Source organism: Synechococcus sp. CBW1004 (assembly GCF_015840715.1).
Classification (GTDB): Bacteria; Cyanobacteriota; Cyanobacteriia; order PCC-6307; family Cyanobiaceae; genus Cyanobium.
The window spans coordinates 2,645,804-2,703,474 of record NZ_CP060397.1; the positions used below are offsets into that span (position 1 = coordinate 2,645,804).

Sequence of the window (57,671 nt, forward strand, 5' to 3'; positions counted from 1 at the left end):
AGCCTGCCGACAGCATCGGCCCGAACCGGCCACCCCATCAGGAACTCCTTGCGAAAGGGCGATACCTGCTTCCGTCGCCTGAGCGCTCAGGCCCTCTGATCAGGTTAGTCCACTTCTGGACCAGCTGGCCGCCCTGCGCCATCGTGTCGGGGAACCGGCGCGGCGGATGGAGCGAGAACGGATGCAGGACCACCCGATCTTCACGGAGAGCATCCGCCGCATCAGGGAGCTGCTCGCCGCTCAGGCAGAGGCTGATCCGGCTCTGGCCGCCTGGCTGGCCGGGCTGAGTGCGCTGGAGCGCGACGTGCTGGAGCGCTGCATCCACAGCAGCGGCGACGTCTCGATCGCGGCCGATCTGCGCTTCAGCCCTGTGGATCGTCGGCTGATTGCGCCGGCTGCGGCAGCCGGGGCGAGAAGCATCGGTGGCAGCGAGGCCGGGCTTCTGTCGGCTGCGGACTCCGATGCCGCTGCCTTCAGATCCAGCTCCGGAGCTCCCCAGGGCGCCTGCGGCCGCGGCCTGGCGGCCCTGCGCGCCGGGGCGCCGATCCTCACCGACACGGCGATGGCGGCCGCGGCGGTGGCGCCGATGGCGCGTCGCACGTCCGGCAACCGGGTCGCCTGCCTGCTCGACTGGGCGCCCGACCTGGCGCCGGCCGGATCCACCCGTGCTGCCGTTGGGATGGAGCGGGCCTGGGCGGAACTGGCTGCCGGTGGCTCAGGGCCGCCGCCGCACGGGGCCGATTCGCCGCCGGCGCCGGTGGTGCTGATCGGCAGCGCCCCCACGGCCCTGGAGCGGCTGCTGGATCTGGTGGCCGCTGGGGCCCTGGCCCCCTCGCTGCTGATCGGCATGCCGGTGGGCTTCGTGGGGGTGGCCGAGAGCAAGCGGCACCTGGCTGAGGCCGGCCTCGATCACATCCGGCTCGAGGGCTCCCGGGGTGGGGCCGGACTGGTGGCCGCCGCCTGCAATGCCCTGCTGCGGGCGGGTGGGCCTGTGGCGGAGAACCCCCCGTCCCTGTCCTGATCGGCCGCTCCCAGCCAACCCGGCGCGCCTCTGTCACGTCGTAGCGGCCGCCCTCGCCCTCGCCCTGGGCCGGGGGCCTGCTGGCCTTGGTTTGAGGGACGCATCGGCGGTCAGGAATGGGCAGCATGCCCTGTGCCGTCAGCCCCGAGTCCGGCGATGAACCGGGACGCCCTGGGCCTCCACTGGGACCTGGAGCCCGGCCTCACCTTCCTCAACCACGGCAGCTTCGGGCTGGCGCCACGGGAGCTGCTGCAGTGGCGCTTCCGGCTGCTGAAGGAGATGGAACGGGATCCGGTGGCCTTCCTCAGCGCTGAGCTGCAGCCCCGCCTGGATCGGGCCCGTCAGGTGCTGGCCCGGCTGGTCGGGGCCTCCACCGACCAGCTGGCCTTCGTGCCCTCCACCACCTACGGGCTCAACGAGCTGCTGCAGCGGCTGGAGCTGCCGGAGGGCAGCGAGGTGCTCCTGCCCGATCACGGCTACAACGCCACCACCAACCTGGTGCGCTTCGCCTGCGCGCAGCGTGGCTGGCAGCCGCGGCTGGTGCCGCTTCCGGTGCCCCTGGACGCCCCCGAGCAGGTGGCGGAGGCCTTCGCGGCGGCCTGGAGTCCGAACACACGGCTGTTGGTGGTGGACCACATCACCAGTCCCACCGCCCTGGTGCTGCCGCTCGAGCCGCTGATCACCCTGGCCCGTCAGCGGGGAGCCCGGATCCTGGTGGATGGTGCCCACGGCCCCGGCTCGCTGCCGCTGCGGCTGCAGGACTGGCAACCGGATGCCTACGTGGGCAATCTGCACAAGTGGCTCTGCTGTCCGCGCGGTTCGGCCTTCCTGTGGGTGCGCGATCCGTGGCAGGAGACGCTGCGGCCGCTGGTGGTCGGCCATGGGGCCAACGCGCCCCTGCCGCCCGGGGCATCCCGCTTCCACCTGGAGCACGACTGGCTCGGCACCGCCGATCCCACGCCCTGGCTGGCGTTGCCGGAGGCCCTGCGGCTGCTGACGGGAAAGATGGGGGACCTTGAGCCGGCTCCGCCTGAGGCGCCCCCCTGGCAGGTGCGGTTCGAGGCGCTGATGGAGGCCCACCGGCAGCTGGCGCGGCAGGGGCAGTCGCTGCTGCTGCAGGCCCTCGCACTGGATCGGCCGCTAGCCCCCACCGCCATGCAGGTGGCCATGGCCGCGGTTCCCCTCGCGCCGGTGGGGACCTTGGAGGGGCCGGCGCTGCAGGCGCAGCTGAAGCGCATGGGCTTCCAGGTGCCGGTGATCCCGCTGCGGCCGCACACCGCTGGCATACCCCAGTTCCTGCGGATCTCCTGCTTTGCGTACAACACGGTCGATGACCTGGAGCGGCTGGCGTGCGGGCTGCCGGAGGCGCTGGCGGCTATCGCCTGAGGGCGGCGCTGACAGGACCCGAGCCGCCCCGGGCTGATCCCTGCTCAGGCCGCCGCGCCCGCCCGCGCCGTGCGGCGGCGCCCGGAGTGCATGGCGGGAGCCGCGCTCTCGCAGGGTCCGTCCGGGTCCGGTGCCGCTGGTGCCGGCTCGCTGGCGGCCACCGGCTGTGCTGGTGGCGTCTCCGTTCCGGCCGGCACCGCGCTGATCCCCACGGCCACATGGCTGTTGGCCTCGATGCGGCTGAGCACCTGGCGGGCCCGCAGCACCACCGGCGCCGGCACACCGGCCAGGCGGGCCGCCTCGATGCCGTAGCTGCGGCTGGCGCCGCCGCGGCTCACCCGGTGAAGGAACACCAGGTCCTCGCCGGTCTCCTCCACCAGCACCTGGGCGTTGCCCACCGAGGGCAGCAAGGAGGCCAGCTCGTTGAGCTCGTGGTAGTGGGTGGCGAAGATCGTGCGGGCGCCGATGCCGCCTTGCTCCGCGGGGATGGCCAGGTGCTCGGCCACAGCCCAGGCGATCGAGAGGCCGTCGAAGGTGGCGGTGCCGCGGCCGATCTCATCGAGCAGCACCAGCGAGCGCGGCGTGGCGTGGTGAAGGATGTTGGCCGTTTCCGCCATCTCCACCAGGAAGGTGGACTGGCCGGAGGCCAGGTCGTCACCGGCACCGACGCGGGTGAAGATCCGGTCCGCGATGCCGAGGCGGGCCGTGCTGGCCGGGATCCAGCTGCCGATCTGGGCCATCAGCTGCAGCAGGCCGGTCTGGCGCAGATAGCAGCTCTTGCCGCTGGCGTTGGGGCCGGTGAGCACCAGCAGGTCGGGTGACTCCTCGCTGCCCTCGCCCAGCCGCAGGTCGTTGGCGGTGAAGGGCTGCTCCACCAGCAGTTGCTCCACCACCGGGTGGCGGCCCGCTTCGATCACCAGTTCACGGTCTTCCACCAGCTCGGGCCGGCAATAGCCGCCGGTGGCCGCCACCTCGGCCAGGGAGGCCAGGGCATCGAGATCCGCCACCAGGCGCGCCGCCTCCCGGATCGGCCCGGCCGCCACGCCCACGCGACGGCGCAGCTCCGTGAACAGGTCCAGCTCCCGCTGCACGGCGCGGGCACGCAGCTGCAGGATCCGCCCCTCCCGCTCCTTGAGGGCTGGTGTCACGAAGCGCTCTTCGTTGGCCAGGGTCTGGCGGCGGATCCAGTGGTCCGGCACGGCGCTGGCCCGGGCCCGGCTCACCGCCAGGAAATAGCCGAAGGTGCGGTGGTACTGCAGGCGCACATTCGGGTTGCCGCTGGCCTGCCTCTCCAGGCTCTCCTGGCGCGCCAGCCACGCTTCCTGATCGTCGAGCAGGTTGCGCAGGCCGTCGAGCTGGGGATCGACGCCGTCGTGGATCAGCCCCCCCTCCCCCAGGGCGAGGGGCGGGGCCTCCACGAGGTGATGGCGGATGTCGCGGGCGATCTCCAGCAGCTCCGGCCAGGGGCGGCTGAGAGCCGTCAGCGGGCCGCTCTCAGCCTCGGCCAGCAGGGCCGCCAGCCGCGGCAGCCGCTCGAGGCCATCGGCCAGGGCCACCAGATCGCGCGCCGAGGCGGTGCCGGCGCCGGCCCGGCCTGCCAGACGCTCCAGATCGCCCATCGGCCGCAGCAGGCGGCGCAGGGCCTGGCGCAGGGGGCGGTGCTCCACCAGCTCCGTCACGGCGTCCTGGCGGTGCAGGATCGCGGCGCGCTCCACCAGCGGCGCCTCGATCCAGCGGCGCAGGCAGCGGCCGCCCATGGCGGTGGCGGTGCGGTCCAGGGCCCATAGCAGCGAGCCGTGCAGCGAGCCGTTCAGCTGGGTGCGGCAGAGCTCGAGGTTGCGGCGGGTCTGGGCGTCGAGCACCAGCTGGTCGCCGGCGTACCAGACCGTGGGTGGCTCCAGCGGTGCCGGCTGGGTGCTCTCCAGGTAGGCCAGCAGGCCGCCGGCGGCGCGCAGGGCGAGCGGCACCTCCCCCAGGCCGAGGCCGTCGAGGCTGGCGAGCCGGAAGTGCGACAGCAGGCGGGCACGGGCCTCGGGCGTCTCGAAGGGCGTGCGGGGCAGGCTGGTGAGGCGGCGGCCATCGGGGCACCAGGCGGGGGTGGGCGGCGGCGTGGCGCTGTCGCTCATGGCCTCCGGAACGGCCTGCGTCGGCGCGGTGCCGGAGCGGTTGTGATTGGCCTGGCCGTCGCCTGGCCAGGCAGGGCCGTGGCGATCGCCAGCGGAGTCCGCGGCGGCGTGGTCGTTGCCAGGCGGTTCGGGCCAGATCACCTCGGCCGCCTCCAGCCGCAGCAGCTCCTGATGCAGGGCCTGCTCGCCCTCCCGCTCACTCACCCGGAACTCACCGGTGCTGATGTCGGCGACGGCCAGGCCCCAGCGGCGCGGCCCGGATCCCTCCGGCCCGTCGAACACCACGGCACAGAGCCAGTTGTTGCGACGGGCCGCCAGCATCCCTTCCTCGAGCACGGTGCCGGGGGTGAGCACGCGGGTGATGTCCCGCTTCAGCAGCGCTCCCTTGGCGGGGGTGGTCTCCAGCTGGTCGCAGAGGGCGACGCTGAGGCCCTGCCGCACCAGCTCGGCGCAGTAGCGCTCGGCGGCGTGAAACGGGATGCCCGCCATCGGCACCCGGCCGATCGCCTTGCCGGCCTCCTTGCCGGTGAGGGTCAGCTCCAGCAGGCGCGACAGCAGGATCGCGTCCTCGAAGAAGAACTCGAAGAAATCGCCCAGCCTGTAGAGCAGCACCCGCTCCGGGTGGGCCGCCTTGAGCTCCACGTAATGGCGGAGCACCGGCGTCAGCGCCGCCGGATCCACCAGGCTGTGGTGGTGCCAGCGGGGCAGGTCTTCAGCCGCGCTGGCGGTCGGATCGGTGCTGGACCCCGTGGGCTCAACGCCTGTCGAGGGGCCTGCCGCTTCCACGCTTTCCTCGGAGGCAGCGGCCGTCGACACAGCAGGAAGACCCTTTCCGGCTTCGGACCCGGCGGGCAGGGGGTCCTTCATGACGCTGTTGCCGTCTCCCGGCAGGGGTGAGCTCCGCCGCCGCGGCCGGGCCCGGGCGGCCCGCTCCAGGTTGTCCGGGTCGAGGCGGTCCTCGCCCGCGGCAGGCTCGTCGGGCGGGTCCGCCGAGGCCGGTCCAGTGGGACCGTCCGTGTCGCCGAACAGGCTGGCCTGACGAACGTCGGCGGGGTCGAGGCAGGCCGCCAGCGACAGCTGCTCGCCCGGCAGGGAGGCGCCGGCGGAGCGGGAGCGGGCGCTGCTGCGGCTCATGGCGCTGCCGGTGGGGTGTGCCATGTTAAGACCCACCACCGGTGGGGCTCCAGGGGGAGACCGGGGTCCCGCCTCCTGTTGCTGGAGGTGCGCTCCCAGGGCCGGTCGCCTCTGGATGTCCCCCCGGAGCACCCGCCCCAGGCCCGGAACCGTCCTCACTCCCAGGGGGTGCACAGGGACAGGGGCCGGCCGGGTGCCCTCGCACGGGTTCAGGACCGCTGCGCCGGCCAGGACCAACCGCTGCTGTCTTCCCGACCCCCCCCCCTCTCTGCCGACAACTTGTGAAGGATGCCGGGAGCGAGTCCGGAGGGCCCCGGGGGGGCGTGGGAGAATCCCGCCACGGCCCGATCCCGCCTGGGTCCTTCCCGGCACGGGGATCCTGCTTCTCCCGGGCACCCGCCGAGGCCTGCCCGCGTTGCCGCTTTCCGAGCCCTCCCCTTTCCACCATGCAGATTCTCAACACCCTCACCGTTCTGGCTCTGGTGGTGCTCTCCTTCGCCCTGATCGTGGCGGTGCCGGTCCTTTACGCCAGCAATGACACCAGCGGCAACTCCAACCGCCTGATCCTGCTGGGTGGCCTGGCGTGGGTGGCTCTGGTGCTGGTGAACTGGGGCATGAGCTTCTTCGTGGTCTGAATTCCGGCAGCTGCCGCCCCATTGCTCAGGGGCGGCGCCGAGCCCCTGGACCCGACAGGTCTCATGGCGTGCCTGCCACCTCCTTCGTTCGTTTCCCGCGAACGCGTCTCCACAGCTCCCGCTCGGCAGTCAGGCCTCCGTTCGGGTGCATTCGTCAATCTGTGCCTTGAGCACCCATCTGGAGCGGTGGAGTCCCGCGAGGCCGCTCCCTAGGCTCAGGGCAGTCTCGGACCTGATGCGTTGACGGTTTTCGAAGGGCAGTTCTCCGGTGCGGCCGGACTGCGGGTGGCGGTCGTGGTGGCCCGCTTCAACGATCTGGTCACCGGCAGGCTGCTGAGCGGCTGCCTCGACTGCCTCAGCCGCCATGGCATCGACGTGACCCCTGCCAGCAGTCAGCTGGATGTGGCCTGGGTGCCCGGCAGTTTCGAGATCCCGCTGGTGGCCCAGCGACTGGCCTCTTCGGGCCGCTACCAGGTGGTGATCACCCTGGGCGCCGTGATCCGTGGTGACACGCCGCATTTCGACGTGGTGGTGTCCGAGGTGAGCAAGGGCGTGGCGGCCGTGGCCCGTGACACCGGCGTGCCGGTGATCTTCGGGGTGCTCACCACCGACACCATGCAGCAGGCCCTGGAGCGGGCCGGCATCAAGAGCAACCTGGGCTGGAGCTACGGCCTGCAGGCGATCGAGATGGGCAGCCTGATGGCGGCGTTGCCGGCCTGATGGGGGGAGCGGTCAAACTCCCAGTCGGCCCAGGCCCGGGCCGGCGGCATGGCCTGCAGGCCGCTGGCAAGGGATGACGGTCGTTGGCATCGCCAGCGAGGTCAGTGGCCGCGGTGGGTATCCGTCAGAACGCACGGAGTCCGCCATCCGTGCGATCACCACCGGCGAACGGTGTGCCGTGAGCCATCGGATACCCGATCGTTGCTTAGCGTGACTTTCACTCCGGGGTTGTACTTTCGTTGTCCTGGCGTAGACCTCGCCGCCTGCTGTTTCTTTGCGCTCTGCTGGATCTGGCGAGCATCTGGCCTGCGGCGGCTCTGGCGGACAGACGGCTGGGCTCATCGCTGCTGAACCATCCGATCTGGCTTCTGTGCTTCGGAGCGGCCTATCTGTTTCTGGGCTGGCTGCTGGGCAGCTACACCGTGCTGCGCTGGCCCGATCTGCGGTTGCCCAGTGTGCTGCGGAGGTTGCTCACCACCTCGGCTGTCACGCTCATGGCGGTGATCCTGGTGCGTTGGGCCTTCAACCTGCCGGTCAGTTTCAGCCTGGGTCATCGCAGCACCCTGATACTGCTGCTCCTGCCGATGACGCTCTGGTCGCTGGTGTTGCGCCTGCTGTTCCGGCGCCTCAGTGAGGGCTCCCACTGGCAGCTGGTGGTGCCGGAGGCCTCCTGTGAGCATGTGGCGATGGAATGGCGGCGCCAGGATCTGGCGGCTCAGCCCCGTGTGGTCAGCCCGGATCGATGGCCTTCTCGCCTGTGGCCACGCCGGAGCCATCTCGAGGGAGTCGCGCTGGCGAACGATCTGGAGCTGGGGGAGGAGCAGCGGCAGCATCTGGGCAGCCTGAAGGCCAGCGGCTTGCCTGTGACCAACCTTGAGGCCCTCGCCGCACACCAGCTGGAGCGCCTGCCCCCGGCCCTGCTGCCCGAAGACTGGCTGAGCTATGCAGCGATCCCCTGGAGCGATGAGTTCGGCATGCAGCGCAAGCTCAAGCGGGTCGCCGATGTCGGCATGGCCCTGGCGCTGCTCCTGCTCTCCGCCCCGCTGCTCCTGCTTCTGGCCATGCTGATCTGGCTGGAGGACAGAGGTCCCGTGCTCTACCGGCAGGAGCGCTCCGGCTGGATGGGCGGGACCTTCCTCTTGCTGAAGCTGCGCACGATGGTCGTGGCTCCTCCGGATGCCCCCGCCACCTGGACGATCCCCGGCGACAGGCGCATCACCCGCATCGGCTCGCTGCTGCGACCGTCCAGGCTGGATGAGCTGCCGCAGCTGATCAATGTCCTGCGTGGCGAGATGAGCCTGATCGGTCCCCGCCCGGAGCGACCGGAGCTGGAGCAGGAGCTGGAGGCGGCCATTCCCCACTACCGCAAGCGCCACTGGATGCCCCCGGGTCTGAGCGGCTGGGCCCAGGTGTGCGCCCCCTATGCCGCCAGCCTGGAGGAAGCGGAGCTGAAACTCAGCTATGACCTCTACTACGTGCGCAACTGGAGCACGGTTCTGGATCTGCTGATCCTGTTCAAGACGATCAAGACCGTGCTGAAGGTGGCAGGGCGGTGAGCGCGCCGTGTCTTGCGACCAGGCCGGTCGGGGCGTCACGCACCGCGCCCGGGTCGACTGACCGTCAGCGCTGGCTTCGCCTTCAGGGCCGGGGACAAGGCTGTGGCCACAGGTTGTGACCATCGGCCGTCGCGGCCAGCAGCGGCACCGGCGGGCTTCGGTGTTCGCGTGGAAGGGGGGCGCAGCAGCCTCGTCGGTACGAATTGACGGGGGGGCTCTCGGTGGTGCATGATCAACAGGCGCCGGCGAGGCGCACCGAAAAGCCAGCCTGATGCCTAGCTTTGGGATGGCAGCCTTCGGACCGCGGATGTAGCTCAGTGGTAGAGCATCTCCTTGCCAAGGAGAGGGTCGAGAGTTCGAATCTCTTCATCCGCTTACAGTGATTCGTTCTCTCCTTTCCAAGCAGAGAACCTGCTCGATCGATCTTCATTGCATTCAGGCGTCCTCAGGCCTTGATCTGCTATTGGGATTGTGCCTCAGCAGCCTGAGTCTTCCAACTCATCGATCCTGACCACCGCGCTGAGCGTGCCGATCAGCGGGGTGGTCAGGATGCGGCTCAATCAGGTCGATGCAGGACCAGCAGATGCTGTCGATGCGTACTGTCGAAACCTAGACGTCGATAGAAGCCGGCGCTGTTGGTGGTCATCAGATAGACCTTTTCGGCGTCACGCACTTCAGGGCAGTGCAGCAGCTCGGTCACGATCCGATGACCCAGGCCTTGCCCCTGATGCGGCGCGGCCACGACCACATCCCACAGCACGGCCCGGAAGGTGCCATCACTGCTGGCTCGACCGAAGCCGATCAGTTGCTGCCTGCTCCAGGCCGTGACGGCAACATCACTGCGGCGCAACATGCGGCGTAGGGAGCGAAGACTGCGCCCCCGTGCCCAGAAACTGTGCTGATCAAACAGGCGCTGCAGTTGATGGAGTGCTCTGACAGGACGCCAGCAAGGACCGAGCCCGAGTCGCAGGCGTCGTGCACCCCGCTGGTGACGCATCAGACGAATCGGATCGGTAGAGGTGGAGATGTTGGCAATCAAGACAGGTGGTCAGATTTGCTGCAGGGACTTGGCCTTGTCTTGCAGTTGATTGAGCAATAGTTGCAAATAGGTGACTTTGCGCAGTTTGATGTTTGCCGTCAGGGACATGCCCACCTGCAGGGGCAGGATGGTGCCATCCTTGAGCTTCAGCTGTTGGCTGTTGAGTCGGATGTCAGCTGGATAGCGGGGATACTGGGTGACTTGATCAGGGGGAAGTGCATCGGAGCCGATGCTACGTACCGTGCCTTGCAACACACCGAAATCGGTCGCTGGGAATGAGTCAATACTGATGTCCACGGGGCGACCGACTGAAACGAAGCCGATATTTTTGCTGGGGATCTCAACCCGCGCCTCAAGCTTGTCAAAGGGGACCACTTTCATCAAGGGTTCGCTGGTCTGAGCTACAAATCCTTGCGCTTTGGGCTTCAGCTCAAAGATCAATCCGGAATCAGGAGACGTAATCTTCTGATAGCGGATGTTGACATTCAGCTCTGTCAGGCTGTTCCTGAGATCGGAGAGCTCGGCCTGAAGCTGCTTGATCTCCTGGTTGAGAATCGCTTCCTGGCGGAGACGGTCGGCTTTGGTCTGTTCGATGCGGCCATTGACATCCTGAACCCGGTTTTTCTGCTGCAGATACTGAAGTTCGCCGGCGGCGCCTTCCTTCGAAAGGAACTCAAGTCGCTGCAGGATGTCATTTTCAAGGGCCAGGTTTTTGGCAAGCACCTCCTGTTGTGTGGTGTTGCCATCCAGGAAGCGATCGAGCTCGACTCGCTTGAGGGCCAGTTGCTGCTGCTTCAGGGAGATGCTCTTGATGATTCCGGCTCTCCGATCCCGCGTCGCTTCGGTATCGAGAAGGAGAAGGGCCTGGCCCTTCTCAACGCGGTCGCCTTCCTTGACCAGAATGCGATCGACGACGCCACCCACCGGGACTTGTACATCCTTGACCACACCAAGCGGTTCGAGCTTGCCCTGTACGGTGACAATCTCCTCCGTCTGGGCGATGGCGAGCCAGGCGATGCCGAAGCCAGCCACGCCAATCAGGGTCCAGGTGATGGCTCGAGCCCAGAAAACCGGCTGTTGGAGGACACCCTGGTTCTCATCATTCCTGATGAGCTCTTCGATCGAGTCCTGAGTGCGGCTGACCAATTTCGAAGGGGTGAGAGACGGGGGTTTGGTGGACATCAGCTGGCCTCCTGCTGGCGATAGAGGGCGTAATAGCGACCCTTGAGCTCCATTAACTCGTCGTGAGTTCCAGTTTCGACCACGGCTCCTTGGTGCATCATCACGATCATGTCAGCTCGGCGGATGGTGCTGAGGCGGTGTGTGATGAAGAACACGGTGCAGTCCTGCAGGGAGTCGACGAGGTTGTCGCAGACACGGCGTTCGGTGTCGTAGTCGAGGGCGCTGGTGGCTTCATCCATCACCAGCAATTTGGGGTTGCTCAGCAGGGTACGGGCGATGGCGATGCGTTGCCGTTGGCCTCCCGACAGAGACGATCCGCGCTCGCCCACAGCGGAGCTGTAACCGAGCGGCAGGCCCATGATGAAATCATGGGCATCGGCGATTTTGGCTGCTCTGACGATTTCATCGCTGCTGGCGTCTGGATTGGTGAGAGCGATGTTGTCACTGATGGTTCCGCTGAACAGCAGTGGTTCCTGCGGCACGATGCCGACCTGACGGCGCAGTGAATAGAGCTCAACCTTGCCGATGTCATAGCGGTCGATCAGGATGCGACCCTGCGTCGGTGCGTACAGGCGTGGCAGCAGCTTCATCAGGGTGCTCTTGCCGCTGCCGCTCTGGCCGACAATGCCGACGAAGGTACCCTGCTTGATTTCGAGTTTGATGTTCTTGAGGACTTCCGGAGCGCCAGGATTGAAGCTGAAATGGAGGTCTTCAAAGACGACGTCACCATGGATCGGGGGCAGCGGGATCTTGGAGCGGTCGCTGTCGTCCGATTCCATCGGGGTATCGACGATGTCAGCCAGCCGTTCAAAGGACACGCGCAGCTCCTGGATGTTCTGCCAGATCGAGGAGAGGCGCAGCAGGGGTTGGGTGACGTAACCAGCGATGATGCGGAAAGCGATCAGCTGACCAAGGGTCAGCTCTCCCTTCAGCACGAGACCGGCGCCTACCCATAGCACCAGCAGTTGTGAGAGCTTCTGAAGAACCTGGCTGGTTTCTGTCAGAGCCGTACCGGTGAGGGTCTTTTCGAAGCTGCGGGCCACGAAGCGCCGGTAGAAGTCCTGCCACTTCCAGCGGCTCACCATTTCCACGTTCTGCGCCTTCACGGTCTGAATGCCGGTGAGCACTTCGACGAGGTGGCTCTGGGTGTTGGCATTTTCGACCGCGGCATTGCGGATCTGGCGCCGGATCAGCGGCGAGCCGACCAGTGTCAGCGCGATCTGAACGGGCAGAACGATGAGGGCGATGATCGTGAGCAGCCAGCTGTAGATGGCCATCACGATGATGTAGATCACCGAGAAGACCGAATCCAGAATGGTCATCAGGGCCTGGCCCGTGATGAAGTTTCTGATCTTCTCCAGTTCGGCGATGCGCGACCCGAGTTCCCCCACTGGCCTGCGATCGAAATAGCCGAGTGGCAGGCGCAGGAGGCGGTCGATCACCTCAGCGCCGAGCCTCAGGTCGATGCGGTTGGTGGTATCGGCAAACAGGTAGGTGCGCAGCGTACCGATGACCCCTTCCATGAGGGTGACCACCACCAGTGCGATGCCTAGAATCTGCAGAGTGTCGAGGCTGCGCTGGGTAATCACCTTGTCAATGATCACCTGAATCAGGAGAGGGTTCGCCAGGCTGAACAGCTGCACCACAAAGGAGGCCACCAGCACCTGAAACAGCATGCCGCGATAGCGCTTCAGTGCCGGCCAGAACCAGCCGGGGCCGAAATTCTGCTCCGGTGTCGCATTGCTGCGATCCAGAATCAGCAGATCCATGCCGTCGGGGAAGGTCTCCGTCAGCTGAGCAGGCGTCAGCATCACCCAGCCATCGGCAGGGGAGGCGAGTTTCAGACCCCGGCTGTTGCTGGAGACTGCGATCGCGAAGGACTCCTTCCAGCTCAGCAGACAGGGGGTCATCAGGCGCGTACCGGCCTGGGCAGGCACCTGACCACCGCTGACGAGCAGGCCCATCATTGAGGCGATCTGGCCACATAACTGCAGATCGGGTGCCATGCCACGCCGCAGGTTGTCGCGCAGGATCTTCTCGACCGAGTCCCGGCGGTAGGGCAGATCCAGAATCTTCGCCAGCATCTGGAAGCAGGCCAGGGTCTCCTCGACCACACCGTTGGCCCGGATCAGACTCAGGCCCCGGCTCCGGTCCGTCTGGCCGAGGTCCAGGCCGGAGGTCTCCGCCGGAGCGTTGAGACTGCCCAGGGCGCTCTGATGCTCCGGCGGGAGTTTCTCGGCCTCGGAGACGGCGGAATCGGTGGGTGTCGCCGACAGAATCGCGCCGACATCGTCGCGGGACAGATTGAGCAGCCGTGCCGGCAATGGTGGCCTTGGCTCCGGCAGGCGCGTGCCTGCCGTGAGAATGGTCCCGATCGACAGCCCCGGCACGTTGCCGCTGGCGATGAGGATCATGCGATCGGAGCCGAGATGGCTCCAGAGCCGGCGGTCGCTTCCCAGCAGCGAGCAGTCATCGCGCAGCTGATGGACCAGCAGCCGCAGCTCCTCGGGAGTGCGTGCCTGGGCCGATTCCTTGGTCAGCACCCGCAGGATGTCGGCCAGTTCGGCGCTCCAGATGTGCGAGTCGCACCACTCGCGCAGCCCCTTGTCGCTCTCATACAGCTCGAGCATCACCCGATCAGGAATGACGGCCAGGACCATCTCCGAGGCGGCGGAGACTGATTCGCAGGGCGCCGCCCGCAGCAGCGAGGCCAGGCCGATGATCGAGCCGGGGCCCAGGCGCTCGATCGTGAAGGGCCGGCCGTGGTGATCGCCCAGCAGACGGGCCTCCCCCTCGACGACCACGAACACCTGTTCGGGCAGGCTGGTGTTCAGCACCAGCATCTGACCAAGGGAGCAGCGCTTCATCTCAAGGGCGCTCGCGAGCTTGGCGCGACCCGCGTCCCCCAGTCTCTGCAGGGCTTCGCAGTGTTCGAGCAGTTGAACCGGGTTGGGAGGGGTCTGAGTCATGGGGAGAGGAGCGGGCGGTGAGTGGCGACGGGGCGGGGGGCTCAGCCCGCGGCTGGCTCCAGTAGCCGCTGCAGCTCCTTGAGTTGGATCTGCAGTTCTTCGTTGACCCATTCATTGAAAAGATCACGTGCCATCAGCACTTTCATCTCGTCGTTGAACACGGCTGCCTGCAGGTCTTCCAGGCGCAGCACGATCCACCAAGGACTGATGAAGAAGGGGGCGAAGAGCTGTTTCGGTTGGGCGCTGCGCAGGCGCTCCGTGATCATGGGGTGGGATTGGTTCAGGGGTGCCGGTCCGACGATGCCGTTGCGTGCTTTTTCATCGCCCTGGCTGTGGGCCGCCGCGAGATCGGCAAAGGTGTCTTCTCCTTCGGCGATGCGGAGATACAGTTCCTGAGCCAGACCCATGTCCTTGACGCGGATCAGGCTGTAGACGACCCGATCGAGTTCGGCCTTGCGCTCCAGGAAGCGTTTTTCGGCTCGAGCGGTGAAGTTCTGCAGCACATGCCGGTCGATGCGCAGGGGCAGCTCTGCCTGGGAACGCGCATCCTCCAGGCTCAGTAATTGGCTCTGCAGGTGACTCTTCAGCTGGTCCTCCGACTTCAGTCCGAGGCGTTGGGCCCATTCCTGCAGCGTGCGCTGCTTCTCCTCCTGGGTCAGGCTGACGCCTGACACTGCCTCGGCGATGACCTGGGCCTTGAGCAGAGGAAGCAGCAGCCCATGGCGAGCCAGAACTCTGTATTGCTTGATGCTGAAGGGCTGGCCTGATGCTTGTGCCTGCACTGCGCTTCCCTGGACTGGAACAGACGTCATGGTCACGTGATTGTCGTGGGGGCGGGGGGCGTGAGCGGCGCAACTCCGGCCGCTGACGCCCGGACCTGCCGGTGCGTTGTCGCCTGGTGGGCCGCCATGCTCCTGGAGGCGTGATCGTGGTCGGAGCGGAACAGGCCGGCATCGGTGACCTGCACCCTGCGCTCACCACCCCATGGCAGCTCGTGCGGTGCATGGGCTGAATCAGAGGCCCCAGAGGCAGGCGCAGCCTGACCTCCGCCCGGCCGGATCCCCTGTGGTGGCTTTCCGGTTCGGGGGATGAAACCCTGCATCAACCACTCGGACAATCGACGGAATATAGGCCGACACCGCAGCCATGAGGTGCGCCGGTGGCGGCTCAGCCGCCGGCACGGTCTGGCGTCCGCGAGGCGAAGCCGGGATCGTGGTGTTCAGGGAGACATCGGCTCCAGATAGTCGGCAGGCAGTGGTTCTCGGCAGCGCATCTGCCCCGATCCGGAATGCGGCCAGCGCTCGCGAACCCGTGCGAAGCCCCACCGCGCCAGCAGCAGGGCGTGCTCCAGTCGATGGCGGCTGTGCTGGGCCAACAGGGCCGAAACGGCCTGATGGCTGCGCCACCGCTGGGCTGACAGGGACCCTGGATGGAGGCGATAGGCCATCAGGGGCTCCGTCAGGCGTGCGTAGCGCAGTTCAGGACAGCGGGCGAACAGGCGAAGCCACAGGCCATAGTCCTCGTGACGCTCGGGGCGGAACGGTCCGCAGGCCCCGGAGGCTGCTGCCTGCAGCAGTGCACGGCGCACGATCACCGAGGAGAGAGGCACCACATTGCCGGCCAGAAGCTCGCGGTAGGTCAGCAGGGGTGGGGGTGTGCGGCGTTCGACCACCGTCTCCCCATGGTTGCCGCTGCGGAAGCGCAGGTATGCCGTCACCGACAGGTCAGCACCCTGGTCGCGATGGAGCCGCAGCTGCCGGGCGAGCTTGTCCGGGTGCCAGAGGTCGTCGGCGTCGAGAAAGGCGATCAGCGGGGCGCGCGATGCCGTGATGCCGATGTTGCGCGCCAGCCAGGGGCCGGGAATGTGCCGCTCCTTGCCGACGTCGATCAGCTGGAAACGTTGGTCGTCGGCCGTCAGCTGATGGGCGACGGCCCGTGTTTCGGGCAGGGAGCCGTCGTTCACCAGGATTGCTTGCCAGCTTGGCAGGGTCTGCCGGCGAAGGGAGGCGCAGGCCTGCGCCAGCAGGGCTCCGCGATCGTGGAACGGAATCACCACTGAGATGGCCGGCGTGTCGCCGCCTGGCTCAGGCTCTGGCGTGGTGAACGGGTCGGGCATCGCCTGGTCAGCCATGGGGGCGTGTCCGCGACACCCCGGGCAGAAAAGGTGTCGCCAGGATCGGGTGGCAACGCAGGTGGGCCAGCTGCAGGCTCACCAGACGCCGGCGCTCCGGGTCGTTGCGGCAGAGCGCACGGCAGGCGTTGGCGATCTGCTCGCCGCTGCACTCCTGCCATTGCAGTTCCGCGAACCCCTGCCACAGCGGCCAGTGCCCGAGCACGGGCACCAGGCAGCCCTGGCTGAGGGCCTCCAGCTGGGCCAGGCCGAAGGATTCGTAGTCCGCGGGGATCGTCACCAGCCTCGCCTGGCGCAGCATCGCCAGCAGGGTGGGATCGTCGGGATTGTGCACGAGCGTCACCCCGGCGGCCTCTGCCGCCGCCCGTTCACCCTCCGGAACGGATGGCACCACCGCGGCGCAGCGCAGACCGCTGCGCGCGGCCAGCCTCAGGAAGCGCGGCCAGCCTTTCTGGATTGTCGGCCGGCCGACGAAGAGCAGGTCCAGCGGACGGTCGTCATCCGGTTCTGGGGGGAGGGCCAGCTGCAGGCGCCGACGCAGGTCGCTCCCCAGTGCATGACTGGACAGGTGGCATGCGCCGGCAGCCAGAAGCGAGCGCTCATGCTCGGTCTGGACGTGCACCTGAATCCCCAGGTGCTGCATCACCTTCAGGGCCCTCCCGGCCAGTCGGGCCCTCAGGGGATGGGCCACCGAGCGCGGATCGTGGAAGCTAGGCAGCCAGTGCACTGCCAGTCCCGGACGGCGCAGACGCTGCGTCACGGCCAGGGCATAGGCCCAGGGCTGGTCGCAGCCCAGGATCACCAGCGCGTCCACGCCGGCCAGGTGGCGGCTGGCCGGCAGATCGGGCCAGCGCACTTCGAGGCCATGCCCTCGGCCGCGGGTGACCAGCACCTGCACCACCGCCCCGGATCCCCGCAGGTGTTCCACCAAGTTGAGCGCCAGTCGCTGCAGGCCTCCGCGCGGCTGGAAGCCCGTCGGCTGGTAGGCGAGTGCAATGCGTTCGGGCTGCCCGGCCATCAGCGTCGCCCCAGGGCCAACCGGTACACCTGTGCCGTTTCCTCCGCCGTGCGGCGCCAGTGGAAGGTCTTTGCTCGCGCCAGGCCTTGTCGGGCCAGTGCACACCGCGTGGACGGATCGAGCAGGACGCGCTCCAGGGCTGCGCAGAGAGCGTCGGGGTCCAGCGGGTCCACCTGAAGCCCCGCTTCCCCCACCACCTCCGGCAGAGAGGAGCGGCGGCTGACGATCACGGGGGTGCCGCACTGCATCGCCTCGAGAGGTGGCAGCCCGAACCCCTCATAGAGCGAGGGATACACGAACACGTCGGCGCAGGAATACAGGCCAGCCAGCATCGCGTCCTCGACGAACCCCGCCAGACGCACGGCCTCCTCCAATCCGTCTGCCTTCAGGCGGTGCAGCAGGGGGGCGATCTGCCAGCCCCGCGCTCCCACCAGCAGCAGGCGGAAGGCGGTGGCGGGGTGACGGGCCCGCAACCGCCGGAATGCTTCCAGGGTCAGGAGGAGGTTCTTGCGAGGCTCCAGGGTGCCGACGCTGAGGATCAACCGCTCGCCTTGCTCAAGACCGAAGTGCTGACGCAGAACCTCGAGTGCGGCGGGATCCTGCACCGGTTCAAGCCCGGTAGCGGCCGCCAGAGGCACCACATGCACCTGCGCGGCGGGCACGGTGCGCTGCAGCCGCAGCACGTCGTCGCGGGTGGAACCGGAGACGCAGACGAGATGATCGCCGGGACGGAGGCTGGCCAGCGTGGTGCGGAATCCGCGCACGGTTTCGCGTGGGAAGAGGTTCGGCTCGATCAGGGGCAGCATGTCGTGGATGGTGAGCACCACGCCGCCGAAACCCGCCCGGCGCACCTCCGGCGGAATGGCCGCATAGGGGCTGTGATACACCGCGCGCTCCGGGTCGATGCCGGCGGTGTGCAGCAGATCGTCGAGGTGGAGGCGCTGACGCCGGCGTGCCCATGGGCTGGCCTGCAGGGCGCGCCAGAGCGGTTTGGCCGGACGCACCAGCGCAGGGTGCCTGATCAGGCCTGTCAGGGAGGGGGCGAGCGCCGCTGGGCTGTCCGTGGCGCTCTGCCAGCCGCGCAGCAGGGGATCGCGGCAGTAACCGAGACCGTGGAGGTCGCCGCTGCGCTCCAGGGCGGGCAGCAACTGGCTGGCGTAGCGGTGAATGCCGGTTCTGGCCCGCTCCGAGCGAGCGCCCTGGGCCAGTACCGTCGTGTCGAAGACCAGTCGCATGGCTGCCATCCTGCCTGGTTTTCGTGCGGGTCACAGGCAGGGCTGCTGCCGCGTGGCCCCACAGCGGCGGGATCCCCGTTTCCGTTGGCCTGAGGCGGATGAGGCGCCATTCCTATAACCTCTGATGGCGCGGAGATGAGGCTGCCGGTCAAGCCATGCAGCTGTCACGAGTTTGCTGATGCCCACTCCATCTCCGTCCACCGTTCTGTTGGATCTGCGCCGTCTCCAGCGGCAGAGCGCCGAGGCCGGTTCCGTCGACGCGCTGGAAGCCTTGCTCGCGGCTGCCCCTCCCGAGGTGGCGAGCCCCGGCTGTGTGGCCTATCTCTGTGCGGATGAGCGCTGGGTCGGTTGTGAGGCGGCGTCTCGTTTGCTGTGGTGGTTGGCGGGACGTCGGCGGAGGCTCTGCTCGGAGCCCCTGCTTGAGGAGGCATTGCTGCCGTTGGTCCTCGCGGAGGAGGGCTATCCGCGACGTTGTGTTCCCTGTCTGGAACAGGGACTTTGGCTGTGGGAGGACGAGGTGGCATCGGCGAAGCCGCCCGGCCTTGCGGATGAGGACCGAGCCGCCACTGAAGAGGGCTCGCCTCGGGAGCGCCTCGCCTGGTTCAGCCCCCTGCCGCCGGTGCGCAGCGGCATCTGCGATTACAGCGCCGCACTGATTCCCGAGCTGGCGCGGCATTTCGAGATTGATGTGGTGGCGGATCCCGCCACCACGCCCCTGCCGGAGGGGGCGAAGGCGGTGATCTCGATCCAGGACTTCGATCGCCGGGCGCAGGAGTATCCCTATCTGTTGTTCCAGGTGGGTAATTCAACCCTGCATCTTGAGCATCTCAGCCGTTTGCGCCACCATGCGGGAGCGGTTGTGTTGCATGACTTTTATTTGTCTCATGGGGTCTGTGCCCACGAAGCTGATGCCCACTTGGGAGGAGATGTCTTCGAGCGGCTGTATCGATCCCATGGGTATCAGGCCTGCTGGCTGCGTCATCATGATGATCTGAATGCCGACGATCGGGCCATCTGGCGCTACCCCTGCAATCTCGACCCGTTGCAGTGGGCCAGTGGGGTGATTGTTCACAGCCGCGAGGCGGCACGTCTGGCCGAGGACTTCTATGGAACCTCCGCGACCTCCGGGTGGAGCGAGGTGCCTCATCTCAAGCGCGTCTCGCCCACGCCGGTGCCGGCACGACAGGCCGCTCGAGCAGAGCTGGAGTTGCCTCAGGAGGCCTTCGTGATCTGCAGCTTCGGCTTCCTGGGTGTTGCCAAGCTCAGTGATCGGCTGCTCCAGGGTTTTCTGGCGTCCTCCCTGGCTGAGGATCCCAGCGTGATCTTCGTTTTTGCTGGCTCGGACGCTGGAAACCGAAGTTTTCGCCTTCAGTTGGGCCTGGCAGTGGCGGATGCCTCTCGGCGTGGCCGCCTGCGGGCCCAGGTGCGCTTCACGGGCTGGATTCCTGGGCCTGCCTACCAGCGCTATCTGGAGGCGACCGACGCGGCAATTCAGCTTCGCACTTCGTCCCGGGGCGAGACCTCCGGCACCGCGCTCGACTGCATGGGCGCGGGTGTGCCACTCGTCGTCAATGAGCACGGCAGCATGCGTGAGCTGCCCCAGTCGGCGGTTCTGCGTCTGTCGGACCATTGCTCCCCCCAGGAGATTGCCAGGGCCCTTGAGCGTCTGAGACAGGACGAAGATTTGCGGGATCGCCTGCGGGAGGCTTCCCTCGCCCATGTGGCCGCCCACCACGATCCATCACGCTGCGCCTTGCGCTATGCCGAAGCGATCCGCGCGGCTGGAGCCTTGCGGATCAGGCGTCAGCAATGGCTGGAGGCCGCCACCACGGCCGTCGAGCGGGGTGCTGATCGGGTGCAGGTCGCCAATGCCCTGGCGCTGCTCCGCCCACCGCGCCCGCGGCAGCGTCAGCTGTTCCTCGATGTGAGTGTGGTGGCTCGCCACGATCTCGGCAGCGGCGTGCAGCGGGTGGTCCGTGCTCTCAGCGTGCAGTTGCTGCTCCATCCCCCGCGTGGTGTGCGGGTGGAACTGGTGCGCGCCAGCGATGAAGGGATCGGCTTCCACTATGCGCGCCGTTTCGCGCTGGAGTTGCTGGGGCTGCCCGACAGGGGCTGGCCGGAACCTCCGATCCACCCGCAGCCCGGCGATCTGTATCTCAGCCTTGATCTCGATCAGGCCGGAGTCGTGCGTCAGCGTCCCACCTACCAGCTGATGCGGGCGCTGGGGGTGTCGGTGCACTTCGTGGTTCACGACCTGTTGCCCTGCCTTCAGCCTGAGTGTTTCCCCCCCGGTGCCGGCGACTGGCACCAGGCCTGGCTGGAGGTGGTGACCGACTGTGACGGGGCTCTGTGCGTCTCCCGTAGCGTTGCCGCAGACCTGCGCCAGTGGCTGTCCGAGCGCGGGCGGGTCGGAGGAGTCTTCGCCATTGAGTGGTTCCATCACGGCAGCGAATTCTGCGCGCCGACGGCGCAGCTCGATCCAGAGGAGCGGAAGAGCCTGGAGGCGATTCCCTCGGGCCCCACGCTGCTGATGGTCGGCACGGTCGAGCCGCGTAAGGGCTATCTCGATGTGATCGAGGCTGCGACGCAGCTCTGGGAGGAGGGGGCACGGTTCAACCTGATCATCGTCGGCCGGGAGGGCTGGACCGATCTGCCCCAGTCAGCGCGCCGCACGATTCCCGAAACGGTTCGTCGACTGCGAAACCATCCCCTGCGGGATCAACGACTCTTCTGGTTTGACTCTGCTTCGGATGCCACGCTTCAGGGGCTCTATCGCCGATCCGATGGATTGATCGGCGCGTCCTACGGCGAGGGTTTCGGCATTCCGTTGATCGAGGCAGCCCGTGCGGGCCTGCCGTTGCTGCTGCGCGATCTACCCGTCTTCCGCGAGGTGAGTGAGAACAAGGCCGCCTTTTTCCCCGAAAAGGCCGATCGCACGGAGCTGGCTGCGGCGATCGCGACATTTCTCGGCAGCCTTCAGGAGGGGCGGCTGTCGGCGCAGCTCCCGGCTCAGAGCTGGCGGCAGAGTGCCGCCCAGGTGGTGCATGCCCTCGGGCTTGTCTGGCAGGAAGCCCCTGATGAAGCGGTTCCACCGCGTGTCTCGGAGACGTCCGGCCCTGAGGATGCCGGAGAGGCGGAGGTGCTGGCGATGTCTCCGCTTCCATCCGTCCTGGTTGTCCAGCGCGCAACATCATGGGGCCGTCGTCTGCGCCGACTGCGTGATCGGTTGCGGCGTCTGAAGCAAGGGATCTCTTGGCTCCGTCGCCTGACGCCTGCGTCGCTGAGTGGCCGGGCGCGCCGTCTGAGGGGGAAATGGCGTCGTCGTGTGGATGGGGCGCTGACCTCAGCGCTGGAACCACCAGCACTCCAGGTGCTGGAACCTTCGTCCATGCTCGAATCTGCCAGACCCTGGCTTCAGGATCTGGAACGGCGGCGGCGGAGCCTCGCCACCAGGGCTGACCAGGGATGAGTCAGGGCCCAGCGGCGGCTTGCGATCACGGCCCTGTATTCGTTCTGGGTTGTTTGTAGGGAGTGTTGACAGGCCTGCAGCTCCTGTTCGGAGGCAGCAAGCGCCTCCCTGGTTTCCTGATGCAGCCGCCTGAGGGAATTCAGTTGCCGGTCTCGCTCCGCACGGGTCTGGACCAGCTTCGCCTGAGTCTCCATGAGCTCCGCCTGGATCTTGACCAGCTTGGCCTGGGTCTCGACGAGCTCCGCCTGGCTCTCGACCAGCTTGGCCTGGATCTCAGCGGGCGCCGCCTCGACCTGGACCAGCTTGGTCTGGGTTTCGACGAGCTCCGCCTGTGTCTGGACCTGCTTCGCCTGGGTCTCCGCCAGTTCAGCCTGGGTCTGGATCAGCGCCTCCTGGGTCTGGATCCGCTCGGCCTCAAGCTGGGATTCCTTCGGGATTGACCCGCTCAGCTCGGCCTGGTCCAGATGCACCAGCTGCTCCAGCACATCGGCTTCCTCGCTCACCCAGCGGGCGATCAGGGCCTCCAGGGTGGGGTCCTCTGCTCGCGTTTCGGCGATCAGCCTGGAGAGGAGCTCCTCATCGTGGTGATCGAGGGCCTGCCCGCGGCTGCTTTTTTCGGCATGCACGGCGCCGACGCCGGTTGCGTAGTAGCTGCCGAGGCCGAGCCGGCGTCGCAGGTCCAGACAGAGGGCGACGTCCTCACCGCAGATGTGAAAGTCCTCACGCAGGCGCACCTGCAGAAGGTGCTCGCGTCGCAACGCCATCAGCGCCCCGGTGACAGCGGGCATGGCACCGGATCTCGGCGGTTCCAGGCCGCTGGGGTGCAGCAGGGCCCCCAACCGCTCCGGTCGTAGGCGGTTGTAGGCGAGATGGCGACTGTTGAACAGGATGCCCGCGTGTCCGAGCAGGCCCGCCGGGGTGCGTAAGCGGCCGCCCACCAGGCCGATGTCACGGTGACCCGTCAGCACCTGCAGGGCTCGGTCGAGGCTGCCGCTGTCGATGACGAGGTCGTCGTTGAGCAGAACCACCACCTCGCCACTGGCCTGCTCGGCCAGGGCGTTCATGTTGGAGGCGAAGTGGTAGGGGGTGCGGCAGGCGATCCTGAAGGGAGGCCCTCCCGTCGGTGGCTGGATCAGAACCTCCTCCTCGTCAGGGCCGTTCCAGGAACACAGCACCTCGTCACCTGGCCACCAATGACGACGCGCCTTCTCCAGGCTGGCCAGAAGCCCGTTCAGGAGCTGGGCCTGTCGGGAGATCACCAGGCAGGAAACCTTTGGGGGGCTGGTCATCGGCGCGGCATGCGGGCCCGCAGGCAGGTCATTCCACTCTCGCTAATCAGCGGACAGGGGGCTTCATCTGGGGAGAGCCTGCAGCCTCGGCCGCGGGGTGGATATGAGGAGCATCCGGCGTGAAGTGTGGGACGTGTACCGACCTCCTCTGCACGCACCCCAGGACAGTGCCCAACCAGGCTGCTCATCCCAGTGCCAAGCTCGCGGAGGTCTCCGTTAGATCGAGACCAAGATGAGTCGGAGTCTGGTGGTCGGTTGCTGATCTGTCAGTGGCTGCGTCAGCTAAGCGGCACGGATGCTGGTCCGGACTGCTCTCTAAGGGTATGCTCATGCACGATCTGGAAGGCTTGCCGTCTTGGTACCAGCCTTGACAGACGCGACAACGTTCCTACGTTTTCGCTTCCGCCGCGGCTGAGCTGCGGATCAAACCTCGCCTTCCTACCCGTCCGGAGACCCCAAACGCATGGCAACCGCCACCGAACTTCAGGTTCTTTACATCACATACTTTGGCCGGGCTGCTGATCCTGAGGGTCTGCAGTACTGGTTGATTAATGGAGCCACTCAAGAGCAGATTGCCGACGGCTTCGCTACCACCCCTGAATATGCGGACACGATCCAGGGAAAAACGATCTCGCAGGTCATCAACGATTTCTACCTGAATTTGTTCGGCAAGAATGCTGATGAAGACGGGTTGAGTTTCTGGACCGGCAAAGTTAATGATTTTCTGAACGGCGTGCCTGGAGGGGCCAGTCTCCAGCAGGTTGGTCGTTTGATTGCCGATGGTGCCCTGGTTAAACCGGCTGGTGATCCTGATCGGGTCATTCTTGAGTCCAAGATTGCTGCAGCGGGCAATTGGACTGAGGCTGTTGCCAGCGATGCAACCTTCAACACCAATTACAATGGTGCTCTCGCCAACACCTTCGGCGTCGAGTTTCTCAATCAGGTTGTTTCCCCAGCAACCATCCCTTCCGAGGCTCAGACTCTTGCTGCAGTTGCAGCCATCCCCCCCTTCGGCACCATCGGTCTGCTGACGCCGCTGTCAGCCACTGTGTCCGAAGGCGGATCGGTGATCTTCCAGCTCACCACCATTCCTGCCACCCCAAGCACCACCTACACCTACGAGATCAGCGGTGCGGTCAATGCTGCTGATTTCGTCAGCGGCTCTTTGACGGGCGTGGTCACCACTGATTCCACGGGCGTCGGCACGCTCCAGATCACCATCGCTAATGATGCGCTGGTTGAATCTTCTGAGATCTTCTCCGTCAATATTCAGGATATTGCGACCACGTCTTCGGTCACGATCCTCAATACCACCGTCCCTGTTGTTTCGGTGGTTGCCCAGCCCACCGCTGTTAGCGAAGGTGGTCTGCTCACGTTTAACATCGCCACCTCTGCAGTTGCACCTGGCACCTTGCTGAACTATGCCATCACTGGCATTCAGGCTGAGGATGTTCTCGGTGGCGCAACTGTCCTGTCCGGCACCCGTGTAGTCGCTGCCGATGGATCGGTTGATCCGGTGCTGATCACCATCGCCACCGATCTGCTCTTCGGCGAACAAGAAACGGCCACGATCACAGTTTCCGGTCAAGGTCTCGTTAGCGCATCTGCCTCCGCTGAAGTGGTTGACACCACTCTGCCTCCTGAGCTGACTGTGGTTGCCCAGCCTTCTGCGGTCAACGAAGGCGCTCAGCTGATCTTCAACATTGGTACCACGTCGATTGCGGCCGGCACCAACATCTCTTACATCATTACCGGCATTCAGCCCGCCGACGTTCTTGGGGGCGCTGCCGTTCTGATCGGTACTCGCACTGTCAATGCCGATGGCAGCGTCGCGCCTGTACAGATCACCATCGCCAACGACCTGGCCTTTGGTGAAGTTGAAACCGCCACGATCACGGTGGCTGGCGCTGGCTTGATTGCCACAGCCTCTGCTGAGGTTGTGGATACCACTCCTGAGCCTGTTCTGAGTGTGGTGGCTCAGCCGTCGGCGGTGAATGAAGGCGCTTCGCTGGCCTTCAACATCAGCACCACCTCGATTGCCCCCGGGACGCTGATCACCTACACCATTACTGGTATCCAGGCTGATGACGTGCTGGGTGGCGCTGCTGCCCTCAGCGGAACCCGCACGGTGGCTCTGGATGGCAGTGTTGCGCCAGTGCAGATCACCATCGCCAACGATCTGGTCTTCGGTGAAGTCGAAACCGCCACGATCACGGTGGCTGGCGCTGGCTTGATTGCCACAGCCTCTGCTGAGGTTGTGGATACCACTCCTGAGCCTGTTCTGAGTGTGGTGGCTCAGCCGTCGGCAGTGAATGAAGGTGCTTTGCTGACCTTCAACATCAGCACCACCTCGATTGCCCCCGGCACGCTGATCACCTACACGATCGCCGGCCTACAGCCTTCAGATGTTCTCGGCGGCCTCGCAGCACTGAGTGGCAGCCGCCTCGTTGCCATCGATGGCAGCGTTGCACCTGTACAGATCACCATCGCTGAAGATCTGGCCTTTGGTGAGCAGGAGACGGCCACGATTACGATTGTTGGCGCTGGTCTGACTGCCACAGCCTCTGCTGAGGTTGTGGATACCACCCTTGAGCCTGCCCTTTCTGTGGTGGCCCAGCCATCTGCGGTGAATGAAGGCAGTGTTCTGACCTTCACCATTGCCACTACATCGGTAGCTCCAGGCACCGTTTTAAATTACGGGATCTCTGGGATTCAACCGGCTGATGTTCTGGGTGGTCTCGCAGTATTGAGCGGTTCCCGCGTGGTCAATGCGGACGGCAGCGTGTCGCCTGTGCAGATCACCATTGCGAATGATTTGCTGTTTGGTGAGGACGAAACCGCCACGATCATTGTTGAAGGTGCTGGCCTGATTGCCTCGGCTTCTGCTCAAGTGGTTGATACGACCCCTGAGCCTGCTTTGAGCGTTGTTGCACAGCCCACGGCGGTGAATGAAGGCAGCGTCCTGACCTACATCATCTCCACCACCTCGGTGGCGTCCGGTACTGTTCTCAACTACACGATCAGCGGCATCAACGACTCTGACGTGCTCGGTGGCGCGGCAGTACTGACCGGCACCCGTGTTGTCAATGTGGATGGCACTGTTGCCCCCGTGCAGATCACCATTTCCACTGATCTGATTGTCGGTGAGCAGGAGACGGCCACAATCACAGTGACTGGAGCGGGTCTGACAGCCTCTGCCTCTGCACAAATCGTCGATACCAGCTCGAATGTCCTGAATCTCACTGTCAATCAGGACATCTTTGTCGAAAGCGGTATCCCCCAAGATCTGATTTTCTCGGCTGCCGTTGTCCCTGGCGGTGCCTTGGGCGTCGGTTTCAACACCCTTCAGAGCTTTGACAGTCTTGTTGGTGGTTCTGGTCAGGATCAACTGATTGCTGGCCTCACCAGCCTGCTGGGGGTTGTGGTGGAGCCGCTGGCGATTCGCGATATCGAAACCGTCAGCCTTACATCACTCAATGCTGCCAATACCCTCAGCTTGCTGAACAGCAACAGCGTTGGAACCCTTGAGAATTTCTCGTCAACTTCAGCGCTCACCTTCAGCAACATTCCTGGGCAGCCCGTTCCTGGTGGTCTGCCTACCGTTAACATCAACGGGGTCTACCTTCCCGGCGCCAGCACCACGCTCCAGTTCCAACCGGTCGCTCTGGCTGGCATCGAGACGCTGAATATCAATACCTCCAGCTCGGGCGTCAACGTCAATGGCGGCTCTGGGGCTCCACTCCGGATCATCACCGGTCCTGGCATCGAGTCGGCCGTGATCACCGATGCGATTCAAGTGCCTGACTTCCAGGTCGATTACGATCTGAGTCAGCTGAATATTCCATCGATCAGCATCAGCAGTCCTAACAATGTCCGGCTGTCCACTACAGGTGGTCCGCTCGGCGTGAATGGCGTCAACCTCAATACCACTTCTATTAATGGCAGTGGCATTGACGGAGTGTTTACCGTTAATCTCAGCGGTCAAAACGCTCAGGTTTCCATTCAAGGTGGAGCTGGCGATGACCGCATCCAAGGTCGTCAGGGAAATTCCACCCTCGTTGGCAATGGTGGGAATGACAGCCTGACTACCGTTGGTGGCAATGATTCACTGAATGGCGGCATTGGCAACGACACCCTTGTCGGTGCTGCAGGCAATAACAACTTCATCGGCGGCATCGGCAATGATTCCATCTCTGCCGATGGTGGCAATGACAGCGCCAGCGGCGATGAAGGTAATGACACCATCAACCTTAGTGGTGGTAACAACACCGCAACTGGGGGCTCAGGTTTTGACAGCATCATCACGCTGGGTGGAAGCGACAGCATCTCCGGTGGTGACAATGCCGATACCATCTCCAGCGGTGCGGGAAGCGATACCGTCAACGGTGACCAGGGCGATGACTCCATTGATTTCGGTGAGGGTCTCGATCGTGTGTCCGGTGGCTTGGGCGACGATTATTTCGTTGGTAATCTGAGCCCAGGCCTCGCCTTCGGCACCACCGACACGATTAATGGCGATGAGGGTGTGAACACCCTGGAAATCACGGCCACCAACGCCGATGCGGTTGCCAACAGCCTCGGCATGGGCTTTGTTGATAATATCCAGATTCTCAATATCAGCGAAACTGTTGGAGCTGGCGCAGGTTCAAATCAGGTTGATGCCTCTTTGATTGATAGCTCTATTGAGGAGATGAATCTCTTCAATGGCACTGGCATGACACCTGCGGTCTTTACCTTCAATCCTGGTAGCAGCAGGTTCAACCTTGAGACTGGTGTTTTTGGAGGTGATGCCAGCTTCAACGTCGGTGGCCTGGGTACCAACGACGATTCGCTCACAATCACTGGTCCTGGCCTGGGTAACTACCTCAACGGCAAAAACCTCACTTTCCTTGGTTTTGATGGCAACTCTGTCACGGTCAATACTGGGTTGACCGACCAGACCATCGGCACGCTGACAACCACCCCATCCCCCTTAGAAGAGTCGCGCTTCGTGTTCCAAGGAGCTGGCGGCGTCACGATCAATCAGGTGGATGCCACGGCAGGCAATCTTGTCCTTGATTTCAACGGTATTGGCGGTATTCCGCAACGCCGTGCCGTTGTCAACGGCACCGACGTTGTAGCCGGCAGCACCGTGTCCATTCTCGGCTCGGCAGGCTCCGACGTCTTCGTTGGCGATACCGAACAAGCCAACACGGTTGCTTCCCAATCTGGCAACGATGAGGTGACCGTCGGTTCCGGCAATGATGTGGTTGTCTCCGGTATCGACGACGACACCATCACACCGGGCCTCGGCTTCGACAATGTCGACGCTGGCGCCGACGATGATCGGCTCAATGTCGGCGAGACGCTTAATCGAAACTCGGCTGGCGATCTCGGCTTTGGTTTTGACACATTGGACGGTGGCTCCGGTGTCGATACGATTCAGCTGCTCGGCCTTCTGGGCGACACCAGTTTCCCCTTGGTTGCCACGCAGGGCTACACCGCTTCTGACCTGAATCGTGTCAGCAATTTTGAAGTTCTTGAGCTTGATGTTGTTGATAGCTCTCTCCCTGGCGTCATCACTGTTCAGGATCTATTCAACTTCACTGTCAACGGCAACACCATTGAGACCGTCAATCTGACGGAATCTAGCGAAGACCTCGGCAGCGCTCTGTTGTTCAACGCTCCCACCAGCCTGGTCAATCTCGGTGTTCTCGAGACCCTCGACAACGTGACAGTCCTGCGTCGTCTGGATACTGCCAACGATGTGCTGAATGTCTCGCTGCGGGACGGAGCCGACCTCACGACCCTTGATCTCGATGATGAAGAAACCATCAATTTCTTCATTAGCGGCAATACCACGATCGATACTCTTTTTGCCCAAGACCTAACCACCCTGACTGTGAGTGGTTTTGGTTCCTTCACGATCACCAATCCGATCGTGGGTTCCACCCAGCTGGCCACCCTGGATCTCTCCGGCTTCAGCGTCACCACGATCTCGCTCGATGCGAGTGTTTCCACGGTCGACATGACCGTGACCGGTCCCACCGGGCTGCCGGGGACTCTGCAGTCCTACCAGCTCAACCTGGTCACCGGTTCTGGCAACGACAACATCAACGCCACCGGTTTCGGTGCAAACACCATCGACTCCAATGCCGGCAACGACACTATTCAGACGGGCGATCTTGCCGATCTCCTGACCGCTGGTCTTGGTAATGATTCGGTGAGTTCCGGAGGCGGCAATGACACTGTGAACGCCGACGAGGGCAACGACACCGTGGATGCCGGCGCTGGTAACGACGTCGTCTTCGGCGACCTCGGCAACATCGCCGGTAACGACAGCCTGTTCGGTGGCCTCGGCGCAGACACCCTTTCCGGTGGCCTCGGCGCAGACACCATCGATGGCGGCCTCGGCATCGACACCTACGCCTCTGGCTTCACGGTCAGCTTTGTGCCTCCCTTCGTTCAGGATCCCGCCAACACTGGCCAGATCCTGGGCCAGGTGGTGAATCTGAGCAGTGTGAACCTGAACGAGACCTACATCACCAACATCACTGGTTACTCGGTCGCTGCTTCCCTGCAGTTTGTTGCGGCGGGCACTGCTAACTATCTCTATAACCTCCCCTTGCCCCTGTTCGGCGGTTCTCCCGTCACCGACGTGCTCGCCAACATTGAGAATGTTGATGGCACCAATGGCAATGATTTCATCATTGGCAGCGGCGACATCAATACACCAGTGGGTGAGCGTGATACTGCAGCTACTCAGAACCGTCTTGATGGCCTGGCGGGTGACGACACCTATCAAGGTGGGTTTGGGGCTGACACGTTCATCAATAGTGATGGCGCGGATCTCATTCTTGATCTCGGCTTGATTGCCAGCGGTGGCTACGAGCAAATTCTGCTTGACGAAGGAGCCACTTTCACCGCCTTCCTGGGTGATGATTGGGATGCTGGCACCGGCGTCCCCGGATCGAACAGCGTTAACAACGGTGAATTCACTCTGAATCTTCAGGGATTCAATGCTGACCTCTCCAACTCCGAAGGCGATGGCCTCTACATCGTCAATGGCACCGCTGCTGACGAGTTGGTCATCGGTTCCAACAATGGCGACATCATCAATGGTCTTGGCGGTAACGACACCCTGATCGGGCTCGGTGGTGATGACACCATCTTCGGCGGAGCTGGCAACGACTCCATTGAAGGTTCTGTAAGCGTTCAGGGGTCGGGACACCCCAGTGCGTCAGTCAATCTCCGATCTCTCCTCTGAGAGGGGCCATCTGTTCCTTCCACGTGTGATCGCTGCCTCAGCGATCCGGCACCAGCGATGGCATCACGCCGCCGAGGCGATGGGCAATCCAGGCCTGCTCCAGGAATTGCCAGACATCGCGGCCCTGCTGCCGCAGGGTGGCGGTGACGGTGAGCAACCGGCTGCGGCAGATGGCGCCGCCGGAGGACTGGACGCCATGGCTGATCTTGCGGTGAATCACCGATTGCCGCAGTGCCCGCTCGGCAGCGTTGTTGGTGGGCTCGATCCCTGGCGTTTCCAGAAAAGTCCAGAGCGCCTGCTTGCGCTGCAGCAACTGGCGACAGGTTCGCACCGTCTGGGCCCAGGGCGTTTGCTCGCCCCGCTCACAGCCCAGATCCACCACCCGCTGCAGCGTGGCCTCGAACGCCAAGCGGAGGGGGTGGCATCGATGCAGGAGCTGGGGCCGGTCGATCGCTCCGCTCTTCCACTGGTGCCAGTGAGCGAACAGATGCTGCTGCAGAGCCAGCATCTGGGCTCCGATCTCCCTGCTGGCGCCCTGGCGTTCAGCGATGGCCGCCAGATCCCGGATCAGGTGGGCCCAGCACAGCTGCCGCTGCTCCACGGGCAGGTGGTTGTAGGCCGAGAAGCGATCACTCACCACGATCCCTGCAAAGGTATGGCCCAGAAGCTCCATTGCCGCTGCACTTGAGCGGCTCAGGCCCTGCAGGAACACCGTAACCAGTGGTGTGACCATGACCCACTGCCAGCCGCGCCTGCCAGCAGGATTACAACCGTCGGCGTTGCCGGTGGGGGCGCCGGTTTCATCCACGTAGGCCACCGGCTGCTGCCGGGCCACCTCCAGGGCTTCCTCCACCGCCTGCTGCAGGGCTGCGCTCAGACGTGCCCGGATGGTGGCGATAGCGCCGCGGCTGATTTCCACACCCAGCAGCTGATCCAGCAGCGCCTGGGTTCGGCCGAAACTCAGGGGAAAGGCGCTGCCCAGCAGTCCCACCAGGCCGCTCAGGCGTGGGCCGTAGCGGCTGGGCTCCACATCCGCCGGCAGCTCGGCGCAGGTGCTGGTGGAGCAGCAGGGGCAGACCAGACGGTGCAGACGGTGTTCGATCACCACCGGGCTGATCGGTGGAATCTCGATCACCTGATGGCGCAGCGGCTCCGCATCCTCCCCCTGTAGCAGGGTGCCGCAGCGGCGGCAGGCGTCCGGGTGGTGCTCGAGCACCTCATCCACACGCGCGATCGGCAGCAGCTCCGGCCCTGCTCCCGGGTGCCCCTGCTGACCACCCCGCTTGCGACCAGTGCCTTTGCAGCGGGTGGGCGGCTTAAAACCCGTGCCGTCACTGGAGGGCGGCTTGGAGGAGTTGCGGGAGTTGCGGCCGATCCGCTCGCGCAGGCTGGCCAGTTCCGTCGCCAGGTCGGTGAGCTGCGCTCGGAGCTGGTCGTTCTCCTGCTGTTGTCTCTGGAGCTGTGCAAGAACCTCAAGGAAGCCAGCCCTCACGCCCACCGGAGTGGAAGCCCAGTCCGCTTCTGAAATCCCGGCCGGAGGGGTGGTCATCGCAGGAAGTCTCTGCCTGAGATGCAACCGGGATTCAAGCCGACGTCAAGGGTTCAGTCGTATCGATGTTCGCGATGAGCTGTCCCGCCCCCCTGAATGGGTACAAGGTTCTATCGGCAATGACATCATTGATGGCGATGCCGGCGACGACACGATCGATGGCGGAGCGGGCAACGACACCCTCTTCGGTGGTTCGGGCGCTGATTCGATCGATGCAGGTGCTGGTAACGACAGCGTTGATGGGGGTACCGGCAACGATACCGTGATCGGTGATGAGGGGAATGATTCCATCTTTGGCGGCGATGGGGATGACTCCATCAAGTCCGAGGAAGGATCCGACAGCGTTGATGGTGGCTCCGGCAACGACGAAATCATCGGTGGTGCCGATGATGACCAATTGTTTGGTGGCACCGGCAACGACACCATCAACGGTCTCGGTGGCGCAGACTCCATCGACGGTGGTGCCGGCAGCGACTTCATCGCTGGAGGCGCAGACAATGACACCATTGCTGCAGGTGAAGACAATGACCTTGTTCTCGGCGATTCCGGCGATGACAGCATTGCCGGTGAAGCTGGTGATGACGTCATCGAAGCCGGCAGCGGCAATGACACGGTGACCGGTGGCCTCGGCGATGACACCATCCTGGGTCAGGCTGATCACGACACCGTCGACGCCGGTGACGGTCTCGACAGCGTGATTGGTGGTGAAGGCAATGACAGCATCATTGGTGGACTGGGCTCCGACATCCTGTTCGGTGGCCTGGGTAATGACACTTTCACGGGTGATGAGGGTGATGACTCGATCGTTTCCGACGAAGGCACGGATTCGGCTCTGGGTGGCACCGGTAACGACAGCATCAGCCTTGGTGCAGATGCTGACACCCTGTTCGGTGAGGCTGGTGACGACTCCCTGAACGGCGGCGCCGGCAACGACGTCATTGAGGGTGGTGCCGGTACCGACTTCATTGACGGTGGTGAAGGCAACGACACCATCCAGGGCGGCTTCGGCAACGACACCATCCAGGGCGGCTTCGGCAACGACAACATCGATGGTGATGCTGGTAACGATGTCATTGACGCTGGTGCCGATAACGACACCATTGATGGCGGCACTGGTAACGACACCATTGAAGGTGGTCTCGGTAATGACAACATTGAGGGTGAGCTTGGCGGCGATTCCCTACTTGGTGTTGCCGGTAATGACACCATCGATGGTGGAGCTGAGGATGACACCATCGATGGTGGCCTCGATAACGATTCCATCGTTGGTGGTCTCGGCAGCGACACTATTGATGGAGGCGATGGCGACGATCGAATTTTTGGTGGTCAGCGCCTCGTCGCTTTCGGTTCTGATCTCGATTTTCTTGGTAATGACTCCATCGCCGGTGGTAATGGCAACGACACCATCGATGGCGGTGCTGGCGACGATGCGCTTGAGGGTGGTGTCGGCAACGACAGTATCCAGGGCGACGGTGGTACCGACTTCATCTCCGGTGGTGACGGCAACGACATCATTGATGGCGGTGCTGAAGATGACCTGATTCTCGGTGGATCTGGTATTGATCTCATCGTAGGTGGAAGCGGCAATGACATCATTGATGGTGAAGACGATAACGACATCATCTCTGGCGATTCAGGTGACGATGAAATCAATGGCGGCAGCGGCAACGACATCATTGATGGCGGCAGCGGCAATGACACCATTGATGGTGGCGGGCTCCTTGATTTGTTCGGCAACGACTCGATCTTCGGTGGCACCGGCAACGACACGATTAGCGGTGGTGTCTTTGGCAACGACTCGATCGACGCAGGCTCCGGTGATGACACCATTGATGGCGGACTTGGCGCAGACTCCATTTTTGGACAAGCTGGCGCCGATATCATTGTGGGCCAAGCCGGCAATGACTTCATCGATGGAGGCGGTGACAACGACGCGATCTTCGCTGGCACCGGCACCGATGTCATCTTCGGTGGTGCTGGAGACGACACCATCACTGGCGATGACGGTAGCGACACCATCTCCGGAGGTGACGACAATGACTCCATCGATGGCGGTTTCGGTGAGGACAGCATTGACGGTGGTACCGGCAATGACTCCCTCTTTGGCTTTGCCGACAGTGACTCCATCTTCGGTGGAGCCGGTAGTGACAGCATCGGTGGTCGAGCTGGCGATGATTCGATCGACGGTGGAGCCGATGACGACACCATCCAGGGCGATGACGGAGCCGATTCAATCTTCGGTTCTGCCGGCAACGACGTGATCGATAGCGGTACGCAGGACGACAGTGTCGATGCAGGCGTCGGCGATGACTCTGTCCTTGGCGATGCTGGTAACGACTCCATCTTTGGTGGAGCTGGTAGCGACACGATCGGTGGTGGTGCTGGCGATGATTCGATCGATGGCGGTTCCGGTGATGACAGCATTGACGGTGGTACCGGCAATGACTCCATCCTTGGCGATGCTGGTAACGACTCCATCTTCGGTGGAGCTGGTAGCGACACGATCGGTGGTGGAGCTGGCGCTGATTCCATCAGCGGTGGCGCCGATGACGACACCCTCCAGGGTGATGCTGGAATCGACACGATCCTTGGTGATGTTGGTAACGACTCGATCGATGCCGGCGACGACAATGACTCCGTGGTCGGTGGCCTCGGTAACGACACCATCAATGGTGGCCTCGGTAACGACACCATCACTGGCAATGATGGCAATGATTCGATTATTTCTGGCAACGGGTTTGACACTGTGAGTGGCGGCAATGGTAATGACACCATTACCGGTGCTGACGGAAGCGATAGCTTCGCTGGCGATGCTGGTAATGACACCATTGCCGGCCAAAGTGGCGCTGACACCATTTCCGGTGGTGATGGTAACGACACCATTGCTGGTGGTTTAGGCACCGACACCATCACTGGCGATGCCGGTAGCGACACGATCGCTGGCGGTGACGGCAATGATTCCATCAATGGCGATGCCGGTAGCGACACCATCACTGGCGATGCCGGAAACGACACGATCGCTGGCGGTGACGGCGATGATTCCATCGTCGGCGGTGCTGATAACGACAGCTACTCCGGTGGCGCCGGGATCGACACCTTCATCGTGAGTGAAGGAACCGACCAGATTTCTGATCTGGGACTGGGTGGCCTTAACGAGATCGTGCAGGTCTCCGCGGGTGCCACCCTCAATGCGGCCACTCTCGGAGGCAACTGGACAGCCACGGCTGCCAGCTTCAACGACGATACCGCCAACGTCAATTTGGGCGGTTTCTACCTTGATCTCACCGCTGCTACCGGCACCAAAGGTTGGTCGGTTTTCGGTACGGGCTCCAACGAACAGGCCACGGGTTCGATTTACAACGACACCATCAATGGTGTCGGCGGTAATGACACCCTCGCAGGCGGTAATGGCAATGATTCGATTACTGGCGGCACCGGTATCGACCTCTTGTCCGGTGGGATTGGCAACAACACCTTCCGCCAAGTCAATGGCGACTCCGTAAATGCGACTGCTACTGTCTTCGCTGCGACTATTGCCGACAACGACACCATCACCTTCGGTGGTGGAGTTGATTTCATTACCGATTTCAACTCCTTCACCGATCGTCTTGATGCCAATGCTGCCAGTGCCAGCAATCTTGTTGGTCAAACTGCTAACAACACAGCTCAGGGCAATTATTTCGCCTTCGGTGATTACGTTGGTCTGAACTTCATTATCGATGCCACGGGAGACGACGTTCTCTTCGTTGTTACTGCTGGTATTGACCTGAACAATGCCGTTAACTTGGGTAACACCAGTGTCGTGCTTGACGGCGCGGCGGCGAATTGGGATGCTGCCACGAACATCATCTGATCTGTTCTGTATTCTTTTCGGGTCCCCTTCGGGGGGCCCTTTTTCTTTGTTATGAAGCTCGTGATCCTTGCGGGTGGGCTTGGCACTCGCATCGCTGAAGAAACCCATCTGCGTCCTAAGCCGATGGTGGAAATTGGTGGTCGCCCTATCCTGTGGCATCTCATGAAAATCTATGCTGTCCATGGCATCACGGATTTCATTGTCTGTTGCGGCTATAAGGGCTATCTCATTAAGGAGTATTTTGCTAACTATGCCCTGCATCAGGCTGATGTCAGCATTGATTTGGGGAATGGTGAGCTCACCTTTCACCGGCGCCAAGCGGAACCTTGGAGGGTCACGTTAGTTGATACAGGCGATAGCACGATGACCGGTGGCCGCTTGAAGCGAGTTCGCGACTATCTTGGGGATGGCAGTTTTTGTCTCACTTATGGGGACGGCCTGGCCGATATTGATATCTCGGCCCAGCTTGCTTTTCATCGTGCTCACGGGCATCTGGCCACCGTGACTGCCGTCCAGCCTCCTGGTCGCTACGGTCGTCTTGATCTCGATCCGGCTGCGGTTTTGCCTGCTGTACAAGGTTTTCTGGAAAAGCCTCAGGGTGATGGCAATTGGATCAATGGTGGTTTTTTTGTCCTTGAGCCCGGCGTGCTTGATCGTATTGCTGGGGATGGTACTAGTTGGGAGGTGGAGCCACTTGGTTCGTTGGCTCAAGATGGAGAATTAATCGCGTGGCGGCATCATGGCTTTTGGCAGCCGATGGATACGCTTCGTGAAAAGCAGTTTTTGGAATCACTTTGGCAGAGCGGTAAGGCGCCTTGGAAATGTTGGTAAATCCCACGAGAGCTTCCGTTGACGTCGCTCGCCCTGATCCACTCTTTTGGCGTGGGCGTCGAGTCTTGCTCACTGGTCACAGCGGCTTTAAGGGGAGCTGGCTGACCCTCTGGTTGCTTCGTCTCGGAGCAGATGTGTACGGAGTGTCGTTGCCTCCCGATGCTTCCGTTCCGCTCTGGCAAGGTCTTGATCTGGAGTCGGCGGAGCATTTGAAAGGCCGTCTGCGGACTGCTTGGATTGACATCGCAGATGCTGATGCTCTAAACGCCTATGTGTCCGCTGTACAGCCGGAGGTGGTGTTTCATCTTGCGGCTCAGCCTTTGGTGCGTCGTGGCTACGCCGAGCCAGTGCTCACTTGGTGCACAAATGTTCTTGGCACCATCCACCTGTTGGAGGCTTTGCGACGACTTCTAAGTCCTTGTAGTTTGGTGGCTATTACTACCGACAAGGTGTATGCCAACCGTGAATGGGAGCATGGCTACCGAGAGCCCGATCCGCTTGGTGGCTATGATCCCTACAGCAGCTCTAAGGCTGCGGCTGAGCTTGCGATTGCCAGTTGGCGTGACAGTTTCTGCGGAGATGCTCCCCATCAGAAATCCGATCTGACGATCGCTTCGGTGCGCGCTGGCAATGTAATCGGTGGTGGAGACTGGTCGGCCGACCGCATCGTGCCGGATCTGATCCGTGCCCTTGCCGGCGGCTCGACCCTGCAGCTGCGCTCACCCGCCTCCACCCGCCCCTGGCAACATGTGTTGGAGCCACTGGCGGCCTATTTGTTGTTGGCCGAGCGTCTCAGCGGTCATCGCCCGACGACCCAGTCCTGCGATTCGCCTGAGCGCTTCACCACCAGCTTTAATATCGGGCCCCCGCTCAGCTCCAATCGCAGCGTGCTTGAGCTGGTGCAGGCCGCCCTTCCTCATTGGCCCGGGGCCACGGCTGACGTGGTGAAGCTTGACCCGGCGGCTGTGTCAGAGCCCCATGAGGCTTCCTTGCTGCATCTCAGTTCCGATCGCGCCCATCACCGGCTCGGCTGGCGACCCCTCTGGGATTTCAGCACCACCGTGGCCCACACCATGGCCTGGTACCACCGCCACCATCAGCTCAGTGCTGCGGGGCCGGTGCCAGCCGCGGCCCTGCAGAGCCTGTGCCTTGAGCAGATCGAAGCCTACCTGGCCTCTTCCCCATGCAGCTGAGCCCCACCTCCATCGCAGGGGTCATCGAGCTCCGCAATCCCGGCTTCGAAGACAGCCGCGGTGCCTTCCAGCGTCTGTTTGATGCTGCGGAGTGGTGCGACTGCTGGGGCGATCGGCCCGTGGGGCAGGTGAATCATTCCCGCACCACCACCGTGGGTGCCCTGCGGGGGCTGCATCTGCAGTTGCCGCCTGCTGCGGAGTCCAAGCTGGTGCGCTGCATCCGCGGCCGCGTCTTTGACGTGGCGGTGGATCTGCGTGCCGGATCCACCAGCCTGGGTCAATGGCATGGCATTGAGCTTAGTCCAGGCGGAGCCAATGCCCTTCTCATCCCGGAGGGATGCGCCCATGGCTTCCAGGTGCTGGAGGCGCCGGCCGAACTGATCTATGTGCACTCGGGTCCCTACGCGCCCGCTCATGAGTGGGCGGCCCGCTGGGACGACCCCCGTCTTGCCATAGCCTGGCCTCTGCCGGTGGCGCAGCTTTCCGCTCGCGACGCGGCTCACCCCCTGCTCCCGGACGATTTCGCCGGTCTGCCGTTCTGATGCACTGCCGCCACTGCGCCACCCCCCTGCGGCATTCCGTGATCGACCTGGGCTTCGCGCCGCCCTCCAATGCCTATCTCGCGGCGGATGGTCTGAATCGGCCGGAGATCACCTATCCCCTGCGGGTTCTGGTCTGCGATCAGTGCTGGCTCGTGCAGACCGATGACGTCACCGATGCAGACGCGCTGTTTACCCACGATTACGCCTATTTCTCCAGCACCTCCTCCAGCTGGGTGGCCCATGCTCGCGCCTACTGCGAGGCGGTGATTCCCCGCCTGGGGCTCGATTCGAGCAGCCTGGTGATCGAGGTGGCCAGCAACGATGGCTATCTGCTCCAGCACATGCAGGCCGCGGCCATTCCCTGCCTGGGCATTGAACCCACCGCCAGCACCGCTGCGGCCGCAGAGGCTTTGGGGATCCCTGTGCTGCGTGAGTTCTTCGGCGAAGCCCTGGCGCGGCGTCTGGTGACGGAGGGGCACCAGGCGGATCTGATTCTGGGTAACAACGTCTATGCCCATGTCCCTGACATCAATGATTTCACCCGTGGTTTGGCGGCGGTGCTCAAGCCAGGCGGCACGATCACACTGGAGTTTCCCCATCTGCTGCAGCTGATTGAGCACGGCCAGTTCGACACGATCTATCACGAGCATTTCTCCTATCTGTCTCTGCTGGCCGTCCAGCGCATTTTTGCGGCAGCGGGCCTGCGCCTCTTTGCGGTGGAGGAGCTCTCCACCCATGGGGGCAGCCTCAGGATCTATGGCGCCCACGCCGACGATCCCCGCCCGACCGAGGGTTCCGTGTCCGCGCTACTGGAGCGTGAACGTCAGGCTGGGCTGGATCAGCTCAGCACCTACCGCGATTTCCAGCAGCGCGCCGAGGCGACCAAACACGGCCTTCTACGCTTTCTGCTCGACGAACGGGCCGCCGGCCGGCGGGTGGTGGCCTACGGCGCTGCCGCCAAGGGCAACACCCTCCTCAATTACGCCGGGGTGGGGTCTGATCTGCTGGCACGGGTGGCTGATGGGGCTGCCGCCAAGCAGAACCACTGGATGCCTGGCAATCACATTCCGATCGTGGCGCCCGAGCAGCTCTGGGCTGACGCAGCACCGGACACCGTGCTGATCCTGCCCTGGAATCTGGCTGCAGAACTGGTGCCGCTGATCCGCGACCTGCACCGTCGGCTCGCTCCCGATGCACCCCAACCGCGGATCGTCACGGCTGTCCCCGAACTGAAGGAGCACGGCTGAGCGATGCGCTCCCTGCCACCGGCCACGGTGATTGGCGCCAGTGGTTATGTCGGCCGCGCTCTGGTCGAGGCGCTCCATCGCCGAGGCCGCACCGTGCTGGCTCCTGGCCGCGGTCAGGAGGCCGAGCTGCGCGAGGCAGCCGAGGTCGGCGATCTCTTCTACTGCGCCGGATTGACCGCTGATTACGCCCGTCAGCCGGCGGCCACCGCCGAAGCGCATCTGGGTCTGCTGTCCCGGCTCCTGGAGTGGCTGCGGCCGCGGCGGGTGGTCTACCTCTCCTCCACCCGTCTTTTCGACAGCCGGCCCGGTGAGCCTGTCAGCGACAGCACCCCGCTGCTGCTTGATCCGCTCAATCCACGCCATCTCTATGACCTCACCAAAGCCGCGGGTGAGTCACTGTGTCTGGCCATGGCTGGAGAGCGTGCGCGCATCGCCCGACTGTCCTGTATCTGGAGCGGGGAGGACGATGCCCCAGGCTTTCTGCCCGGCCTGCTGCGCCAGCTGCTGGCGCAGCAGGCCAACGGAGACGGTCCACGCCGCCTCGTGATTCCCAGTCATCCCGACCTGGCACGTCATTACATGCACCGCCAGGATCTGGTGGAGGCCTTGCTCGCCCTCGCTGAGCGCGACGAGCATCCGCCGATCACCAGCCTGACCTCCGAGCCTGAGGCCGTCACGAATGCTGCGTTGGCGGCCTGTCTGGAAAGGCTCTTTGCCGCCAAGCTCCGTTTTGCCCCGCCTCCGTCAACACCAGTTCTTCTTCCTGTGCCCCCGCGGTTGGATCTCAGCCACCAGATGCAGCTCCCGATCAGGCCGCCTCAACCACTGTTGCATCATCTGAAGGCCCTGTTCTCCACTCCTCACCATTCATGACAACGCCCGGGCTTCAGAGCAGTCTTGATCGCCATGAGCTGGGCCGCTATGTGCTGGCGCAGCTGAACAGCTTTTTCCCGGATGGGCGCTCTGCCGCAGCCTTGTTGCCTGTTGTGCCCGAAGCCCTGGAGAGGCTGCTGCCTTCATTGCTTGCCGTCAGGCTCTGGACGCCCGGTCGATTTGATCATCTGCATTCCAGTCAGTACTGCATGTTTCTGTATTGGCTGGCTCGTTGCCTCTGGCTACGTGAGGGCGAGAGGACGGTATGCAATAAGCTGTTTGGTCTCAACAAAGCTCTTAACGGCATCGATCTCTTCTACGAGATAGTCATGCCCGACGTCTTTTTTATTGGGCACTCTGTCGGCATCGTCCTTGCGAAGGCAAGCTATGGGAGTCACCTGGTTCTCTATCAGAACTGTACGGTCGGCAAGAATCACGGGCGCGCCCCTCAAATCGGTGCTGGTGTTATTCTTTATCCCCATTCGGCTGTACTTGGCGGCGCATTGATCGGTGAACGATGCGTGATTGCTCAGGGTGCCAGTGTGATCGATCGAACTGTTCCAGCCTATTCCATTGTGTTCCGATCCGCGGGGGCCGATCCTCAGCTGCGCCCCAGCCGACGGCCCTATCTGGAGGAGTATTTCCGTCTTTGACAGTGGACCCAGGTAGGGACTCCTGAAAAAGCCAGATCGACTGCAGCGCAGCTGGTTTCAGCGGTCGAGGCTCGCTAAACTGGCCTTGCAAGGGGCAATCGATGATTGCTGCAACTGTTCAACCCAGTAGATGTACCGGAAACACCATAACGGGCAGCTTTCAATCGAGGCGTTCCATCTCCCTTTTGGCGGAACATTGGACCCGGACAACCGCTGGGTGATCTTCTCCTCTCTGATGCCATGGGAAGAGCTGGAAGAAACGTATGCCCCTCAGTTCAGCCCCACGACTGGTGCCCCCGCGAAGTCTGTGAGATTGGCATTTGGTGCGCTGTTCATTAAGCAGCGCCTTGGCTTGAGCGATGAGGAAACCGTCGAGCAGATCCGAGAAAATGCATACATGCAGTATTTTTTGGGTTTTGCCGGCTACACCAGTAAATCACCATTCGACCCGTCGATGATGGTGCATTTCCGCAAGCGTTTCTCAGAGGATGACCTCAAGCGGATCAACGAACTGATTGCAGAACGCGGTAAGGCCATGGTGATCGAGGCTGTGTCGTCACGGCAAGATGACGACCACCCCGACGATCCAAGTGTTGATGCTGGAACCCAGATCTCCATTGACGATTTCGTGAAGCCAGCAGATTGGCCCGAGGACAAGAACTGGGGAACATTGACCATCGATGCCTCTTGCACGCCAGCCGACATCACCTATCCCACTGATCTGAAGCTACTCAATGAGGCGAGGGAGTCAACCGAACGAATCATTGATGATCTGCGCAGTCAGCACCCAGATCTGCGTAAGCATAAGCCTCGATATGATCGAGGCAGGGCGCGTGCTGCTTTCCTCAATGTCGCCAAGCAGAAAAAGCCACGTCGTCGCAAAACAAAAGCCGCAATACGCCGCCAGCTCGACTACCTGCAGCGCAATCTTGATGCCATCGATGCCCTGATCGCCTCTGGCGCAAGCCTTTCGGGTCTCAAGACGCATTGGTGGAAGAAGCTTCTCGTGATCAGTGAGCTGCACCGACAGCAGACGATCTTGCTGTACTCCAAGACACGCAGCATGCCCGACCGCATCGTCAACTTGATTCAGCGACATGTTCGCCCCATTGCTCGTGGCAAAGCAAGAGCCGCTTTTGAGTTTGGTGCCAAAATTAGTGTTTCCGTGCGCAATGGCTTTGCCTTCCTTCACAGGATCAGCTGGGATCCGTACAATGAGTCCGAAGACTTGATTTCACAAGCCAAGAAGTACAAGCGAGAGCATGGCTGCTACCCTGAGCGCATCTGCGCCGATCGCATCTACATCAACACTAAGAATCGAAACTTCTGTACGAGGAACAATATCCGACTATCTGGCAAACGACTTGGGAGGCCACCGAAGGATCCAGGAGTCAACGCTGTGCACAAGCAGCAGCTCAGCGCTGACCAGCGCAAGCGAAACGAGGTTGAGGGTGTCTTTGGTTCAGGGAAGCGCAAGTATTCACTTCAGTTGATCATGGCTCGCCTGCCTCAGGGTGCAGAAACGACGATCTCGATGGCATTCCTGGTGATGTGTGCCGAGAAGATCCTGAGGCTCCTCCGCCTCTTTTTTGTCGCGATTTATTCCTGGTTTTTGTGCGTTACAACGTCTTGGCTGGCTCTTGGTGGCGCCAAGAAGCATTTGCCAGTTTGAGGCAGCCGAATCGCCGGTTGCTGTAAAGCCGCGGATTCGAGCTGCCATCACCCCTGTTCGTCGGCTTGCCCCAGTGAGGCACGCGAGTCGTTTTTCAGGAGTCCCCAGTTAGAGTGTTGAACAACTCTGCCTGTTGTGAGCATGTCGGCGCGTGGTTTTGCTTCGCAGTCTCCGACGCCCCCGCCTCGAGCGCTGCAGGGGCAGAAGCCTGGTCGCCAGGTTCAGTTTGAGCAGTTACTGGCCGCCGATCAGCTGCAACCTGCCGCTGATCTGGCTGTTGATTTAATGAGCACTGATCCAACCACCAGGCTCAATGCAGACTTCGTTGCGAGTGTGATCGGTCTTCGTCAACGCCTCGGAGTTGCCGATCCAGGTCTAGCCCTGCTGGATGATTGTATTCGCGCCAATCCCGCGCATGAAGGCCTCCGCTTGCAGCGAAGTCGTCTGTTTGGGTTGAAGGCTGAGTGGCAGCAGGTGATTGAATCCTGGTATGGCTGGTTTCCAGCCTCGACGGCTTTTGCTCCTGGATTTGACAAGTTCCTAGCAGGCTATATTCAGTCTGCTGCGAAAGCCTTCAGCGAGCACCGTTATTTTGATGGTGCCCTGATTTGTTGCCGCTATCTGGCTTTTCGCTCTGATAATGCTGATTTATGGTCGAATCTTGGCATCTTTCAGACACGCCTGAGTCACTTTGGTGCCAGCGAGAAGAGCCTGCTGAATTCGATTCGCCTCAACCCGAGTCGATCGAATGTATGGAATAGCCTCGGCAACCTCTATTCCAAGACGGCGCGCCATGACAAGGCTATTGAGGCGTTCCGGAAGTCGATCGAGCTTGAACCCTCGAATCCTAACCCTTGGTCTAATCTCGCTAACGAGCATCACATCAAGGCCGAGCTTGATGAGGCCTATCGTTGCAGTGCCAAGGCCATTGAATTGAAGCCCGACTCGCCACCGAGTTTCGACCATCTCACCCGCATGCGCAGGGTCTGTGACTTTGCTGGTATCCAGAAGCAAGACTGGTTTGATGCTGCGCAAACCATGCCTGTCAATTCTATTCCGTTCACATCGCTGAACTTTCTGACGCTTGCGGAAACCCATGATCAGCATCTGAAGCTGCGTGCTGTCTATGAACGGTGGGCGCAGTGGGTCCAGAACCCTGCCTACCAAAGTCCAATCTCGCAACCCATGATTGCCCGGCTAGGCAGGGATGGTGCGCCGATACGCATCGGTTTACTCAGTGCTGATCTGCGGCAGCACTCTGTTGCCAAATTTCTGAATCCTATCGTCGACCAACTCGATCGTCACCGCTTTGAGCTGGAGGCTTTTTCCTGCTATCCGGACCCCAATGATCCTGTTCAGAAGGAATTACGTATCAAGATCCCGCAGTTTCATGATGTTGAGCGCCTGAGCCATCGCGAACTGGCCTCCCTTGTTCGTGAGCGCTCGATCGACGTTCTCATGGACCTCACTGGCTTTACGAACCACAATCGTGCGGGCGTTGTTGCTTATCGTCCTGCGCCTGTCCAGATTGGCTGGCTCGGATATCCCGGTACGACCGCTCTGGCTGATCTGGATTATCTGCTGTTGGATCAATACCTGGCTCCTGCTTCACCGGATTACATGGTTGAGAAAGCCTTGATCATGCAGGGTTCATCAGTCTGCTTTGGCTCCATGACGGAAATTGCGATTACAGAAGAGCTTCCCTGTCAACGCAATGGCCACGTATCTTTTGGCAGTCTTAATAACAGCTATAAGCTCACCCCTAAGGTTGTAGACCTCTGGGCGTCGGTCTTGCGTCAGGTCCCCAACTCAAGACTGCTCTTCTATCGGCGGGAGTTTGAGTCGCGTTTGTTGCGTGAGAACTTGTCCGCCGAGTTCGCGTCTCGCGGTGTTGATCCTTCTCGTTTGACCATGATCAATAATCGTGCACAGGGGCGTTACTTCCTGGATTGTTACAATGACATTGATCTTTCGATGGATACCTTTCCTGTGGTGGGAGGAACGACAACCTGCGATGCTCTCTGGATGGGTGTTCCAGTTGTCGGCCTCGAAGGTACGAATATTCACCAGCGCGTCTGCTCTGCAATCCTGCGCAATCTTGGTTGCCCTGAGTTGGTTGCTGTCTCCGAGGAGGAGTTTATTGCCAAGTCTGTTGCCCTGGCTCAGGATGTCCCTCGACTCATTCATTATCGCTCGACTCTGCGTGAGCAGATGCGTCAATCTGTGCTGTGTGATGCCCACGCCTTTGCGCGCAATTTTGAAGTGGCGATTACATCCGCTGTTCAGTCTGCTTAGTTGGCCTCAACCCTTCGCTCGCTTGTATCTGTATGAAGCCAAACTCTCCCCATTGGCAGCATGTCTTCGGATGGCTCGATCTTGAGGCGGCTTTCTTTACGTGTGCTTATGCAGCCGAGTTTCTGGGCGAGGGGCTCGTTTTCAACTCGCTCGAGATAGGCGTTCATCACGGCAAGTATTTTCTGGTTCTCGAGCAGCTGACGCCTCCGGACGGGGATTGTTGGGCTGTGGATGTGTTTTCGCGGCAGGATCTCAATGTGGATCACTCAGGTCGCGGCAATCAACGGATCTTTCTGCAGCATGTTGCCGATTTCGCCAAGCATCCTCAGCGCGTGAAGTCGCTGGAGCTGGATTCTCTCGATCTCGACCCAGCGCGGTTGGGTCGCCATCAATTTGGTTTGATTTCGATTGACGGTGGCCATACAGCTACGCATACGATCAACGACCTTCAGGTCGGCCAGGAGCTACTCGGCCCATATGGAATGCTCATACTTGATGACATCCTCAATCAGGACTGGCTCGGTGTCGTCTCGGGAGCGACATCCTTCTTCTCTTCACCCCTGGCGCGAAGGCTGGTTCCTTTCGCTATTGGCTTCAACAAGCTTTTCTGTTGTCACTTCTCACATTCGGATGCTGTCCTGGCCCGATTGGAGGCGGATCCGTCTGTTCTGGCTCGATACAACCTCCGGATCCGCAAGAGAACGTCTTTTTGTGGGTTTCCTATGCTTTCGCTCGGTGTCTTGGACTTGGAGCGCGACTCATCCGTCCTTCCGTCGTCTTGATCTCCGCGACAGTTCAATCGTTCCTATGGCTGTGGAAGCTTAGGTGGTCAGGAAGGTGTCTCAGTCTCATGGGATGCCGGTGTTTCATGGCAGTGCGATGAGCCCCCGGCTGCTCTCTATCATTCAGCGACTGCCTTTTGCTACATCCGAGGATCTGCAGGCTGCTTTCCCTCAGGACGCGGTCGCCTGATTCCGCTTCTTTTGCCATCCAATCTAGCAGTCTCAGCATGCTGGCATGTCGCTGCATTCCCTGGTTTTATTTAGGGCTTCCTGAATAAGGGCAGATCCACTGCAGTGCAATGGATCTCGGCAGTTTCTGACGGTAAAATGTGCGTGAACGGGCCGATCTGAGCCCAAAAGCGGTCCGGAGGTTTCCACATGTATCGGCGTGAGCATCGTTATCAGCTCTCGTTCGAAAACTTCTTCCTGCCGTTTGGCGGCAAACTCTCCGGTGATAATCGGTGGATCAAGCTGGCTGAGCTCATTCCGTGGGATGAACTGGAGGACGACTACGCGGCGCAATTCTGTAAGGGCTTTGGAGCACCGGCAAAACCCTTTCGCATGGCACTGGGTGCCTTGATCATCAAGGCCCGTCTCGGGCTCACGGATGAAGAACTGGTGGAGCAGATCAAGGAAAACCCCTATCTCCAGTTTTTCATTGGCTTGGAAGCGTTCCAGTCTTCGGCGCCGTTTGATCCATCGATGATGGTGTATTTCCGCAAGCGCTTGCCAGAAGCGATTGTGAATGACTGCAATGAACGGATTGTGCGCCACGGCCTGAAAATGATTCGCTCATCAGATCCCCAGGGCCCAGCGGATGACGACAGCAGTGGCGGATCGACCAGTCCTCCCGACCAACCAAAGCCATCCTCGCAGAAGCAGCCGAATCAGGGTTCACTCTTGATCGATGCCACCTGTGCGCCGGTGGATATCCGTCATCCCACCGATCTATCCCTGCTCAATGAAGCCAGGGAGATGACTGAGATCCTGATTGATGCGATGCATCCCCACGTCAGGGAACGCTTTGGCCACAAGCCGCGTACACACCGCAAAAAGGCGAGGCGGCAGTTTCTTGCAGTGGCCAAAAAGAAGAAGCCAAGGATCAGCAAGATCCGCAAAGCGATCAAACAGCAGCTTGGTCACCTCAAGCGGAATCTGGCAAGCGTTGACGCCCTGATCGCCTGTGGTGGCTGCCTTCTGGCCGCCGGACGGCATATCTACCGGAAGTTGCTGGTGATCAGCGAGCTGGTCCGCCAGCAGACCATTCTCTATCACGCAGACAGCAGAAGTATCCCAGATCGCATCGTCAGCCTCTGCCAGGCACATATCAGGCCGATTGTCCGCGGGAAAGCTCGTTGCAATGTTGAGTTCGGAGCCAAGATCTCAATCTCTGTCACCGGCGAGGGATTCACCTTCCTCGATCGCCTGAGTTATGACCCCTACAACGAAGGAGAAGACCTCAAGGGTCAAGCGATTTCCTATCGGCGTCGCCATGGTCACTATCCGCAGGTGATTTGTGCTGACCAGATCTACCGCACAAGATCGAACCGTGCTTTCTGCCAGCGCCATGGAATCCGTTTGAGTGGCCCGCGACTTGGACGGCCGAAGAACGATCCTGAATTGGTGGCTGCCGAGAAGCAGCAGTTCATCGATGACCAGCGCCAAAGGAATGCCGTTGAAGGCAAGATCGGCCAAGGCAAGAGGCGTTTTGGACTGGGCCTGATACGTGAGAAGCTCGCTGTGACCCAGGGTTCAACCATCGCACTCAATATTCTGGTGATGAACCTCGAGAAGCTGCTGGAGCTTCTTTTTGTTCTTTTTGCGTCCTGGCTGCAACTTCTCCTGTGCAATCAACCAGGCAAGGGGTCACCATTCGTGTGTGTGAGCACTCATCTCAGCCCCACATGAACGGCCAGTCTCCGCCTCACTCAGGCTCGGCTCTTTGACAGCTTGACCTCCCTCTCACTTTTTCAGGAAGCCCTATTTATATGGATCTTCTGTTCTCTTTGGCGCGACTGCCGTGCACATCTGTATCGTCGGTGGAATGATGTACGCCATCGGGATCAGAGGTGCGCTTATTTTCCAGTCTTCCTGCTTCGATCTGTCGCCTGCCACTCGTCGTAGAGTAGAGGCTCAGATGGCCGGTTTGCTCTCTGCTGCTCCGCTTCCTGTCTCGGTCCATAACTTGACAGATGGGCCTGTTTTAATCGAGAGTGGTGCTGTTCGTCTCTTGAGTCATGGAACAGTTGTCCCAGCCTTCCACCATTACCATCGACGGCAGGGAGTTCTCATTGGACTCTCTATCCGCCGAGGCGCGTGAACAGATCGCGCGCATCAGTGCCGCTGATCGTCGCCTTCAGGAGTTGCAGGTTGATTTCGTCATCACTCAGACTGCTCGCGCTTCATTCGCTGAGAAGTTGAAGACCCTGCTCCCTGCCTAAGCCTTGCGTTCGCGCCTGGGGCCTGGGTCCCTGGGCGCGTTCACGCTGCCCTCACGTGATGGTGGTGACTGCGCTGGTGTCACCTGCAGAGCACCATTCCATTCAATGAGCCACTTTGATCCAGATTAGCTGAGAACTCCCCTGCAGACTCGGCTTTTGATGGTGTGGGTTTCGGAGTCGCTCCCTCACTTGCGCGGCTACGGATGGATGCTCTGCTTTCTGATTCCGTCTTAACTTTGTCGCGATCCTTGGCAGGAGGTGATGATGCTGGAAGTCCATCCCACCGCAATGATCTCGTCATTGGCTGACATTGAGCCATCGTCGCGAGGATCGTTGATCTCCATTGGCGAAGATTCTGTCGTTGATAGCTTCGTCAAATTCAAGCCCGCTGGCGGCTTGGGCGCAGTTCGGATTGGCAGTCGATGTGTGATCAATTCTGGTTGCGTTATCTATACCGGAAATGGTATCTCCATTGGCGATGATGTGGCCATAGCCGCAAATTGTACCCTTGCTCCCGTTAATCATGCCTTTGAAGATGCTGATGAGCTGATTCGTAAGCAGGGTTTTCTTCCGAGTAGGGGGGGGATACGTATTGGCAATGATGTCTGGATCGGCGCTAACTGTGTCCTTCTGGATGGCGCCGTCCTGGAGGATGGTGTGGTCGTCGCCGCCGGTTCGGTTGTACGGTCCCGCCTGCACGCTTATGGCGTCTACGCCGGTACGCCCCTCCGCCTGATCAGGCAGCGTGTGCCCCGCAGCCGGTCCACCGATGGCCCTGCAGCCGGCCCCCAGCAGCCACGTCTGTAGACTGTGCGCCCCGACCTGCCGCCATGCTTAAGCTGCTGCTGGGTGATCCCAATGCCCGCAAGCTGAAGCGGTACCAGCCGATCGTCTCTGACATCAACCTCCTCGAGGAGGAGGTGTCTCCCCTCAGCGACGACGAGCTGCGCGGCCTCACCGCCGAGTTCCGGCAGAAGCTCGAGAGCGCCCGATCCAGCGGCGGCAGCCTCGAGGCCCAGCTCGCCCGCGAGCGGCAGCTGCTCGATGAGCTGCTCCCCCAGGCCTTCGCGGTGGTGCGCGAGGCCGGCCGGCGCGTGCTGGGGATGCGCCACTTCGATGTGCAGCTGATCGGCGGCATGGTGCTGCACGACGGCCAGATCGCCGAGATGAAGACCGGCGAGGGCAAGACCCTGGTGGCGACCCTGCCCTCCTACCTCAATGCCCTCACCGGCCGCGGTGTGCATGTGGTGACGGTGAACGACTACCTGGCCCGGCGCGACGCCGAGTGGATGGGCCAGATCCACCGCTTCCTTGGCCTGTCGGTGGGCCTGATCCAGCAGGATATGGATCCGGCCACGCGCCGCCGCAACTACGGTTGCGACATTACCTACGCCACCAACTCGGAGCTGGGCTTCGACTATCTGCGTGACAACATGGCCGCTGACATCATCGAGGTGGTGCAGCGACCCTTCCAGTACTGCGTCATCGACGAAGTCGACTCGATCCTGATCGATGAGGCGCGCACGCCACTGATCATCTCCGGTCAGGTGGAACGCCCCCAGGAGAAGTACCAGCGCGCTGCCGACGTGGCCGCGGCCCTGGAGAAAGCCGCCGAGCAGGGGAAGGACGGCATCGACCCCGAGGGCGACTATGAGGTGGACGAGAAGCAGCGCAGCTGCACGCTCACCGATGAGGGCTTCGCGCGGGCTGAGCAGATGCTGGGCGTCAACGATCTGTTCGATCCTCAGGATCCCTGGGCGCATTACATCAACAATGCCCTGAAGGCCAAGGAGTTGTTCATCCGCGACGTGAACTACATCGTGCGCGGAGACGAGGTGGTGATCGTCGATGAGTTCACCGGTCGTGTCATGCCCGGTCGTCGCTGGAGCGACGGACAGCACCAGGCGATCGAAGCCAAGGAGGGACTGCCGATCCAGCCTGAGACCCAGACGCTCGCTTCGATCACCTACCAGAACTTCTTCCTGCTGTATCCCCGTCTCGCCGGTATGACCGGCACTGCCAAGACCGAGGAGGTGGAATTCGAGAAGACCTACAAGCTCGAAGTCACGATCGTGCCCACCAATCGCCGCAGCCAGCGCGGTGACTGGACCGATCAGGTCTATAAGAGTGAGGCGGCCAAGTGGCGTGCCGTTGCCCTTGAGACCGCCGCTGTTCACGCTGAGAGTCGGCCGGTGCTGGTTGGAACCACGAGCGTCGAGAAATCCGAGCTGCTCAGTTCCCTGCTCGCCGAACAGAACATCCCCCATAACCTGCTCAACGCCAAGCCCGAGAACGTGGAGCGCGAGGCGGAGATCGTCGCCCAGGCCGGCCGAGCCGGCGCCGTGACGATCGCCACCAACATGGCCGGTCGCGGCACCGACATCATCCTGGGTGGCAATGCCGACTTCATGGCGCGCCTGAAGTTGCGTGAGGTGCTGCTGCCCCGGCTGGTGCGCCCCGAGGAGGGGCACCGTCCGCCGGTGCCGCTGCAGCGTTCCGCCGAAGGGGGCGGTGGCTTCAGCGCAACGTCCCTGGCCAAGGCTCCTGCGGCCTCCCAGAGCAGCCTCTATCCCTGCAGCCTCAGCGCCGACACCGATGCGGAGCTGGTGGCGTTGGTCAAGCAGCTGGTGCAGGCCTGGGGTGATCGCGCTCTGACGCTGCTCGAGCTGGAGGATCGCATCGCCCAGGCGGGTGAGAAGGCGCCCACCGACGACCCCCAGATTCAGCGTCTGCGGGCCTGCATCGCCCGGGTCAAGGCGGAATACGAGCAGGTGACGAAGACGGAGGAGCAGCGGGTGCGTGAAGCCGGTGGCCTCCATGTGATCGGCACCGAGCGGCACGAGTCACGGCGGGTGGACAACCAGCTGCGGGGTCGGGCTGGGCGTCAGGGAGACCCCGGTACCACCCGCTTCTTCCTGTCGCTGGAGGACAACCTGCTGCGCATCTTCGGTGGTGATCGCGTCGCCGGCCTGATGAATGCATTCCGCGTTGAGGAGGACATGCCGATCGAATCCGGCATGCTCACCCGCTCGCTGGAGGGTGCCCAGAAGAAGGTGGAAACCTACTACTACGACATCCGCAAGCAGGTGTTCGAATATGACGAGGTGATGAATAACCAGCGCAAGGCGGTGTATGCAGAGCGGCGTCGTGTGCTGGAGGGGCGTGAGCTGAAGGCGCAGGTGATCGGCTATGGCGAGCGCACCATTGACGACATCGTCGAGGCCTATGTCAATCCCGATCTGCCGCCAGAAGAATGGGATCTCGATCGCCTGGTCGGCAAGGTCCAGGAATTCATCTATCTGCTGGAAGATCTCAAGCCCGAGCATGTGCGCGGCCTGTCAATGGAGGAGCTCAAGACCTTCTTGCAGGAGCAGATGCGGAACGCCTACGACCTCAAGGAGGGTCAGGTGGAGCAGCAGAGGCCAGGCTTGATGCGGGAGGCGGAGCGCTTCTTTATCCTCCAGCAGATCGACACGCTCTGGCGTGAGCATCTGCAGGCGATGGATGCGCTGCGCGAGTCGGTGGGTTTACGGGGTTACGGCCAGAAGGATCCGCTGATTGAGTACAAGAACGAAGGTTATGACATGTTTCTGGAAATGATGACGCAGATGCGCCGCAACGTCATTTATTCGATGTTCATGTTCCAGCCTGCTCCGGTGCAGAATCAGGCGACCTTGGTCTGATGACTGCAGCCATCGCTTCCCCTGTTCTGGAGCTCAGGGATGTCTGGCTGAAGATACCGGTCAACAGTCAGGAGGCGCGTACGATCAAGAAGGCTCTGCTTCGTTCTCTGACAGGTGGTGCTGTGCACCAGACCCGCACCGGAGCCGAGGTGGAAGCTCTGCGTGGTATCACCTGTACCATCCACCACGGTGAAAGGGTTGCCCTGATCGGGCACAATGGCGCCGGGAAGAGCACCTTCCTCCGCCTGATCTCTGGGATCTATACGGCCACGGCCGGATTCTTCCGAGCCAGTTGCCCTGTTTACCCGATGATTCAGAAGAGCTTCCTGACCGGCCCTGAGCTCAGTGGCCTCCAGGCGGTCAAGGGGCATTACCTGCTGGCCCATGGTCATCTGCGTGGTTTTTCCCAGTACCTCGAAGACATTGTTGCATTTTCAGAGCTGGGAGACTTCATTCATCTGCCCATGAAGGGTTATAGCGAAGGCATGTCTGCCAGGCTCTTGTTCGCTCTGTTGACCTCTGGTAGTCACGACTGCCTGGCTCTGGATGAAGGCTTCGGCGCCGGGGATGCTCGTTTTTTTGAACGTGCACAGCAGCGTATGGAGGAGTTCATCGAGGCCGCTGGCACGCTGATCCTGGCAAGCCATGCCGACGATCTCTTGCGTCAGTTCTGCAGGCGCGGTCTGGTGTTCCATCGTGGTGAAATCGTCTTTGACGGCCCGCTTGACGACTCTCTTGCCTTTTATCATGAAACCTGTTGCTGACTGCCTGCGCTTCGGGTGGAAGAGTCGTCGTGCCTGGTGGTTTACGGCATCATCGCGCACCCGTGAACGCTTTGCCCGCACCACGCTGGGCAGTTTCTGGCTCGGTCTTTCCAACCTCCTCTCCATTTCGGTGCTTGCGGTTGTTTACGGCACTGTGTTCAAGGTTGAGGATTTCAGCGCCTATGTCGTGTACCTGGGCACTGGTATGGTCGTCTGGAATTGCATTGCGGCGTCGATTCAGGCCTCGCCGGGTCTGTTCAAGTCCAACGCCTCTAATCTAAAAAACACGAATATTCATCCCATCTTTTATTCCCTGGAGGAGTGGTCCTTTCAGGTGCAGACTTTTCTGCAGTCTTTCCTGCTTGTTCTTCTCGCCCTCTCCATTTTTCAGTCCACCCTCCTGCTGCATCTGATGGGTGTTGGCTTGTTGCCCTTTCTCAATCTGCTAATTTTCATCTACTGGTTTCCTTTGCTTGTCTGCCTGATCGGCGTACGCTATGAAGACTTCTTTCAGCTGATCCCAATCGTGCTTCAGCTGATGTTCTTATTGTCTCCGATTCTGTATCAACGGGATGCCCTCGCCGGCCTCGCCTGGACTGCTGACTTCAATCCTCTTTATCGAGTTCTCTCTGGTCTGCGGGATGCGCTGATCAGCGGCCATCTCAACCTCACCCACTCGCTCCTGTTGCTTGCGATCAACGCTGCCGGCACCCTGGGAACCCTCTGGCTGCTCGAGCGCCAACGCCCCAGGCTGCCGTTCTTTGTCTGAGGGTGACGTCCTTGGTGGATGGTGATCTTGCGTCCTATCCGCCTCGCATCGTTGGCTCCTCCCCGAGAAACTCCAGAATCTCGCGATCGCGCAGGTTCTGGGCGGCGCCGGCACAGGGCTCGGCCAGGGGGCGGCCAGCCGCCACCTCGCGCAGGCAAGCCTGGGTGCGTGCCAGCTCGTTCTCGAGCGTGTCGATGCGCTCCATCAGGTTGCGGATCACGCGGGCTTCGGCATCGGGCAGGGCGGAGTGGGCCAGGGGGTCGATGCGCACGCCGCTCTGGTGGATGACCCGACCGGGGATACCCACCACCGTGCTGTCCGCCTCCACGTCGCGCAGGACGACTGAACCGGCGCCGATGCGGGTGTTGGCGCCCACCTGGATTGCCCCGAGCACCTTGGCGCCGGCACCGACCACCACGTTTTCGGCCAGGGTCGGGTGGCGTTTGCCGTGCTGCTTGCCCGTGCCCCCCAGGGTGACGCCCTGATACAGCAGGCAGCGGTCGCCTACCACGCTGGTCTCGCCGATCACCACGCCCATGCCGTGGTCGATGAACACGCCGCTGCCGATCCGCGCTCCCGGATGGATCTCCACGCCGGTGAGCAGCCGCCCCAGCTGGCTGAGCAGGCGCGCCAGCAGTGGCAACAGGGGCAGGCGGCTGCCCCAGAGGCGGTGGCTGAGGCGATGCAGCACCAGGGCATGCAGGCCCGGGTAGCAGAGCAGGATCTCGACGGTGCCCCGGGCGGCCGGATCCCGCTCACGGATGATCGCCAGATCGCAGCGGATGGCTTGCAGCATGAACCGCGTGAATCACCGGCCAGTATCGCCAGTCACACGGCCAGCAGGCCGATCTCCTTGCGCAGCTGATTGATCGTGGCCTTGCCCAGATAGCTCTGGGCGCAGTGCACCACCGGCAGTCGCATCAGCTGGGCGCGGTTCTGGCGCAGGGTCTGCTCCACCAGCGGCAGGCTGGGGCGGTCGCAGAGCACGTGGCTGGCGGCCCGCAGCAGCGCCAGCAGGCGGCTGCCGATGTCGGGATTGGCGGTCATCACCAGCAGTTCATTGCCGCGCATGCTGTGCAGGATTACCTCGGCGGCCCGCAGGATGCCCGGGCTGATGCTCACCAGGCCCACGCAGCTGCCGGCCCGCAGCTCCTTGAGCAGATCCAGCTCCTGGCGGAAGTCGTTGAGATCCACCGCCACGGCCCGCACCCCGTGGCTCTTGGCGATCTCCTCGACCGGCTGCAGGAAGTAGCGACTGGTGACCACCGTGCCCTGGCTGGAGCTCTCCAGCACCGCCTCCAGCTCCTCCATCGGCACCACCTCCACGGGCACCTCCAGGCTCGGGGTGAGCTCCTCGGCGATCAGATGGGAGGCGCCGATGTCCTCGCGGGGGGTGGAGACCAGCACGCGGGCGCCACAGCGCAGGCGCCAGTCGATCTCGTGGGTGAGCAGCTCGCGGGCCTGCTGGAGGGTGCAGCCGGCGTTCAGCAGGCCGTCGACGCTCTGGCGCACCTCCCGATCGATGTCGGGCAGGGTCTTGTGGCGCAGCCCCGGAGGTGGCTTGATCTCGCGCGGCTTCTGCTGATCGCGCACATAGATGCCCGAACCGGCCATGGCCTCCACCACACCGTCGGTCTCCAGCTGGCGGTACACCTTGCTGATCGTGTTGCGATGCAGGCCGGTCTGCATGGCGAGCTGGCGGGTGCTCGGCAACCGATGCCCGGGCGGATAATGGCGGGCGGCGATGGCGAAACAGATCTGGTTGTACAGCTGGGTGGACGCCGGGATGTCGCTTTCCTGCTGGATGTGGAATCGCACGCCGGGTGGGCCAGATGGAATCGCGGCCACCCTACGGAGCTTTTGCCCCCGTGACAATTCCCCCGTTGGCATAGGAGGATGTGCCGGGTTGTGACGGTTGGGCTGGACAGCGCCTCCGTGCTCCTTCCCGCTGACCGGCCGCCGCTGACCGGCAGCCCCTGACCTTGCCCGGCTCGCGTGATCGATCCAGCCGCTCCGTCTCCTGCCGGCCTCCCGGAGCCGTCCGCCCCTGTCCGGGGCGAGTGGCAGCTTGTGCCTCCCCGCCAGGGCGAGGGGAGTGGCGTGCCGTTGCGCTGCTGGCTGTCGCTGCCTGCGGACCGCCCGCCCAGGGCCGGTGTGCTGGTGCTGCCGGAGGTGTTCGGGATCAACGCCTGGGTGCGATCGGTCGCCGACCGGCTGGCGTCGGCCGGCTATGCCGCCCTGGCCGTGCCCCTGTTCGCCCGCACGGCGCCGGAGCTGGAGCTCGGCTACGACGAGGCCTCCCTGCAGTTGGGTCGCTCCCACAAGGAGCGCACCGAGGCCGTCACCCTGCTGGCTGATGTGGAGCAGGCGGCGGAATGGCTGGCTGAGCGGATCGCCGATCCCGTCGCTCCGCTCGGTTGCGTCGGCTTCTGCTTCGGCGGCCATGTGGCCATGCTGGCGGCCACGCTTCCTGGCATCGCCGCGACCTGCGATTTCTACGGGGCGGGTGTCGCCGGTGCTCGTCCCGGTGGTGGGGCTCCCACCCTGTCCGAGCTATCACGGATCCAAGGCCGGCTGTACTGCTTCTGCGGTGAGGCGGATCCGCTGATCCGCGAGGGTGATGTGCGCGCGATCGAGGGAGCTCTGGCGGCAGCTGCCGAACCGGAGCGGCATCGGCTGATCCGGGTGCCCGGTGCCGGGCACGGGTATCTCTGCGAGGCCCGCAGGGATTTCCATCCCGAGGGGGCCGCCCAGGGGTGGCGGACGATGCTGGCCTTGTTCGAGGAGGTTCTGGGCCGCTGAGCGGGTGCTCAGGCGGCACCTCGCCGAGGGTTCTGTGGACGCAGGCCCCTTTGGGGGGAAGGAAACGCTCGGGTGCTGGGCAGAGCGACGGCTCCTGCAGGCGAGTGGCTCTGCCGGCCGGGACGGGCTCAGGGCTGGGCGGTTTCGGCCCTGGCGGCCGGAGCCGATGCACCGTTGGGGCTGACCTTGGCCGGGGCGGGCGAACCGGTGCCTGCGGCGGCAGCTGGCTTGCCGCTGGTCTTGGCGACCGCCTGCTTGCGCGGAGACAGGAACATGATCATGTTGCGGCCCTCACGCTTGGGCGGCTGCTGGATCTCGGCGTTCTCCTCGAGATCCTTGGCGATGCGCAGCAGCAGGGTCTCGGCCAGGGCGGTGTGCTGGATCTCACGACCGCGGAAGATCACCGTGCACTTGACCTTGTCGCCGGCCTTGAGGAAGCGCGTGGCCTGACCGATGCGCACCTGGTAGTCATGCGAATCGATCTTGTAGCGCATCTTGACCTCCTTGACCTCGGTCTGGTGCGACTTCTTCTTGGCTTCCTTGGCCTTCTTCTCCTGCTCGAACTTGTACTTGCCGTAATCCATCACCCGGCACACGGGCGGATCGGCCTTCTCGCTCACCAGCACCAGATCGAGCTCGCGCTCTCGGGCCACCTCCAGAGCTCTCTCCCGCGTGATCACTCCCAGCTGACTGCCGTCGGCATCGACCACCCGCAGGTTGGGGTAACTGATGCGGTCGTTGATGTTGGGGAGCTCCCGCACGGGAGCGCGGCGATCAAAACGGGGGCGGGGAGGCATTCACAGGTGCAGTAAGGAACTCACCCTAGGCCTTGCAGGGCCTCCAGCACACCCCGCCGAAGCACATCGCTGTCGTTGCCGCCGCCGTGGCGGCGATCTGCACCGGCCACGGCGCTGCTGGCCGGTGCGGAGCCCTCCGCCGATCGGCCTGCCGCTGGCAGGGCCTCCAGCCAGCGGGGCCGGTGCTGCCGGCGGAACCAGGTGCGCTGGCGCCTGGCGTACTGACGCGTGCGCCGTTCCGTGATCGCCATCGCCTCCGGCTCCGTCAGATCCCCCGCCAGCACCCGGCGGGCCTCGTCGTAGCCGATCGTCTCCAGCAGCGGGCAACTTGAGCCGTACCGCTCGATCAGCCGCCGGGTTTCCGCCAGCAGGCCCTGGGCGTAGAGGCCGGCGGTGCGGCTGCGGATGCGCTCGGCCAGATCCGGCGGATCGAGACCGAATTCGAGAACGCGCCAGGGCGGAGGGCTGCGGCGCTGCTGGCTGCTGAGCGTGCGGCCGGTGGCGTAGAGCACCTCCAGGGCCCGCTGGGTGCGCACGGCGTCGCCCGACAGAATCCGCGCGCCCGCCTCCGGATCGACCAGCTGCAGCATCCGGTGGCACTGCGGCTGCCCCAGGGCGGCGAACTGCTCACGCAGTCCCGGCTGCGGTGGCACCGCCGGTGGTTGCAGGCCTTCGAGCAAGGCCTTGAGATAGAGGCCGGTGCCGCCCACCAGCAGGGCCACCCCGCGGCGGCGGTGTTCGGCCGCGATCGCCACCTCGGCCAGAGCCG

At 62.8% G+C, this 57,671-nt stretch carries 38 protein-coding genes, 1 tRNA gene and 1 pseudogene (1 of these 40 cut by a window edge); 26 read left to right on the forward strand and 14 right to left on the reverse strand.

Going from position 1 to position 57,671, the window contains the following annotated elements:
* Positions 1-181: 181 nt before the first annotated feature.
* Positions 182-1,021: a precorrin-8X methylmutase gene (locus tag H8F25_RS12580; protein ID WP_197210708.1), complete on the forward strand. Its 840-nt coding sequence runs from the start codon at positions 182-184 to the stop codon at positions 1,019-1,021.
* A 156-nt stretch (positions 1,022-1,177) separates the two neighbouring features.
* Positions 1,178-2,407: an aminotransferase class V-fold PLP-dependent enzyme gene (locus H8F25_RS12585; RefSeq protein WP_197210709.1), complete on the forward strand. Its 1,230-nt coding sequence runs from the start codon at positions 1,178-1,180 to the stop codon at positions 2,405-2,407.
* Positions 2,408-2,451: 44 nt separating this feature from the next.
* On the opposite strand, the gene mutS is transcribed toward H8F25_RS12585, so the two are convergent.
* Positions 2,452-5,691: a DNA mismatch repair protein MutS gene (gene mutS, locus H8F25_RS12590; RefSeq protein WP_231596822.1), complete on the reverse strand. Its 3,240-nt coding sequence runs from the start codon at positions 5,689-5,691 to the stop codon at positions 2,452-2,454.
* 422 nt (positions 5,692-6,113) lie between these two features.
* Between mutS and psbZ the strand changes: the two genes are divergently transcribed.
* The 5 genes from psbZ (at position 6,114) to H8F25_RS12610 (ending at position 8,953) form a co-directional block, all read left to right on the forward strand.
* Complete coding sequence (gene psbZ / locus H8F25_RS12595; RefSeq protein ID WP_197210710.1) at positions 6,114-6,302, forward strand: photosystem II reaction center protein PsbZ; 189 nt, start codon at positions 6,114-6,116, stop codon at positions 6,300-6,302.
* A gap of 240 nt (positions 6,303-6,542) precedes the next feature.
* Positions 6,543-7,022 carry a 6,7-dimethyl-8-ribityllumazine synthase gene (gene ribH / locus H8F25_RS12600; protein ID WP_197210711.1) on the forward strand — a complete coding sequence of 160 codons (480 nt, stop codon included), beginning with the start codon at positions 6,543-6,545 and terminating at the stop codon, positions 7,020-7,022.
* A 239-nt stretch (positions 7,023-7,261) separates the two neighbouring features.
* Positions 7,262-8,578 (forward strand): sugar transferase, encoded by a 1,317-nt coding sequence (locus tag H8F25_RS12605; protein WP_197210712.1) that lies wholly within the window; start codon positions 7,262-7,264, stop codon positions 8,576-8,578.
* 12 nt (positions 8,579-8,590) lie between these two features.
* The gene (locus tag H8F25_RS18195; protein WP_370525740.1) at positions 8,591-8,785 is read left to right on the forward strand and encodes a YadA-like family protein; all 195 of its coding nucleotides are present in this window, start codon (positions 8,591-8,593) and stop codon (positions 8,783-8,785) included.
* 96 nt (positions 8,786-8,881) lie between these two features.
* A tRNA-Gly gene (locus tag H8F25_RS12610) sits at positions 8,882-8,953 on the forward strand.
* 181 nt (positions 8,954-9,134) lie between these two features.
* Here the strand turns inward: H8F25_RS12610 and H8F25_RS12615 are convergent.
* The 7 genes from H8F25_RS12615 to H8F25_RS12645 form a co-directional block, all read right to left on the reverse strand.
* Positions 9,135-9,431, reverse strand: a complete 297-nt coding sequence (locus H8F25_RS12615) for a GNAT family N-acetyltransferase (protein ID WP_370525741.1) — start codon at positions 9,429-9,431, stop codon at positions 9,135-9,137.
* Positions 9,432-9,626: 195 nt separating this feature from the next.
* A complete protein-coding gene (locus H8F25_RS12620; protein WP_197210713.1) occupies positions 9,627-10,799 on the reverse strand; it encodes an HlyD family secretion protein in 1,173 nt (390 codons plus the stop codon).
* On the reverse strand, positions 10,799-13,768 hold the full coding sequence (locus tag H8F25_RS12625; RefSeq protein WP_197210714.1) for an ABC transporter transmembrane domain-containing protein: 2,970 nt from the start codon (positions 13,766-13,768) through the stop codon (positions 10,799-10,801). Before H8F25_RS12625 ends, H8F25_RS12620 begins: the two co-directional genes overlap by 1 nt.
* A gap of 41 nt (positions 13,769-13,809) precedes the next feature.
* Entirely contained in the window at positions 13,810-14,580 is a 771-nt protein-coding gene (locus tag H8F25_RS12630; RefSeq protein WP_197210715.1) for a peptidylprolyl isomerase, read from the reverse strand.
* A gap of 407 nt (positions 14,581-14,987) precedes the next feature.
* Positions 14,988-15,899: a glycosyltransferase family 2 protein gene (locus H8F25_RS12635; RefSeq protein ID WP_231596823.1), complete on the reverse strand. Its 912-nt coding sequence runs from the start codon at positions 15,897-15,899 to the stop codon at positions 14,988-14,990.
* Positions 15,892-16,917, reverse strand: coding sequence for a hypothetical protein (locus H8F25_RS12640; protein WP_197210717.1), 1,026 nt, complete (start codon positions 16,915-16,917; stop codon positions 15,892-15,894). Before H8F25_RS12640 ends, H8F25_RS12635 begins: the two co-directional genes overlap by 8 nt.
* A complete protein-coding gene (locus H8F25_RS12645) occupies positions 16,917-18,152 on the reverse strand; it encodes a glycosyltransferase family 1 protein (RefSeq protein ID WP_197210718.1) in 1,236 nt (411 codons plus the stop codon). Before H8F25_RS12645 ends, H8F25_RS12640 begins: the two co-directional genes overlap by 1 nt.
* Before the next feature lie 178 nt (positions 18,153-18,330).
* Between H8F25_RS12645 and H8F25_RS12650 the strand changes: the two genes are divergently transcribed.
* On the forward strand, positions 18,331-21,621 hold the full coding sequence (locus H8F25_RS12650; RefSeq protein WP_197210719.1) for a glycosyltransferase: 3,291 nt from the start codon (positions 18,331-18,333) through the stop codon (positions 21,619-21,621).
* Here the strand turns inward: H8F25_RS12650 and H8F25_RS12655 are convergent.
* Entirely contained in the window at positions 21,567-22,910 is a 1,344-nt protein-coding gene (locus tag H8F25_RS12655; RefSeq protein ID WP_197210720.1) for a glycosyltransferase, read from the reverse strand. The genes H8F25_RS12650 and H8F25_RS12655 overlap by 55 nt on opposite strands.
* A 463-nt stretch (positions 22,911-23,373) precedes the next feature.
* On the opposite strand from H8F25_RS12655, the gene H8F25_RS12660 reads away from it, so the two are divergent.
* Positions 23,374-30,156 (forward strand): hypothetical protein, encoded by a 6,783-nt coding sequence (locus H8F25_RS12660; RefSeq protein ID WP_197210721.1) that lies wholly within the window; start codon positions 23,374-23,376, stop codon positions 30,154-30,156.
* 37 nt (positions 30,157-30,193) lie between these two features.
* Here H8F25_RS12660 and H8F25_RS12665 read toward each other — a convergent pair whose 3' ends face one another.
* Positions 30,194-31,705, reverse strand: a complete 1,512-nt coding sequence (locus tag H8F25_RS12665; protein ID WP_197210249.1) for an IS66 family transposase — start codon at positions 31,703-31,705, stop codon at positions 30,194-30,196.
* On the opposite strand from H8F25_RS12665, the gene H8F25_RS12670 reads away from it, so the two are divergent.
* The 16 genes from H8F25_RS12670 (at position 31,659) to H8F25_RS12745 (ending at position 53,303) form a co-directional block, all read left to right on the forward strand.
* Complete coding sequence (locus H8F25_RS12670) at positions 31,659-35,558, forward strand: S-layer family protein (RefSeq protein WP_197210722.1); 3,900 nt, start codon at positions 31,659-31,661, stop codon at positions 35,556-35,558. The genes H8F25_RS12665 and H8F25_RS12670 overlap by 47 nt on opposite strands.
* 51 nt (positions 35,559-35,609) lie before the next feature.
* A complete protein-coding gene (gene rfbF / locus H8F25_RS12675) occupies positions 35,610-36,389 on the forward strand; it encodes a glucose-1-phosphate cytidylyltransferase (protein ID WP_197210723.1) in 780 nt (259 codons plus the stop codon).
* A complete protein-coding gene (gene rfbG, locus H8F25_RS12680) occupies positions 36,380-37,582 on the forward strand; it encodes a CDP-glucose 4,6-dehydratase (RefSeq protein WP_197210724.1) in 1,203 nt (400 codons plus the stop codon). The genes rfbF and rfbG overlap by 10 nt, the downstream gene beginning before the upstream one ends.
* Entirely contained in the window at positions 37,573-38,124 is a 552-nt protein-coding gene (locus H8F25_RS12685; RefSeq protein ID WP_197210725.1) for a dTDP-4-dehydrorhamnose 3,5-epimerase family protein, read from the forward strand. The genes rfbG and H8F25_RS12685 overlap by 10 nt, the downstream gene beginning before the upstream one ends.
* Positions 38,124-39,371: a class I SAM-dependent methyltransferase gene (locus H8F25_RS12690; RefSeq protein ID WP_197210726.1), complete on the forward strand. Its 1,248-nt coding sequence runs from the start codon at positions 38,124-38,126 to the stop codon at positions 39,369-39,371. Before H8F25_RS12685 ends, H8F25_RS12690 begins: the two co-directional genes overlap by 1 nt.
* Positions 39,372-39,374: 3 nt before the next feature.
* Positions 39,375-40,244 carry an NAD(P)-dependent oxidoreductase gene (locus H8F25_RS12695; protein WP_197210727.1) on the forward strand — a complete coding sequence of 290 codons (870 nt, stop codon included), beginning with the start codon at positions 39,375-39,377 and terminating at the stop codon, positions 40,242-40,244.
* A complete protein-coding gene (locus H8F25_RS12700; RefSeq protein ID WP_197210728.1) occupies positions 40,241-40,897 on the forward strand; it encodes a hypothetical protein in 657 nt (218 codons plus the stop codon). Before H8F25_RS12695 ends, H8F25_RS12700 begins: the two co-directional genes overlap by 4 nt.
* A gap of 130 nt (positions 40,898-41,027) precedes the next feature.
* On the forward strand, positions 41,028-42,569 hold the full coding sequence (locus H8F25_RS12705; protein WP_197210729.1) for an IS5 family transposase: 1,542 nt from the start codon (positions 41,028-41,030) through the stop codon (positions 42,567-42,569).
* Between the two features lie 141 nt (positions 42,570-42,710).
* The gene (locus H8F25_RS12710; RefSeq protein ID WP_197210730.1) at positions 42,711-44,864 is read left to right on the forward strand and encodes a glycosyltransferase family 41 protein; all 2,154 of its coding nucleotides are present in this window, start codon (positions 42,711-42,713) and stop codon (positions 44,862-44,864) included.
* Between the two features lie 32 nt (positions 44,865-44,896).
* Entirely contained in the window at positions 44,897-45,646 is a 750-nt protein-coding gene (locus tag H8F25_RS12715; protein WP_197210731.1) for a class I SAM-dependent methyltransferase, read from the forward strand.
* Between the two features lie 378 nt (positions 45,647-46,024).
* Entirely contained in the window at positions 46,025-47,554 is a 1,530-nt protein-coding gene (locus H8F25_RS12720; protein WP_231596824.1) for an IS5 family transposase, read from the forward strand.
* Between the two features lie 329 nt (positions 47,555-47,883).
* Positions 47,884-48,087: a DUF6447 family protein gene (locus H8F25_RS12725; RefSeq protein WP_197210732.1), complete on the forward strand. Its 204-nt coding sequence runs from the start codon at positions 47,884-47,886 to the stop codon at positions 48,085-48,087.
* Positions 48,088-48,375: 288 nt separating this feature from the next.
* Positions 48,376-48,894, forward strand: coding sequence for a DapH/DapD/GlmU-related protein (locus tag H8F25_RS18200; RefSeq protein WP_370525890.1), 519 nt, complete (start codon positions 48,376-48,378; stop codon positions 48,892-48,894).
* A 23-nt stretch (positions 48,895-48,917) separates the two neighbouring features.
* Complete coding sequence (gene secA / locus H8F25_RS12735; RefSeq protein WP_197210734.1) at positions 48,918-51,770, forward strand: preprotein translocase subunit SecA; 2,853 nt, start codon at positions 48,918-48,920, stop codon at positions 51,768-51,770.
* On the forward strand, positions 51,770-52,534 hold the full coding sequence (locus H8F25_RS12740; protein WP_197210735.1) for an ABC transporter ATP-binding protein: 765 nt from the start codon (positions 51,770-51,772) through the stop codon (positions 52,532-52,534). Before secA ends, H8F25_RS12740 begins: the two co-directional genes overlap by 1 nt.
* Positions 52,416-53,303 (forward strand): ABC transporter permease, encoded by an 888-nt coding sequence (locus tag H8F25_RS12745; RefSeq protein WP_231596826.1) that lies wholly within the window; start codon positions 52,416-52,418, stop codon positions 53,301-53,303. Before H8F25_RS12740 ends, H8F25_RS12745 begins: the two co-directional genes overlap by 119 nt.
* 34 nt (positions 53,304-53,337) lie before the next feature.
* Here the strand turns inward: H8F25_RS12745 and cysE are convergent, their stop codons facing one another.
* Positions 53,338-54,099, reverse strand: coding sequence for a serine O-acetyltransferase (gene cysE, locus H8F25_RS12750; RefSeq protein WP_197210737.1), 762 nt, complete (start codon positions 54,097-54,099; stop codon positions 53,338-53,340).
* A gap of 32 nt (positions 54,100-54,131) precedes the next feature.
* Entirely contained in the window at positions 54,132-55,121 is a 990-nt protein-coding gene (locus H8F25_RS12755) for a GntR family transcriptional regulator (RefSeq protein WP_197210738.1), read from the reverse strand.
* Between the two features lie 252 nt (positions 55,122-55,373).
* Here H8F25_RS12755 and H8F25_RS12760 point away from each other — a divergent pair, with 252 nt between their 5' ends.
* The gene (locus H8F25_RS12760; protein ID WP_197210739.1) at positions 55,374-56,105 is read left to right on the forward strand and encodes a dienelactone hydrolase family protein; all 732 of its coding nucleotides are present in this window, start codon (positions 55,374-55,376) and stop codon (positions 56,103-56,105) included.
* Positions 56,106-56,233: 128 nt separating this feature from the next.
* Here the strand turns inward: H8F25_RS12760 and infC are convergent, their stop codons facing one another.
* Positions 56,234-56,902 (reverse strand): translation initiation factor IF-3, encoded by a 669-nt coding sequence (gene infC / locus H8F25_RS12765; RefSeq protein ID WP_231596827.1) that lies wholly within the window; start codon positions 56,900-56,902, stop codon positions 56,234-56,236.
* A gap of 167 nt (positions 56,903-57,069) precedes the next feature.
* Positions 57,070-57,671, reverse strand: a pseudogene (miaA, locus tag H8F25_RS12770) (tRNA (adenosine(37)-N6)-dimethylallyltransferase MiaA) (its annotated part continues 208 nt past the right edge of the window); the annotation flags it as partial.

Bases quoted from the DNA above. Each gene is read 5' to 3' on its own strand.
- H8F25_RS12710 (WP_197210730.1), top strand. From the start codon at position 42,711: ATGTCGGCGCGTGGTTTTGCTTCGCAGTCTCCGACGCCCCCGCCTCGA.
- H8F25_RS12640 (WP_197210717.1), bottom strand. From the start codon at position 16,917: ATGGCCGGGCAGCCCGAACGCATTGCACTCGCCTACCAGCCGACGGGC.
- H8F25_RS12650 (WP_197210719.1), top strand. From the start codon at position 18,331: ATGCCCACTCCATCTCCGTCCACCGTTCTGTTGGATCTGCGCCGTCTC.
- H8F25_RS12745 (WP_231596826.1), top strand. From the start codon at position 52,416: ATGCCGACGATCTCTTGCGTCAGTTCTGCAGGCGCGGTCTGGTGTTCC.
- H8F25_RS12645 (WP_197210718.1), bottom strand. From the start codon at position 18,152: ATGCGACTGGTCTTCGACACGACGGTACTGGCCCAGGGCGCTCGCTCG.
- H8F25_RS12585 (WP_197210709.1), top strand. From the start codon at position 1,178: ATGAACCGGGACGCCCTGGGCCTCCACTGGGACCTGGAGCCCGGCCTC.
- rfbF (WP_197210723.1), top strand. From the start codon at position 35,610: ATGAAGCTCGTGATCCTTGCGGGTGGGCTTGGCACTCGCATCGCTGAA.
- H8F25_RS12725 (WP_197210732.1), top strand. From the start codon at position 47,884: ATGGAACAGTTGTCCCAGCCTTCCACCATTACCATCGACGGCAGGGAG.
- mutS (WP_231596822.1), bottom strand. From the start codon at position 5,691: ATGGCACACCCCACCGGCAGCGCCATGAGCCGCAGCAGCGCCCGCTCC.
- H8F25_RS12695 (WP_197210727.1), top strand. From the start codon at position 39,375: ATGCGCTCCCTGCCACCGGCCACGGTGATTGGCGCCAGTGGTTATGTC.
- cysE (WP_197210737.1), bottom strand. From the start codon at position 54,099: ATGCTGCAAGCCATCCGCTGCGATCTGGCGATCATCCGTGAGCGGGAT.
- H8F25_RS12740 (WP_197210735.1), top strand. From the start codon at position 51,770: ATGACTGCAGCCATCGCTTCCCCTGTTCTGGAGCTCAGGGATGTCTGG.
- H8F25_RS12635 (WP_231596823.1), bottom strand. From the start codon at position 15,899: ATGGCTGACCAGGCGATGCCCGACCCGTTCACCACGCCAGAGCCTGAG.
- H8F25_RS18200 (WP_370525890.1), top strand. From the start codon at position 48,376: ATGATCTCGTCATTGGCTGACATTGAGCCATCGTCGCGAGGATCGTTG.
- psbZ (WP_197210710.1), top strand. From the start codon at position 6,114: ATGCAGATTCTCAACACCCTCACCGTTCTGGCTCTGGTGGTGCTCTCC.
- rfbG (WP_197210724.1), top strand. From the start codon at position 36,380: ATGTTGGTAAATCCCACGAGAGCTTCCGTTGACGTCGCTCGCCCTGAT.
- H8F25_RS12690 (WP_197210726.1), top strand. From the start codon at position 38,124: ATGCACTGCCGCCACTGCGCCACCCCCCTGCGGCATTCCGTGATCGAC.
- H8F25_RS12705 (WP_197210729.1), top strand. From the start codon at position 41,028: ATGTACCGGAAACACCATAACGGGCAGCTTTCAATCGAGGCGTTCCAT.
- H8F25_RS12625 (WP_197210714.1), bottom strand. From the start codon at position 13,768: ATGACTCAGACCCCTCCCAACCCGGTTCAACTGCTCGAACACTGCGAA.
- H8F25_RS12665 (WP_197210249.1), bottom strand. From the start codon at position 31,705: ATGACCACCCCTCCGGCCGGGATTTCAGAAGCGGACTGGGCTTCCACT.
- H8F25_RS12580 (WP_197210708.1), top strand. From the start codon at position 182: ATGCAGGACCACCCGATCTTCACGGAGAGCATCCGCCGCATCAGGGAG.
- H8F25_RS12655 (WP_197210720.1), bottom strand. From the start codon at position 22,910: ATGACCAGCCCCCCAAAGGTTTCCTGCCTGGTGATCTCCCGACAGGCC.
- H8F25_RS12685 (WP_197210725.1), top strand. From the start codon at position 37,573: ATGCAGCTGAGCCCCACCTCCATCGCAGGGGTCATCGAGCTCCGCAAT.
- H8F25_RS12700 (WP_197210728.1), top strand. From the start codon at position 40,241: ATGACAACGCCCGGGCTTCAGAGCAGTCTTGATCGCCATGAGCTGGGC.
- H8F25_RS12615 (WP_370525741.1), bottom strand. From the start codon at position 9,431: ATGTTGCGCCGCAGTGATGTTGCCGTCACGGCCTGGAGCAGGCAGCAA.
- H8F25_RS12715 (WP_197210731.1), top strand. From the start codon at position 44,897: ATGAAGCCAAACTCTCCCCATTGGCAGCATGTCTTCGGATGGCTCGAT.
- H8F25_RS12630 (WP_197210715.1), bottom strand. From the start codon at position 14,580: ATGACGTCTGTTCCAGTCCAGGGAAGCGCAGTGCAGGCACAAGCATCA.
- secA (WP_197210734.1), top strand. From the start codon at position 48,918: ATGCTTAAGCTGCTGCTGGGTGATCCCAATGCCCGCAAGCTGAAGCGG.
- H8F25_RS12660 (WP_197210721.1), top strand. From the start codon at position 23,374: ATGGCAACCGCCACCGAACTTCAGGTTCTTTACATCACATACTTTGGC.
- H8F25_RS12720 (WP_231596824.1), top strand. From the start codon at position 46,025: ATGTATCGGCGTGAGCATCGTTATCAGCTCTCGTTCGAAAACTTCTTC.
- H8F25_RS12620 (WP_197210713.1), bottom strand. From the start codon at position 10,799: ATGTCCACCAAACCCCCGTCTCTCACCCCTTCGAAATTGGTCAGCCGC.
- infC (WP_231596827.1), bottom strand. From the start codon at position 56,902: ATGCCTCCCCGCCCCCGTTTTGATCGCCGCGCTCCCGTGCGGGAGCTC.